This window comes from Micromonospora sp. NBRC 101691, from assembly GCF_030269285.1.
GTDB lineage: Bacteria > Actinomycetota > Actinomycetes > Mycobacteriales > Micromonosporaceae > Micromonospora > Micromonospora echinospora.
In genome coordinates this window covers 279,894-334,469 of the sequence record NZ_BSTB01000005.1, presented here as the reverse complement: position 1 = coordinate 334,469, position 54,576 = coordinate 279,894, and the positions used below count along the sequence as shown (strand labels likewise).

Below are 54,576 nucleotides of genomic sequence, written 5' to 3'. Positions count from 1 at the left end.
CGGCGGGCGGCGGGCGGCGGGCGGCGGGCGGCGGGCGGCGACGAAATATAGAACGACCGCGAGCCGGGTCGGGTTCCGGGTCGCGGTCGTTTCCTGTCGCGGAGGCGGCAGATCCTCCGGTCCTGGGTGGTGGGCTCAGGCCTCCGGTTCCTCCTCCTGCCCGACGCCGATGAGCCCCACGATCCGTTCGAGGTCGTCCACCGTGGCGAACTCGATCGTGATCTTGCCCTTGTTCCGACCGATGTCCACCTTGACGCGGGTGTCGAACCGGTCGGAGAGACGGTCGGCGAGATCGGTCAGGGCGGGCGCGTGCGGCTTGGGCCGACGCCGGGCGGCCGGCGTCTTCGTGCCCTCGTCGCTGAGGGCCAGCGAGACGATCTCCTCGGTCGCCCGCACCGAGAGGCCCTCGGCCACGATGCGCAGTGCGAGCTGTTCCTGGGCCTCGGACTCGTCGAGACTCAGCAGGGCACGGGCATGCCCGGCCGAGAGCACCCCGGCCGCCACCCGCCGTTGCACCTGGGGCGGCAGGTTGAGCAGTCGGATGGTGTTGGAGATCTGCGGACGGCTCCGCCCGATGCGTCGGGCCAGTTCCTCGTGGGTGGCCCCGAACTCCTCCAGCAGTTGCTGGTACGCGGCCGCCTCTTCGAGCGGGTTGAGGTTGGCGCGGTGGATGTTCTCCAGCAGCGCGTCTCGGAGCATCGCGTCGTCCCGGGTGTCCCGGACGATCGCGGGGATGCTCTCCCGGCCGACTGCCTGGGCAGCCCGCCAACGGCGCTCGCCCATGACCAGTTCGTACTTCTCGCCGTCGAGCTGGCGGACCACGATGGGCTGGAGGAAGCCGACCTGCTCGATCGAGGTCTTCAGCTCCTCCAGGGCCTCCTCGTCAAAGACCTGCCGGGGCTGCTTCGGGTTGGGGACGATCGAGTCGACCAGGATCTCGGCGAACCGGGCTCCCGGCACCGGAGAAAGTTGAATCGCGGCCGGGGCCGCCTCCGGTGCCGGGGCGGACGGCGTCGGCGTACCGGGGGACGGGGACGTGCCCACGACTGCGTCGGCCGACGCAGTCGACCCCACAGCCGGGGCGGCCTCCGAAGCGGGTGTCGGGGTCGGGGTCGGGGTTTCCGGCGTCTCCACGGGACCGGTGGGGATCAGCGCCCCCAGCCCCCGACCCAGTCCGCCACGCGGACGGTTCTTCATGCGACGCCTCCCAGCGACTTACCCGCACTACCCATTCCGGCTCACCGGCTCCTTGACGCCACGCTCGGCGATTTCCTGCGCGGCTGCGAAGTAACTGGTGGCACCTCGTGAACCGGGATCGTAGGTCATCACCGACTGGCCGTAACTGGGGGCCTCCGAGACCCGTACGTTACGGGGGATGACCGCCTGGAGCACCTTGTCGCCGAAGTGGTTCCGGACGTCCTGCTCCACCGCGTCCGCCAACCGGGTACGACGGTCGTACATGGTGAGCAGGATCGTGGACACCTCAAGCATCGGGTTCAGGTGCTTACGAACCAGGTTGATGTTGTTGATGAGCTGGTTCAGCCCCTCCAGCGCGTAGTACTCGCACTGAATCGGGATGAGCACCTCCTGCGCGGCCACCAACGCGTTCACGGTGAGCAGGCCGAGTGACGGCGGGCAGTCGATGAAGACGTAGTCGAAGTGCCCCGGGTAGGCGGCGATGGCGCGGGCGAGCCTCGACTCCCGGGCCACCACCGAGACCAACTCGATCTCGGCGCCCGCGAGGTCGATGGTGGCCGGTACGCACCAGAGGTTCGGGATGCCCTCCACCCCCTGGGCCACCTCCTCCAGGGGCACACTGTCGATCAGGCAGTCGTACACGTCCGGCACGCCGGTGTGGTGCGGGACGTTGAGCCCGGTCGAGGCGTTGCCCTGCGGGTCCAGGTCGACCACGAGGACCCGGTTCCCGTGCAGGGCGAGCGCCACCGCCAGGTTCACCGTGGTCGTGGTCTTCCCCACGCCACCCTTCTGGTTCGCGACGCACATCACCCGGGTCCGCTCGGGGCGCGGCATGGTGACCTCGCCACTGGGATTCAGGATCTGCACGGCGCGCATAGCCTCCATAGCCAACGGTGGGTCATCCTCTTCGCGCGTCGGAGTTTCACGTGAAACGTACGCGTCGCCGACCGATTCCCCGTACGGAGAGCCGACCGACGACGTGGGCGTGTCGATGGTGCTGAGCGGCGGCCCGGAGATCGCCGCCGGACCGGGCTGGTGCGGTACCGCAGCTGCCGGGGCAGGTACCGGAGAAGTGAGCGCGTCGACGGCTCTGCGGACCGGCTCCGGGCTCACCGCAGGATCGCGTCCGCCCTCCGGCTCCTGCGGCACCACCGGACCGGCGTCGGCTGTGGACCGCGCCCCGCCACGGGTGGACTCGGCTCGCCCGCCGTAGACCGACCCGTCCCGGGGAGAGGCCGTGGCCCGGCCCACCGACCCGACGTTCTCGTGCCGAGCGGAGACCGGCCAGCTCACCGGCTCGGTTTCACGTGAAACGGGGGTGGCCGTGGCGCGTTCTGCCCGTCGTCCGGTCACCCCGGATTCGTCGTACCTGCCGTCGTCATGCACCTGTCATCCCTGCCCGCTTCGGATGGTCGGTCCGCATACCGTCGCTGCCGCACGTGCTCCACGAAGCGTACGGCCCGGCGGGGGCGACCGGGACCCGGTACACCGGCCGTCGTTCGCCCCACACTATCGACGCGCGGCCCAGCCTACGGCGGACGGGCGGAGAAGGTCCATGCCGTGGATCTCAGCCGTCGATGCTCTCGCACAGGTTTCAACGACCCAACGGAGGACCAGGACTTCGGTCGAGCCGCAGCTTCCCGCCGTTCCCGGGTGCGGGAAACCCGACCGGGACAGCGGAAACCGGAATCAGCGACTCCGCGACCGGCCGCCTCGACGCTTCGCCCGGCGTGCTTTGCTCGCCGGGCCGACCACACGTTCCCGCACGATCTCCACGACGGTCGTCGGCGGGTCGATGACGTCCACGCCGCACCGGTGCACGGTCGGTTCGCCACCGCCGAGTCGCTCCACCGTGGCCGCATGCTCGGCGATCTCTTCGGCGGCGGAGGAGCCCTTCAACGCGACGAGCCGTCCACCCCGGACGGTCAGCGGTAGACACCAGGATGCCAACCGGTCGAGCGGGGCCACCGCCCGTGCGGTGACCACGTCGGCGCTGAACGGGTCGCCGCCACCGGGGCTGGCGGCGGCTTCCTCGGCCCGCCCCCGGAACACCCGGACCATCCGGGTCAACCCGAGCCCCTCGACCGCCTCGATCAGGAAGGCGGTGCGGCGGGCGAGCGGTTCGACAAGCGTCACGCGCAGATCCGGGCGGGCGATGGCAAGCACCATGCCGGGCAGCCCTGCGCCGGATCCGACGTCGATGACCGTCGCGCCCTCGGGAATCCGTTCCGCCACCGCCGCGCAGTTGAGCAGGTGCCGGTCCCAGATCCGGGGGGCCTCCCGGGGACCGATCAGGCCACGCACCACGCCGTCGGTGACAAGCAGTTCGGCGTACGCGGCGGCCAGATCGAGCCGGTCGCCGAAGAGCGACCGCGCCGCCTCCGCCAGTTCCGGCGGCAGCACCGCGTCCCGGGCGGAGGGGACGGTGGAGGAGGTTTCAGGGTCGACAGGCGACGGCCCGGGTGGCGTACCACCCGGGCCGGAAACGCCAGCCGTGGCGTCGGAGGTCACCAGGTCAGTCCGCCGGCCGGACGATGATCCGACGGCTGGGCTCGACGCCCTCGGACTCGCTCTCCACGCCGGCCATCGCGTTCACCACGTCGTGCACGCACTTGCGCTCGAACGCGGACATCGGCTCCAGCCGGACCGGCTCGCCGTACTCCTTGACCTTCTCCACCGCGTTCTTGGCGACGGCGGCCAACTCCTTGCGGCGGTTGGCCCGGTAGCCGCCGACGTCCAGCAGCAGTCGGCTCGGCGTGCCGGTCTGCCGGAACACCGCCAGCCGGGTCAGCTCCTGGAGCGCCTCCAGGGTGGCGCCACGCTGCCCGACCAGGTTCTGCAGGCGGGTGCCGACCACCTCGACCACCGGCCGGCCACCCGACACCAGCTCGTCGATGTCCCCGTCGTAGTCGAGGATGTCGAGCAGACCTTCGACGTAGTCCGCCGCGATCTCGCTCTGCCGGAACAGGTCGCTGTCCGCCGGGGCCTTCTTCCCGCGCGCCTCGGCCTCGGTCTCCTCGGTTTCGCTCTCCGCGATCGGAGCAGCGTCCTTGTCCGGGGACTGGTCGGCGCGGGGGATGCTGGTGTCGGTCACGGTTCATCTCCGTACTTCGTTCGGCCGGACCGTCGGGTCCGTTGGTTTCCCGGTGCCGGCGGAAGGTCCCACCGGTGCCACCGGGCACGTCTGTACGGGCAGTGTCGCCCGTGACCGCGCGGTCGCGCGGTGGATCCGCCGACGTCGGCCGTGGGCCGGTGGTACGGATCCGGCCGCCACCGGGCGGGCCCGGTGGCGGCGCGTGGATCGGTCAGCCCTGTCGCTTGGCGGGCCGGTTCTTCTTCGGGTTGACCGGCTTGGCGCCCGGCTTCGGGCCGGCGACCTTGGGGGTGGTGGGCTTCACCGGGGCCGGCGCGGGCTTGGTCCGACCAAGGAGGGTCTTGGTCGGCTGCGCCGTGGTACGGCCGCCGGTGCCCGTCTTACCGGTCACGGTGGGCGGCGGCGGGTACTTGCGAAGCACCCACTGCTGCTGGCCGAGGGTGAAGAGGTTGTTGGTGACCCAGTAGATGATCACACCGATCGGGAAGATCGCGCCGGAGATCAACAGCGACAGCGGGATGCCGTAGAGCATCAGTCGCTGGATCATCCGCTGCTGCGGATCCTCCGCCCAACCGGTCTTGAGAATCATCTGGCGGCTGGTCAGGTAGGTGGTGCCCATCATGACCAGGACCAGGATGCCGGCGATGACCTTGACGGTGGTGCCGTTCGCGCCGAGTCGGGACAGCTCCTCGGCGGTGGAGCCGAACTTGCCCGCGATCGGGGCGGTGAAGAGCGAGGCCGCGGAGGCGCTCTCGAACTGCTCGACCGTCCAGCCGTACAGGGTCTTGCCCTGGTTGGCCGGGTCGAGGCGGCGGAGCACGTGGAAGAGGCCGAGGAAGACGGGGATCTGGAGGAACATCGGAAGGCAGCCCATGAGCGGGTTGGCCTTTTCCTTCCGATAGAGCTCCATCATCTCTTTCTGGAGCGTCTCCCGGTCACCCTTGTGCTTCTCCTGAAGCGCCTTGACCTGCGGCTGCAACGCCTGCATGGCCCGCTGCGACTTGATCTGCTTGACGAAGACCGGGAAGAGGATCACCCGTACGGTGACCACCAGAAAGACGATGGCCAGGATCCAGGCCCAGTTCGTGCCCGCCACCGCGCCGTCCGGCACCCCGATGGCGTCCCAGGCCGAATGCCAGGCCAGCAGGATCCACGAGATCGCGTAGTAGATCCAGTCGAGACTCAATTCTCAGGCTCCAGTCTCATCGGCGCGGCGGCGGCCGCCCGGCTCCGGCACCGGGTCATATCCACCGGGGTGGAAGGGGTGGCAGCGCAACAGCCGCCGGATCGTCAGGACGGTCCCCCGGAACGCGCCGTGCCGGGTGACGGCCTCCAGACCGTAGGCGCTGCACGACGGGTAGAACCGACAGCGGGCCGGCAGTGCCGGGCTTATCCAACGACGGTACGCGATGATGGGTCCGACCAGCATCCGGGCACCGAGTGTCGGTGGCCGGGGTGCGGCGGAACCGCTGCTCACCGGGACCGCCGGCTCCGGGGCGCCCGCGCCGAGGCGACGGCCGCGTCCAGGTCGGTACCGAGCCGGGCGTAGCTCGCCCCGGCCGCTGCGGGAAGTGCGCGTACCACGAGGGTGCTGCCGGCCGGCAGCGTGGCGAGCCGTTCCCGGACGAGGTGCCGCAGTCGGCGGCGGACCCGGTTGCGGACCACCGCAGGCCCGACCGCCTTGGACACGACGAAGCCGGCGCGGGTCGGTGCGGAGGATTCCTCCGCACCCGCTGCCCGCGCCGGCTCCGGCGAAGACGGTGCCTCGAACCCGACTGTCGGTGGCAGAGCCAGGTGGACGACGACCGCGCCGCGGCCGGCGCGACGCCCACCACGGATCGCTGCGGCGAAGTCGGTGCTGCGCCGCAGTCGCTGCGCGGCGGCCAGCACGACTGCCCACGTCCTCCGAACGGGCCCTGACCGACGTCAGGCCGACAGGCGGGCGCGGCCCTTGGAACGACGGGTCGAGATGATGGCGCGGCCGGCGCGGGTACGCATGCGCAGCCGGAAGCCGTGGGTCTTCGCGCGCCGGCGGTTGTTCGGCTGGAAGGTGCGCTTGCTCACGTCAGGCTCTCCGTTTTCCGTACGCCCCGCGCGGGGACCGCTCGGGGTGTGTGGTGGTCCAGGCCGGTTGGTGGCCTACGATCGGCGCTGCCCGACGCTGCGGGACCTCGACGATGCGGGCACCACGACCGCGGACAGCAGGCACCCATCACCCTAGCAGAGGGCGACAGAGCAGCCGTTCCACCCTACGCAGGGCGGCAATGACCGTCAAACAACCCCGTCCGGTCGCGCGGTGGCGTCCCGGCGGGCGCGACGCGCCCGAGGGGAAGCGGTGGTTTTCGCTGATGCCGACAAGGGGCACGCCGCCGGGCCGGTTGAAGCCGTACGGACAACGCTGTTAGCGTGCGCGCTTGCGGTCCGGGTCGTGATCGGGGTCGGAATCCGGCGTCGCTGACAGGCAAGACCGGACCGGGCAATGGATCGTTCGGCACGGTGAACCCGCTTCAGCACCCGTTCAGGCAGGGGGCAGGTCCCACCCGCATTCGGCGGGCGGCCACAATCGGTCGGTACACAGGCTGTGGATAACTTGTGGATGGCGACCGGTCAGTCGTCCGGGCGGATGAAGTTTCAGCTGCTCAGACGTGGTGGCGGGCCCGGGACGGCCGACTGGGGACCAGCGGCGGCCGGGAGCAGAGGCGAGGAGGTGGCACGACGGTGGCCGGAACGACCGACCTTGCCGCGGTGTGGACCGCGACGACGGACGAGCTCGCCGACGAGATCATCTCGGCTCAGCAACGTGCCTACCTGCGGCTGACACGGCTGCGTGCGATCGTCGAGGACACTGCGCTGCTCTCCGTCCCCGACGCCTTCACCCGGGACGTGATCGAGTCCCGCCTCCGCCCGGCGATCACCGAGGCCCTGAGCCGCCGGCTGGGCCGGCCGATCCAGGTGGCGGTCACCGTCCGGGTCGCCGAGGACGGCGCGCGTCCGGCGGGCACCGTGTACCGCAGCGTGCCCGAGGCCACCGCACCCGAACTTCCCTTCCCCGGATACGACGGTGGTCCCGCCCACCCCGAGGCACCGGCCCCGTTCCGGGACGCTCCGCCGCCCGCGTTCCACCCCGACGACGAGAACGGCCCCGACCCGCAGGACCCGACCCGGGGCGGACCGGCCGGTGACGACGCCCGACGGCTGATCCCCACCAGTCGGGGCAGTCAGGAACCGCTCTTCACCGCGAGCTTCGCCGAGCCGCTGCGGGGCGGGCCGCCCGGGGTGGACCGACGGGGCTACGACGACCGCGGCGACGGTGGCCCGGCCCCGGGCCGCCCGTACGACCAGCGCTACCGCGACGACGCCGGGCCGGTACGGGACCGACTGCCCCGCGACGGCGGCACGGACAGCGGGCCGGGGCGTGGTGGCGTGGACCACCGGCCGGGTGGCCGGGACGACCGGCGGCTCCCCGGTGCGACGGAGACCGGTGGGAACCGGCTGAACCCGAAGTACATGTTCGAGACGTTCGTCATCGGTTCGTCCAACCGGTTCGCGCACGCGGCGAGCGTGGCGGTGGCCGAGTCGCCGGCCAAGGCGTACAACCCCCTGTTCATCTACGGCAGCTCGGGACTGGGCAAGACCCACCTGCTGCACGCGATCGGGCACTACGCCACGACGCTGGGCAACGCCCGCTCGGTCCGGTACGTCTCGACCGAGGAGTTCACCAACGACTTCATCAACTCGTTGCGGGACGACAAGACCAGCGCGTTCCAGCGCCGTTACCGGGACGTCGACATCCTCCTGATCGACGACATCCAGTTCCTGGAGAACCGGGAGCGGACCCAGGAAGAGTTCTTCCACACCTTCAACACCCTGCACAACGCCAACAAGCAGATCGTGATCACCTCGGACCGGTCGCCGAAGCAGCTCGCCACGCTGGAGGACCGGCTGCGGACCCGGTTCGAGTGGGGCCTGCTGGCCGACATCCAGCCGCCGGACCTGGAGACCCGGATCGCGATCCTCCAGAAGAAGGCCGCCCAGGAGCGCCTGTACGCGCCACCGGACGTGCTGGAGTTCATCGCCTCGCGGGTGTCGAACTCGATCCGGGAACTGGAGGGCGCGCTGATCCGGGTGACCGCGTTCGCCAGCCTCACCCGGTCCACGGTCGAACTCTCGCTCGCCGAGGAGGTGCTGCGGGACTTCATCCCGGACGGCGCCGGCCCGGAGATCACCGCCGACCAGATCATGGTCTCCACCGCCGACTACTTCGGCGTCAGCCTGGAGGACCTGCGCGGACACTCGCGGTCCCGGGTGCTGGTCAATGCCCGGCAGGTCGCCATGTACCTCTGTCGCGAGCTGACGGACCTCTCGCTGCCCCGGATCGGCCAGGCGTTCGGTGGGCGGGACCACACCACCGTCATGCACGCGGACCGCAAGATCCGTCAGCAGATGGCCGAACGCCGCTCGCTCTACAACCAGATCGCCGAGCTGACCAACCGGATCAAGCAGACTTCCTGAGCCCGCCCGGCCCATCCGGCCGCCTCGTTCGTCAGCCGTCCGACGGTTGACGAACGGTCCCGTCACCAACGCCCGGCCAACTGGCCGGGCGTTTCCGTTCGTCCGGCGGCGACCCATGCCGTTCCCCGCCCCTGTCCGGAGCTGTGGACCACGCACCGGTGCGGTCCGGTGTACCCACAGCCCCTCCCCGCCTGTCCACAGCGAGACCGACTTGTCCACAGCAAGTTATCCACAGGCAGTGGATAACTACGGTACGCCTCGACCCGGTTACCCACAGGTTGTGGAAAAACCCTGGGGACGGCACTGTGGATGGTTGTGGACAGTCCTTCGGTTGTCCACCGGTCGGAGGCCGCCTGTGGACGGCCTGTTGAAGGTTCTGGGGACAACGGATGCCGGCGTCGGTCCGCTCGTCCACAGGCCTGGGGAGAAAGTCCGTGGATAACCGGTGGATAACCGGTGGACAACGGTGGACAACGACGCCCGGGACGGCGCCTGTGGACAAGTACGCGAGTTGTACCCATGGTTCTCCACAGGTAAACCACCGGTGGATAACGCCTCTGACCTGCGAAAACGCGACTTACCCACAGTTTGCACAGGTGCGATGAAGACGATGGGTTATCTCTTTGAAGAGAACAAAAACCAATCATCACCGTTGGACTTCCTGTGGACAGGGTCGTAGGCCTCCGGCCGGAGCAGGCTCACGACCCGATCCACGGGGTCGGGCGCACAGCCGATGCCCACGCGCCCTAAGGTGCGATGGGTACCCGCACGGTCGGGCGGGACGGTGGGCAGCGGTCGGCATGAGAGAGTTGTCGCTGACGTCGACGCGGAGGCATTGATGAAGTTCCGAGTGGAGCGCGACGCGCTCGCCGAGGCTGTGGCGTGGACCGCGAAGAGCCTCCCCAACCGGCCGTCCGTACCGGTGCTCGCCGGAGTGATGCTCCGGGTCACCGACGGGAACCTGCAGGTCTCCGGCTTCGACTACGAGGTCTCCAGCCAGGTCACCGTCGAGGTGCAGGGTGACGCCGACGGTGCCGCGCTGGTCTCCGGTCGCCTGCTGGCCGAGATCACCAAGGCCCTGCCCGGCAAGCCGGTGGACATCGCCGCCGTCGGCGCACACCTCGAACTGGTCTGCGGGAGCGCCCGGTTCACGCTGCCCACCATGCCGGTGGAGGACTACCCCTCCCTGCCGGAGATGCCGGAGAGCGCCGGCACCGTGGACGCCGCCGCCTTCGCCGCAGCGGTCGCCCAGGTCGCGGTGGCCGCCGGCCGGGACGAGACGCTGCCGATGATGACCGGCGTCCGGCTGGAGTTGAACGGCGACACCCTCGCCATGCTCGCCACCGACCGCTACCGTCTCGCCCTGCGCGAGATGCAGTGGCGGCCGGACGACGCCGGAGTCAGCATCAACGCCCTGGTCCCGGCCCGGACGCTGCACGACACCGCCAAGGCGCTCGGCCCGCTCGGCGGCGAGGTGACCCTGGCCCTGTCGCAGGGCGCGGCAGGTGAGGGCATGATCGGCTTCTCCGGCGGCACCCGGCGGACCACCAGCCGACTGCTCGACGGCGCGAACTACCCGCCGGTCCGGTCGCTCTTTCCGCCGAGCCACAACGCCGAGGCCCGGGTGTCGGTGAGCACCCTGATCGAGGTGGTCAAGCGGGTCGCCCTGGTCGCCGAGCGGACCACCCCGGTGCTGCTCAGCTTCAGCTCGGACGGGCTGGTCGTCGAGGCCGGCGGCACCGAGGAGGCGCGGGCCAGCGAGGCCATGGACGCGACCTTCACCGGCGACGCGCTGACCGTCGGCTTCAACCCGCAGTACCTGATCGACGGCCTGGCGAACCTGGGTGCCCAGACCGCCATTTTTGCCTTCGTCGACGCGCTGAAGCCCGCCGTGATTTCTCCGGCCGGTGAGGATGGCGAGGTCATTCCGGGGTACCGGTACCTGATCATGCCGATCCGGGTCTCCCGCTGATCGCGCACACACCCCGAACCAGAACCACCGGAGGTAGGTACAGATGCAGCTCGGCCTGGTAGGACTCGGCCGCATGGGCGGCAACATGCGCGAGCGGCTGCGTGCCGCCGGGCACGAGGTGGTCGGCTTCGACCACAACGCGGAGCTGAGCGACGTCGCCTCCCTGACGGAGCTGGTCGAGAAGCTGGCGGCACCGCGTGCCGTCTGGGTGATGGTGCCGGCCGGGGTTACCGACGCCACCATCGACGAGCTGGCCGCCCTGCTCGACTCCGGCGACATCGTCATCGACGGCGGCAACTCCCGCTTCAGCGACGACGCCCCGCGCGCCGAGCGGCTGAACGAGCAGGGCATCGGCTACCTCGACGTCGGCGTCTCCGGCGGGGTGTGGGGCCGGCAGAACGGCTACGCGCTGATGGTCGGCGGCTCGGAGGAGCACGTCGGGCGGCTGATGCCGATCTTCGAGGCGCTCAAGCCGGAGGGCGAGTTCGGCTTCGTGCACGCCGGGCCGGTCGGTGCCGGACACTACGCCAAGATGGTGCACAACGGCATCGAGTACGGCCTGATGCACGCCTACGCCGAGGGCTACGAGCTGCTGGCCGCCTCCGAACTGGTGACCAACGTGCCCGGGGTGTTCAAGTCCTGGCGCGAGGGCACCGTGGTCCGCTCCTGGCTGCTGGACCTGCTCGACCGGGCCCTCGACGAGGACCCGGAGCTGGCCGAGCTGAGCGGCTACACCGAGGACACCGGCGAGGGCCGCTGGACGGTCGACGAGGCGGTCCGGCTCGCCGTGCCGCTGAACGTCATCACCGCCTCGCTCTTCGCCCGGTTCGCCTCCCGTCAGGACGACTCGCCCGCGATGAAGGCCGTCGCCGCGCTGCGCCAGCAGTTCGGCGGGCACGCCGTCCGCAAGCGCTGACCGGCATCCGCTCCGCCGTGTACGTCCGCCGGCTCGAACTCGTCGACTTCCGCTCGTACGAGCGGGTCGGCGTCGACCTCGAACCGGGGGCGAACGTCCTGGTCGGGGCGAACGGGGTCGGCAAGACCAACCTCGTCGAGGCGCTCGGCTACGTGGCGACCCTGGACAGCCACCGGGTCGCCACGGACGCCCCGCTGGTACGGCTCGGCGCCGAGTCGGCGGTGATCCGCTGCGCCGTGGTGCACGAGGGCCGGGAACTCCTGGTCGAGCTGGAGATCGTCCCGGGGAAGGCCAACCGGGCCCGGCTCGGGCGGTCCCCGGCCCGGCGGGCGCGGGACGTGCTCGGCGCGTTGCGGCTGGTGCTGTTCGCCCCGGAGGATCTCGAACTCGTCCGGGGCGACCCGGCCGAACGCCGCCGCTACCTCGACGACCTGCTGGTGCTCCGCCAGCCCCGGTACGCCGGGGTCCGGGCCGACTACGAGCGGGTGGTCAAGCAGCGCAACGCCCTGCTCCGTACCGCCTACCTGGCGCGCAAGACCGGCGGTACCCGGGGCGGGGACCTCTCCACCCTGGCGGTCTGGGACACGCACCTGGCTCGGCACGGCGCGGAGCTGCTCGCCGGGCGGCTGGAACTGGTCGCCGCGCTCACGCCACACGTCACCAAGGCCTACGACGCGGTCGCCGCCGGGCGGGCGGAGGCCGGCATCGCGTACCGGCCGTCGGTGGAGCTGACCGAGCCGGTGCCGGACCGGGCCGCCCTCACCGAGGCGCTGACCGCCGCGCTGGCCGGGGCCCGGACCTCCGAGGTGGAGCGGGGGACCACGCTGGTCGGTCCGCACCGCGACGATCTCGTGCTCACCCTGGGCCCGCTGCCCGCCAAGGGGTACGCCAGCCACGGCGAGTCCTGGTCGTTCGCGCTCGCCCTGCGGCTCGCCGCGTACGACCTGCTCCGCTCGGACGGGATCGAGCCGGTGCTGGTGCTCGACGACGTCTTCGCCGAGTTGGACGCCGGCCGCCGGGACCGGCTGGCCGGCCTGGTCGGCGGGGCCGCACAGCTCCTGGTGACCTGTGCCGTCGACGACGACGTTCCGGTGGCCCTGCGGGGTGCCCGCTACCAGGTCGGCGAGGGGACGGTACGCCGTGTCGGATGACCCGCTCCGGCCCCGCCCCGCCGCCGGCACGGCCCGGGACGCCACCGGACGCACCCGCGCGACCGGGAACGCAGGCCGCCGGGCGGCCGACCCCGGGGAGGGGGCCGGGCCCCGTCCGACCGGCTCAGCGTCCGACCAGCCCGCCGGAGGCACGGGCGACACCACGGCCGGCGGACGGCCGGCGGAAACCGGTGGGAGCACCGGCACCGACCTGCCGGCCGGTGCCTCCGGCCCGCAGCTGGCCCGGGCGGTGCTGGACGCGGCGAAGGCCCGACGCGAGGCGACCGCCCCCAGGCGGCGCAGCGCGGTCGGCGGGGGTGGCGACGGCCAGCGGCGTCTGCGTGGCTACTCCGGTCCGGGACCGGACCCCCGGGACCCGCAGTTGCTCGGCGCGGTGCTCAGCCGGTTGGTGAAGGCACGGGGCTGGGAGCAGCCGGCGGCGGAGGCCACCGTCTTCGGTGCGTGGGAACGGGTGGTGGGATCGGAGATCGCCCAGCACAGCCGCCCGGTGAAGCTGGAGGACGGCGAACTCACCGTCGAGGCCAGGTCGACCGCGTGGGCCACCCAGCTCCGCCTGCTGGCCGGTTCACTGCTCAAGCAGATCGCCCGTGAGGTCGGCCACAACGTGGTCCGCAAGCTGCACATCCACGGCCCGGCCGCGCCGTCCTGGTCCCGGGGACCTCGGCGTGTGCGTGGTCGCGGCCCTCGCGACACCTACGGCTGATCCGCCCGGCCGCCGCCCCGAGCGGGACGGCGGCCGGCGAACCGGTCAGGTGGCGGCGTAGACGGCGAAGCCGCGCTCGGCGCACCGGCGGTAGAAGGCGGCGAGCACGGCCAGCTCGGCGCAGGTGAAGTTCCACTGCGGCGGGTCGCCGGCCTCGTCGCGGAGGCCGTCGAGCCGGCTGTCGAGCCAGCGGAGCTGCTGCTCGGCGAGACGGTTGTCGGCCAGCAGCGCCCGCAGCACGGCGCTGACCGAGTCGAAGGTGACCGGTTCACCGTGCTCGCGGTGCCGGGCCACGAAACGCTCCAGCCCGTCCGCGATCCAGGCGCAGCCGTCCGGGTCGATCACCGGGTCCTCGTCCTCGGCGGCGTTCTCCGTGGCGTAGAGCACATTTTCCAGGCCGAGCAGGAGGTCCACGAGTTCGGTGTACGCGGTTGCCCGCACCGTGCCGGTCTTGGCGATCAGCTCGGCGAGGGCCGCGGTCGGTGCGGAGATCTGGGGCATCTCCACGATCTCGCCGAAGTCCACGAACTCGGCCGGTGCCACCGGGTCGTAGAACCGGCCGGTCCGCGGCCAGACCACCGCGACGTTGTCCAGCCCCATCGGGCGTCACCTCTTAAGTGCACGTGTCGAGCCAGTTGGTCCGATCGTCCGATTCTGCCCTCTAAAGATCAAGAGCGGCACCCCGGGCGGCGCCGCCAACGTACGGCACCGTGTGTACTCCGCGCGACCCCGGGGCGTACCCGTCGCGGGTGGTGTCGGTGGCCCGACCGTCGGCAACCGCGCCCACGATCAGGGCCGCTCGTGTAGGGGGAGTTACGGGAGGCGCGATTCGGGCCGCAGCGGAGGTCTGAGCCGCCTTCAAGGGGTGCCGAGTGGTGGTTCTGTCGGCTGCGCACAGTAGGATTGGAGACGAGACGACGATTCTGGCGCGGAGCGACGCCACGGACCCGGCCGGGCCCCGACGTACCTGCGTCGTGTCGAGTTGATCGCGATCCGCGGGCAACCGCGGCGACCGGCGTGTTCGGCCGTACCCCGGAGGTTACCTGGTGCCGGTCCCCGCGCCCGACGTCGCGTCCTGTCCGCCGAACCCGCGTCCGACGCGCCCTCCCGGCGCGGACGGCGCGAGAAAGTGGCCGAGGGTGGCAGACCAGGACAAGCAGGAGTACGGCGCCAATTCGATCACCGTCCTCGAGGGTCTGGAGGCGGTCCGGAAGCGGCCCGGCATGTACATCGGGTCGACCGGCGAACGTGGTCTGCACCACCTCGTCTGGGAGGTCGTCGACAACGCGGTCGACGAGGCGTTGGCGGGCTACTGCGACACCATCGACGTGGTGCTGCTGGCCGACGGCGGCGTCCGGGTCACCGACAACGGCCGTGGCTTCCCGGTCGACCTGCACCCCAAGCTGAAGAAGCCCGGCGTCGAGGTCGCGCTGACCGTGCTGCACGCCGGTGGCAAGTTCGACGGCAAGGCGTACGCGGTCTCCGGCGGTCTGCACGGCGTCGGCGTCTCCGTCGTGAACGCGCTCTCCACGAGGATGGCCGTCGAGATCCACAAGGACGGCTTCGTCTGGCGGCAGCAGTACGCCGCCTCCAAGCCGAACCCGCTGGACAAGGGCGAGGCCACCGACCGCACCGGTTCGGCGGTCTCGTTCTGGCCGGACCCGGACGTCTTCGAGACGGTGGACTTCGACTTCCAGACCATCTACCGGCGGCTCCAGGAGATGGCCTTCCTGAACCGGGGCCTGACCATCCACCTCCTCGACGAGCGCTCCACCGACGAGGAGGGCAAGCCGCGCGAGGTCACCTTCTGCTACAAGGGCGGCATCGCCGACTTCGTCCGGCACCTCAACGCCTCGAAGAACCCGATCCACAAGACGGTGGTCGAGTTCGCCGGCGAGGAGGAGGGCATGTCCGTCGAGATCGCCATGCAGTGGAACGAGTCCTACGGCGAGTCGGTCTACACCTTCGCGAACACCATCAACACCCATGAGGGCGGCACCCACGAGGAGGGCTTCCGCGCCGCACTGACCAGCCTCGTCAACAAGTACGGCACCGAGAAGAAGCTGCTGAAGTCGGACGAGAAGCTCTCCGGCGAGGACATCCGCGAGGGGCTCGCCGCGATCATCTCGGTCAAGCTGGCCAACCCGCAGTTCGAGGGGCAGACCAAGACCAAGCTCGGCAACACCCCGGTGAAGAGCTTCGTCCAGCGGGTCTGCAACGAGTGGCTGGTCGACTGGTTCGACCGGAACCCGGCCGAGGCGAAGATCATCATCACCAAGGCGTCCCAGGCCGCCCGGGCCCGGATCGCCGCCCAGCAGGCCCGCAAGCTGGCCCGCCGCAAGTCGCTGCTGGAGTCCGGCTCGATGCCGGGCAAGCTGGCCGACTGCCAGTCCACCGACCCGCGCGAGTCCGAGGTCTTCATCGTCGAGGGCGACTCGGCCGGCGGCTCGGCCAAGCAGGGACGCGACCCGCGCACCCAGGCGATCCTGCCGATCCGCGGCAAGATCCTGAACGTGGAGAAGGCCCGGATCGACCGGGTGCTGAAGAACAACGAGGTCCAGGCGCTGATCACCGCGCTGGGCACCGGCATCCACGACGACTTCGACATGGAGAAGCTGCGGTACCACAAGGTCGTGCTGATGGCCGACGCGGACGTCGACGGCCAGCACATCCAGACCCTGCTGCTCACCCTCCTGTTCCGGTTCATGCGTCCGCTGGTGGAGTTGGGGCACGTCTACCTGGCCGCCCCGCCGCTCTACAAGATCAAGTGGAACAAGAAGGGCGACGACGCCCAGTACGCCTACTCCGACCGGGAGCGGGACGGGCTGATCGCGCTGCGCCAGCAGAAGAAGGCGAACGCCAAGCCGGACGACATCCAGCGGTTCAAGGGCCTCGGCGAGATGAACTATCCCGAGCTGTGGGAAACCACCATGAACCCGGCGACCCGGACCCTGCGCCAGGTCACGCTCGACGACGCGGCGGTCGCCGACGAGTTGTTCAGTGTCCTGATGGGCGAGGACGTCGAGGCACGCCGCTCGTTCATCCAACGGAACGCCAAGGACGTGCGCTTCCTGGACATCTGACGGTCGCCGGTGGGCCGCCGGGAAGCTTCCGGCCGTTCACCCGTCCACAGAGTTATCCACAGCTTCGCCGGTATCCACAGCCGTTATCCACAGCACGAAAACGACTCTGAGTCTGATAAGGGTTAACAGTGACCGATACTCCCGAGTCCACCCCTAACGAGCCGGAGACCCCGGACGCGACCGCCGCGGTAGTGGCGCACGACCGGATCGAGCCGGTCGGCCTCGAGGTGGAGATGCAGCGCTCCTACCTCGACTACGCGATGAGCGTCATCGTCGGTCGGGCGCTGCCGGACGTGCGGGACGGGCTCAAGCCGGTCCACCGCAAGATCCTCTACGCCATGTTCGACTCCGGCTACCGGCCGGACCGCGGCTACGTGAAGTGCTCCCGCGTCGTCGGCGACGTGATGGGCCAGTTCCACCCGCACGGCGACTCGGCGATCTACGACGCGCTGGTCCGGATGGCGCAGTCCTGGGCGCTGCGGTACCCGCTGGTCGACGGCAACGGCAACTTCGGCTCCCCGGGCAACGATCCGGCTGCCGCCATGAGGTATTGCCTGACCGGGGACGCCCGTATCCGCACCCTTGACGGGTCGGTCCGGATCGACCAGGTCGTGCCGGGAGCCGCGCCGAGCAGCGAGACCGACATCGAGCTCAAGGTCCGCGACCGCAACGGCGACCTGGTTCGGGCCTCGAAGTTCTTCCACTCCGGCGAGCACCCCACGCTGCGGCTGCGCACCCGTGAGGGGTACGAGCTGACCGGCACCCACAACCACCCGGTGCTCTGCCTGGTGGAGGTGGCCGGCGTGCCCACCCTGCTTTGGAAGCTGCTCGCCGAGATCTCCTCCGGCGACCGGGTGGTGCTCCAGCGGACGGTGCCGGACGAGATCGGCTACCCGATGATGGAGCACGTCGAGGCCGCCTTCCTCGCCGGTGCCTTCGTCAGCGAGGGCTGGGTGTCCGAGGGTCGGGCCGGCTTCAACAACACCGACCGGGAGTTCTTCGTCCGGGTGCTCGCCGCATACGACCTCGCCGTCGGTGGCCCGCGGTACGTCAGCCAGCGCACCATCGCCTCCGGGAGCGTCCTGCACGAACTCGACGTGCAGGACCTGACCGCCCTGCGGTCGAGCATCCTCGGCGAGATGGTCGGGGCGCGCAGCGCGGCGAAGTCCGTACCGGAATTCGTCTGGCAGGGGCCTGCGGCGATCAAGCGGACGTTCCTCCAGGCCCTCTTCGAGGGGGACGGCTCCTCCTCGCTGCTGCCGCGTAACAGCATCCAGATCTCGTACTCGACCCGCAGTGACCGCCTGGCCCGCGAGGTCCAGCAGTTGCTGCTGGAGTTCGGCGTGGTCAGCAAGCAGTGCCGGTACGACAACGGCGAGATCAAGGTTGTGGTTACCAACCGGCGCGACGCCCGGATCTTCGCCGCGCACGTCGGCTTTCTCGGTCGCAAGCAGGCCAAGCTGGAGTCCGAGCTGGCCTCGGTGCCGGCCACCAGTACCGCTCTCTCCGCCGACCACGTCCCCTTCGTGGCGGACTTCGTCCGGGCGCACGGCGCCACCCGGTGGACCGAGCGGGACTGGCTGCGCCGGCACAACGTGGACCGCGTCGAGCGTTGGGAGCGGGACCGCGCGGAGATCGCTGCCCGGATCACCGAGGCCGACGTGCTCGACGTGGTCGAGCCGCTGGTGGACGGGCGCTTCTACTACGCCGAGGTGGCCACGGTCGAGGACGCGGGCGTCCAGCCGGTCTACAGCATCCGGGTCGACACCGACGACCACTCGTTCGTCTCCGACGGTTTCGTCAGCCACAACACGGAGTGCAAGCTCGACCCGCTGGCGATGGAGATGCTGCGGGACATCGACGAGGACACCGTCGACCTCCAGGACAACTACGACGGGCGGGCCAAGGAGCCCACCATCCTGCCGTCGCGGATCCCGAACCTGCTGATCAACGGCTCCGAGGGCATCGCGGTCGGCATGGCTACCAAGATCCCGCCGCACAACCTGCGGGAGATCGGCGCGGCCGTCCAGTGGTGCCTGGAGCACCCGGAGGAGGACGAGGCCACCACCCTCGACGCGCTGCTGGAGATCGTGAAGGGCCCGGACTTCCCGACCCACGGCCTGATCGTGGGTACGACCGCCATCCAGGACGCGTACCGCACGGGTCGTGGCTCGATCCGGATGCGTGCCGTGGTGGAGGTCGAGGAGGACAAGCGGGGGCGCCCCTGCCTGGTCGTCAGCGAGCTGCCCTACCAGGTCAACCCGGACAACCTGGCCGAGCGTATCGCCGAGCTGATCAAGGAGGGGAAGCTCGGCGGCATCGCCGACATCCGGGACGAGTCCTCCGGGCGTACCGGCATGCGGATCGTGCTGGTGCTCAAGCGCGACGCGGTCGCCAAGGTGGTGCTGAACAACCTCTACAAGCACACCCAGCTCCAGGAGACCTTCGGCGCCAACATGCTGGCGCTGGTCGACGGGGTGCCGCGCACGCTCAACCTCGCGCAGTTCATCCGGTACTACGTCGAGCACCAGATCGAGGTGATCCGGCGGCGGACGGCGTTCCGGCTGCGCAAGGCCGAGGAGCGGGCGCACATCCTGCGCGGTCTGTCCAAGGCGCTCGACGCACTGGACGAGGTGATCGCCCTGATCCGGCGTTCGCCCACGGTCGAGGACGCCCGGCAGGGCCTGATCCGGCTGCTGACGATCGACGAGATCCAGGCGACCGCGATCCTCGACATGCAGCTGCGTCGCCTCGCCGCGCTGGAGCGGCAGCGGATCCTGGACGACCTGGCGAAGCTCGAGATCGAGATCGCCGACCTGAAGGACATCCTGGCGAAGCCGGAACGGCAGCGGCGGATCGTCTCCGAGGAGCTGGGCGAGATCGTCGCCAAGTGGGGCGACGAGCGCCGTACGAAGATCGTGCCGTTCGACGGCGAGGTCTCGATGGAGGACCTGATCGCCCGTGAGGACGTCGTGGTCACCATCACCCGTACCGGGTACGCCAAGCGGACCAAGGTCGACCTCTACCGTTCCCAGCGGCGGGGCGGCAAGGGGGTCAGCGGCGCCACGCTGCGACAGGACGACATCGTCAGCCACTTCTTCGTCTGCTCGACCCACGACTGGATCCTGTTCTTCACCAACAAGGGGCGGGTATACCGGGCCAAGGCATACGAGCTTCCGGAGGCCAGTAGGGTGGCCAAGGGCCAGCACGTGGCCAATCTGCTCGCCTTCCAACCGGAGGAGCAGATCGCACAGATCATTGAGATTCCGAACTACCAGGTAGCCCCCTATCTGGTACTGGCCACGAAGAACGGCCTGGTGAAGAAGACGAAGCTCGAGGAGTTCGATTCCAACCGCTCGGGCGGCATCATCGCGATCAACCTGCGCGACGAGGACGAGCTGGTCGGTGCTGCCCTGTGCGCTCCGCACGACGACCTGCTGCTGGTCTCCAAGAACGCACAGGCCATCCGGTTCAACGCCAGCGACGAGGCGCTGCGACCGATGGGGCGGGCCACCACGGGCGTGATCGGCATGCGCTTCAGTGACGAGGACGAACTTCTGGCCATGGAGGTCGTCCGGGAGGGTATGGACGTCCTGGTGGCCACGAACGGGGGATACGCGAAGCGGACCCCCATCGAGGAATACCCGGTGCAGGGCCGGGGAGGTAAGGGCGTGTTGACCGCGAAGATCACAGAACGCCGTGGGGGCCTCGTCGGCGCCGTCGTGATCAGCCCGGACGACGAGCTCTTCGCGATCACCAGCAACGGTGGCGTCATCCGAACTCCGGTGAAGCCTGTACGCCGTACGCGGGATCGGAACACAATGGGGGTCAAGCTGATGGACCTCCCGGACGGCGTAACTATCGTGGCGATTGCTCGCAATGCCGACGAGCCTGACGAACAGGACTAGTTGATGACGGAGACACAGGCGAAGTCGGGGAACAAGGGGACCTCGGCCAAACCGGTCGACGAGGATGCCGCGAAGGGCGGTGCACCCGCGTCCGGACGCGCTGCGGTGGGCCGGGCCACGGTTCCCGCTGACGCGCCTGCCCCGAAGTTCACCCGGGCTCCGGGGATGGCACCGCCGCCGGACAAGCCCACCGCCGACGAGGCGGAGAAGGGCGACCGGACCGAGGCGATCAACGTCGACGCGCCGACATCGGCCGGGGCGACACCGGTCCCCGGTGCGGCCCGTCCGGCCACGACGACACAGCCGATCCCCACGAAGGCCGCCCAGACGGCCACGACGGGTACCCAGCCGCGGGTCGGTGCCGGCACCCCGCCGGACACCGCGCGACCGGGCGTCGCCCGACCCAACGGTGGCGGGCTGCCGCCGGGGGTCGGCGGTGCCGCGGCGGTCGGGGCGGCCCGGGTCAACGAGGCGGTACGCGCCGCGCGTAGCTCGGTCAGCTCCGCCGCCTCGCGAGGCCCCCGTCGGGCCCGGCTGAACCTCAAGCGGATCGACCCGTGGTCCGTGATGAAGTTCGCCTTCGCGGTCTCCGTGGTGCTCTTCATCGTCGTGGTGGTCGCCACGTCGGTGCTCTACCTGGCGCTCGACGCGATGGGCGTGTTCCAGAGCGTCAACGAGAGCCTGACCGACCTGGTCAGCGCCGGTGGTGGACAGAGCGCGGACGGCTTCCAGATCACCGCCAAGGGCGTGATCCTCAGCTCGGCGCTGCTCGGGCTGGTCAACGTCGTCCTGTTCACGGCGCTCGCCACGCTCGGGGCGTTCGTCTACAACGTCTGCGCCGACCTGGTCGGCGGGGTCGAACTGACTCTCGCCGAGCGGGACTGAGCCGACCCGGGGAACACGTGACGCCGGGGCACCGCGAAAGCGGTCGCCCCGGCGTCGGTCGTCGGGGTAGGTTCGTCAACGACGGTGCGCGACGCCCGACCCCGATTTTGGGCGGGACGCACGGATGGGTTAATGTTGCTCGTCGCACACGGGGCTATAGCTCAGTCGGTTAGAGCGCAGAGCTGATAACTCTGAGGTCGCTGGTTCGATTCCAGCTAGCCCCACCGCACACCGTCGGACGGCAGTCGAGCGAGGGGACGCCCCATGGTGAAGAAGCTTCTGTTGCTGGTCGGCGTGGTTGGTGTGGCGGTTGTCGTTGCCCAGCGGATCAAGGCGTCGAACGACGAGCGCGCTCTGTGGCACGAGGCGACCACCGCTCCCGACCTTCGATAAGGCCGAACCCGGGCGGGTTCCTCCCGCCCCTGAGGGGCCCTAGCTCAACTGGCAGAGCACTGCCTTTGCAAGGCAGGGGTTAGGGGTTCGAGTCCCCTGGGCTCCACCAGCACGCGATCGATGGCCCCGAGCGGTCTCTGCGGTCAACGCATCCGGCCCCGCCTGGACCACGTTCTGCTCCACGTGGATGTGCGGATCGGTCCGGCTCATCCGGTTCCCACCTCGTCCGGGTCCGTCCGGTCAGGGTAACGCCCGGTCAGGGTAACGCCCGGTGGGGGAACTGGGCCGGCCTGACGGGCGAAAGGGCATCGCTGGGTCGGACGCTTTGGAGCTGCCCCGTTTGTGCTACCGGAGCTGGTGTGCCTGATGCGAGGGTGTGGCCGGGTAAATGCGAGGGTGCGGCCGTGTGGTTTGCCGTCCCGGTGTCGTCGGTGCCAGCGATGACGGTTGCCCCGTTCGTGCGGGCAGCTCTACAGCGTGTTCGGGGCGGCTCGACTGCTCGGTGACCGGTGGAGCCGGACCGGACGGGGCACTACGCTCGCGCGATGCCCGTACGCCCGCATCCAGGAAACCGAGCCGACACGTTGCTCGTCGCCGACGACGGCACGGCGTTGGCCCGGATGCGCATTCGTGACGAGGCAGGGATGCGCGTGGCGGCTGAGGTCAGGCCACTGCCCGGTGCGGCGCGGACTCAACTTGCCGAGCAGGTGCGCCGTGATCTCGCTGGTTGCCGGCTGGAAACGTCCGATGACGCTCTGCTGGCGGTGTTGGAGGCCGGCGGTGCCGAGGTGCACCGGGCCGCGACCGACATGCGACACGCTCTGGACCGGGTGCCCGCGCCGGTGATGTTGCCTGCCGGGTGGTTCCTGGGCAGTCCGGGCTGGGACGACGACCTGGCCGAAGGACTGGCAGCGGCGTACGGCCCCGGCCATCCGGACGGGCGGTGGCAGGACCGTCACACCGAACAGGTCCGGGCGATGCTCGACAGTGGTCAGCCGGTGCCGCCGCTGTCGGCGGCCTCGGCACGCCTGGTGGATCCCGACGGACGCAGCGCCGGCCATGTCCTGTGCGCCGGACCGGTGCCGTGGACCGACGACGTCTGCGCACGGTGCTCCTGCCCGCGCCCGCAGGTCCGCTCACCGACCGCCGGTGAACCGGGCCGCGGGCACGAAGACCCGATGACCGGACGGATAGGAGAGCCACACGCCGTCGGAGGTCCACTCGACGGTCAGGTCGGCCGGGTCCATGCCCGTCGCGTCGAGGCGGACCCGGTGCCCGTAGCTGCCGCCCGGGTCGCGACCCAGGACGACCGCGTAGTGGTCGACGGCGGAGGAGGACTCCCCCGACAGCCGGATCGCCGCGATCGGCGCGCGGACGTGCGTCAGCACGGCGAAGTGCCTCGAACCGTCGGCGTACACGATCTCCGGCGGTTGGTCGACGACCCGGACGACGGTCGTCCGGGGCCACCACAGGACGACGGCGGCGACCACGATGCCGCAGACGAGAGCCAGCACGACCGCCGCCTGCACCAGGTGGCGATGCCGTCCTCGGGCGACCGGAGCCGGTGTCGCGCTCGGATGCAGGTCGTTCATTCCGCCGAGTATCGCCGTGTGCGTCAACCGGCCGAACTCAGCAGGTCGCGGACCACGGAGGCGAGGAAGATCAGGATGACCGCCTCGCTGACCACCCACGCGTGGGTCTCGGCCCAGTCCCGGACTCTCGGCAGCACGGTCACGGCGCGCCGACCCAGCAGGGACAACGCCAGCAGCGGCAGCGAGAGCAGCAGCAGCGTCAAGCCGGCGAACGGCAGCAGGTGCCACCACGGCCGGTGGTGCCCGGCCAGGCTCGCCGCCACGGTCAGCATGGTGGCCTCGTCGGTGGGCATGGCGGCGAGGAGCAGGAACCCCAGCCCGAACGCGAGCCGGGGACCGGCCTCCGTCAGCCGACCCATCCACCTCGGTCGGTGGCTGCGGCGGGCGTAGACGGTCGGGACCAGCCCCACCAGCACGACCAGGACCACCCAGTCGAGGAGGCGGCGGGCGCCGTCGTCCCCGCCCGGCACGGCGACGGCGTGTCGTACGGCGTGGAAGACGACGTACCAGAACCCGAGCCCGACGAGCAGGGCGATCCCCGCGCCCAGGACGAAGGCCAGCGAGGCGCGTCGGGCGTTCCGACCGGAGGCGAGGAAGACCGCGCTGATGATCTGCGGGCCGGCGACCATCACCAGGGCGAGCGGCAGGACGCTCAGCAGGTTCACGGCTCGCCCCCTTCGGCACCATTGTGTCCGTGACGGACCGCCCTGGTCGCCGATTCGCGTCAGCGGTGGCTGCCGGGCGTCGGCGACCGGCAGTCCCGGGACTGCCGGGCCGCACCTGGCGGGGCCGGACCGGAGCCGGCCTCAGGACGCCCGGGCCCCGTCGCTGGCGGCCAGGTGCCGGATCAGCCCTCGCAGGATGTCCCAGGACGCCTCGTCGTCGGCACTGCCGGTGTGGGGCCGGCGGAACCGGTCGACGTCCACGGCGAGGTCCTTGAGGTCCCACTGGAGCCGGTACAGCTCCAACAGCGTCGGATCCGGGCGTACGCCGGTCGCGTCGGCGTACGCGGTGAGGACGGAACCGTCGCCGGGGTCGAGGTTCCACAGGTCCCGTTCCGGTGGCGCGACCAGGGCGGTCTCCCAGTCGATCAACAGCCAGCCGGCCGGATCGCGCATGGTGTTGCCGGGGTGCGGTTCACCGTGGGTGAGCACCACCCGGTCGTCGCACGCGCGCGCCCGGGTGGCCAGGGCGTCGTACCGGTCGAGGAGCCGCCGGATCGGCGCGGCGTGCGCGGCGAGCAGCCCGCCGACCGGTCGGGAGTACGGGCCGCAGTCGGGAATACCGTCCCGCAGCGCGTCGTCCAGCGCGTCCCGGTGCGGAACGGCGAGGTCGTCGACGGCGGCGTGCCGGCGTACGTCGGCCGGGGCGGTGTGCACCGCGACCAGCATGTCCAGGACAGCCCAGCGGTGCTCGGCGGTGGGATGGTCGCCCCAGGCGAAACTCTCCCCGGCGACGTGCGGGTAGAGCGCCAGCCCGAACCGGTCGGCGACCCGGCACAGTGGTTCACCGTCGACGGTGGGCACCGGTGCCACGACGAAGCTCCGCCGTCGGCCCCGGCCGGCGGGCGTGCTCCGGGCGGCACCGCCGTCGAGGGCGGCGTGCAGCGCGACCGTCGCCGCAAAGGCGGCCCGGAGCCGGTCGTACGCCCGGTCCAGCGGCTCGTCCCGCCGGTGCCGTCGGAGCTCCAACTCGTCGACGGTGGCGAACCACCGGTCGCCTTGGACGGTGCGGACCTCCCAGTGGTGGCTGCCGAAACCGACCGGCCGGTACGTCACCGCGTCGACGTCGAGCCGCCAGGCGCGTCCGAGCGCGGCGGCAAGGGTCTCGTCGGTGAGGCCGGCGGGCGCGCTGAGCATCCCGTCACGGTACGAGCGGCGGCCGGTCGGGCCAACCGGTTTGCTTCCGAGCAGCTCCGGTCCGTCAGGACGGTGGTCGGGGCAGGCGGTCCACCAGCCTGCTGAGGGTGCCGTTGCCGAGGGTGGCACCGAGCGCGGAGCCGGCGGCGATGGTCCAGCCGACCGGTCCGAGCGGTGTGCAGCCGAAGAACTGGCTGACCCCGGGGGTCTGCACCACGGCGACCAGCGCGCCGACCGAGGCTGCGGTGGAGGCGAGCACCGTCGGACTGGTGCCTCCGGCGAGGACGGTCTGCCCGAGCTGGGTGCCGACCAGGGAGGCGAGGGCCACCGTGCCGGCCCGCCGGTGACTGCCCGTCCAGCGGGCGAGTGTCCAGCCGGCGGTCGCGCCGAGGGTGGTGGCGGCGGCCCGTAGCCCGATCTCCCGGTTCAGGGTCTCCCCGAGGGAGGTGTCCGGTCCCTCGCGCAGCAGGTGGTCGCCGTGGTGGTCACCGGGTGGTCGGACCGCGATGGCCATCGCCGGCACCAGGTCGGTGAGGAGGTTCACCAGAAGCAGTTGCCGGCCGGTGAGCGCGGAACGGCCGGTCGCGGCGGCGGTGAGCACGCTGAACGCGATCTCGCCCAGGTTGCCGCCGACCAGGATGCTCAGCGCGTGGCGGACCGAGGACCACATGGCCCGCCCCTCGACCAGGGTGGCGATGATGGTCTCCAGCCGGTCGTCGGTGACCACCAGGTCGGCGGCGGCCTTCGCCGCCGGGGTGCCCCGCTGGCCGAGGGCGATGCCGACGTCGGCGAGGCGGATCGCGGGGGCGTCGTTCGCGCCGTCCCCGGTCATCGCGACGACCCGGCCGCACTTCTGGAGCGCCTGGATGATCCGTACCTTGTGGGTCGGGGTGCAGCGGGCGACCACGTCGGTGCGGGCGAGGCGGTCGGCGAGGGCCTCGTCGTCGAGCTGGTCCAGCTCGGCGGCGGTGACCACCCGTTGGTCGCTGTCGGTGCTGATGATCGAGGCGATCGCCTCGGCGGTCGCCGGATGGTCGCCGGTGATCATGATGGTGTGCACGCCGGCCTGCCGGATCCGGTGCACGGCTGGCGCGGCGCTCTCCCGCACCCCGTCGGCGAGGGTCAGGTAGCCCACGAAGACCAGGTCACACACCTCGTCGTCGGTGACCTCCCGGTCGGTCATCCGCCGTTCGGCGACCGCGAGCACCCGGTGTCCGGCACCGGCCCGCTCGGCCAGGGCATCCTCCAGGCGGGTCCGGTCGGCGTCGTCCAGGGGCCGCTCGGTGCCGTCGGCGGCCCGGCGGGTGGCACAGCGGGGCAGCACCCGCTCCGGCGCGCCCTTCACGCTCAGCAGCAGGCCGTCGTCGGTCTCGCCCAGGGTGGCGTGGTAGCCCCGGGACGGCTCGAACGGCAGCCCGCCGACGGACCGCCAGCCGCCGGCACCGATCTGCTCGGCCACCCCGTCGACGGTCCGGGAGCCGGTGCGGATCGCCCGGTCGGTCTGCTCCGGCAGCTCCGCCGGATCGGCCGAGTCCGGGGTGGCCCGCAGCGCCGCCGCGAGCGTGGCCCGCAGGGGGCGTGTCCCGTCGAGCTGGTCCACCTGGGTGTAGCGGTCGCCGTCGCCGACCCCGGCGAGGCGGAGGTGTCCCTCGGTGAGCGTGCCGGTCTTGTCGAAGCAGAGCACGTCCACCCGGCCCAGCGCCTCGATGGTGCGCGGGTTGCGGACCAGCGCGCCGTGCTCGGCGAGCCGCCGGGCCGCGGCGAGCTGCGCGGCGCTGACCAGGAACGGCAGCCCCTCCGGCACCGACGCGACGGCCAGGTTCGCGGCGGTCGCCGCCGTCTCCGCCAGCGGTACGCCCCGCAGCAGCCCCGCCCCGGCCACCGCGACCGCCGAAGTGGCGGCGAGGGGGAGCGCCGCCCGGGTCAGGCGACCGAGCCGGGCCTCCACCCCGCCCGCCGGTGCCCCCTGCCGGGCCAGCGCGAGGCTTCGTCCCGCCTCGGTGTCGGCTCCGGTGGCGACCACCACGGCGGTGCCGTGCCCGGCGGCGACGGTGCTGCCCTCGTAGAGCATCGAGCGCCGGTCGGCCACCGCGGCGGCCACCACCGGACGGTCGGTCTTGGCCACCGGCAGCGACTCGCCGGTCAGCGACGACTCGTCGGCCTCCAACCCGACCGATTCCAGGATCCGGCAGTCGGCGGGTACCGCGTCCCCGGATTCGAGCAGGATCACGTCGCCGACGACCAGGTCGTCGGCGGACACCACCTGCTCGACGCCGGCACGCCGGACCCGGGCGGTCACCGCCGTCCGGGCGAGCAGTTCGGCCAGGGACCGTTCGGTGTTGCGCTGGTGCACCGCGCCGATCAGGGCGGACCCGCCGACGACCCCACCGACCAGGGCGGCGTCGACGATCGAACCGAACGCCGCGGAGAGAGCCGCCCCGGCGGCGAGGACCGGGGTGAGCGGGTTGGCGAGTTCGTCGACCAGCGCCCGGAACAGGCTGCCGTCGTCGGTGCCCTTACCGGTGCCCCGGCCCTGCCGGCTGGCCGCCTCGGTCGCGTCGAGTCCGTCCGGAGTGGTGCCGAGACTGTCGAGGACCACGTCGACCGGCATCAGGTGCCAGGCGGTGACCGCCGGGGCCGGCGTGTCCGTCCGGTCCGGCAACCGCCGGGCCCGCCAGACCCCGTGCGCGAAGGCCAGCGCGGCGGCGCCGTTCACGGCGGCGAGGGCCCGGCCGGGCAGGAGCTCCCGGTCGGCGGTGAACGCCCCGAGTGCGCCGAGCCCGGAACCCGCCTCGGCGAGGCGGATGTTCTGCCGGCTCATCCGGCGGGCCACCCCGGTCGCCTCCACGACCAGCGCACAGGTCCGTAGGTCGGTGCCGACGAGCAGATGCGCGCCCCACGGCGGCGGGTCGTCGGGACCACCGGTGCCGAGGCCGCAGTCGGAGGCACCGAGCGCCGCCCGGTCGGCGGATACCAGCATCACCACCGCGCCGTCGAACTGGAGGGCCCGTACCGTCTCGGCGAGACGCGATCCACCGGGCAGGGCGGCGTCGGCGAAGGCGTACCGCTCGGCGGCGTCGCCGCTCACCACCACCCGCAGGCCGGCCTGCCGGGCGGCGACCGACAACGCGTCGACGCCCGGTGCCGGCTCGGGTTCGACCCGCAGCACCGCCGCCAGGGACTCCCCCTCGACCAGCCCGAGCAGCAGACCACCGCCGTCGCGGAGCCGCCGGCTGGCGTCGGTGTCCCCCGGATCGCGTATGTCGAGCCGGTCCAGTGGTGCGAGTCGCCAGCCGTCGCTCTCCTGGCACCGTCGTGGTGCCTCCGGGTCGAACAGGGCGAAGGCGCGGGCGGCGACCTTTTCCTCGTCCATAGTGGCGAGCGGGGCCAGGTCGACCAGCGCTCCCCGGTCGGAGCCGAGCACCGCCGTGTCCAGGACAAGGGTGTCGACGCGGTCGAGTTCCCGCAGCACGCCACGGTCCATCGCGATGACGCCCCGGCGGGCCAGGATCCGGCCCAGCTGCGCGGCGTACCCCTCGCGGCCGGAGCCGGGGGCCTTCGGCAGGGAGGAGAGCGCCAGCGCGGCGGCCCGCTTCGCGCCCACCGCGGGCAGCGCCGCCAGCCCGGCGGCCGCCCCGGCGAGGAGCATCCGGTTGACGTACCGCTCGACGGGCCCGTCCGGTTTGGCGCGCGGCCGGTCGTGGGTGGGCGCGCGGGCGACGGCCCGGTCCGGGTCGCCGGTGAGCTGTGGCTCGGCGCGTTTCCACGCGTTCTGCTGGGCGCGGGCCTCGCCCCACTGGACGACCCGCTGCGCGCCGTCGAGCACCAGGCTGGTCCACCCGCCGGAGAGCCCCTGCACCACCGCCTCGGCGAGCGGGAATACCAGATCGGCCCGGGGGTCCGCGCGCAGGCCCCGGTCGGCCAGGGCGTGCAGCTTCGGGTGCAGGTCGACCGCCGCGAGGAAACCGGCGGCCTCACCGGGCAGCGGGGTGAACGGCAGGATCCGGGTGGCGGCGGAGAGGGTCAGGCCGAGGACGTCGGAGGCGAGCGCGCCGAGCGTGCGGGGGGTCTGCGGGCCCTCCTCGGGCGGGTGTGGCGGCGGGATGTCCGGGTCGGGTTCGTGGTCGCTGCGACGCTCCACCCGATCGATCGTCCGGACCAGGTCACGGAGCCGGGGCTCCGGCTCCTCGACGGCCACCACCACCCGGCCGGACGGCGCGTTGACCCGGGCCCAACTCACCCCGGGGAGCTTCTCCAGCGCCTTCTCGACCTGACGGGCCAGCCGGTCGCCGCCGTCCTGACAGACCCCGTGCACCTCGATGTGGTGTCGTCCGGGTCGGGACCAGACCCGGCGGGAGGTGAGGCCGGCGGTCCGGGCCAGGCGGGCGGCCGCCGTACCCGCGCTCTTGGAGGCGTCGCCGACCAGTCGGGGCACGACAGGGGGAAGGACCCGGCCGGCGATCCGGCCCAGCGGGGTCATCCGGCGGTACGACCGGCCGGGAACCGGTCCGGTCCCCCGTCGCCGTCGTGCAGGTCGTACGCCATCTCGCCTCCCACGCCTCGCTCCGCGTGGCCTGGCTTCCCGCGCTTCGGGCCGTCATGCCCCGCGCCGAGAGGTTTTTCCGGCCGGATCGGGATTGCGGGCGGAGCGCGTCCGGGGACCTGGACGCGGGGGACACGACATGCGCGGCGGCCGGTGCCGTCCGCTGCCGGTGCGGCGGCATGAACCGGGGCGGGGGTGGAATGCCCTGTCCGACAGCAGAGCCGACGCGGGGAGGCGGAGATGAGAGCACCAGCCCGGCACGAGGCGCGTGAGCGGGTCCGCTCGTACGAGCGGCGGGTGGACGTCCCGCTGCTCGGTGAGGTGACGCTGCCGCCGGACAAGGTCGCCTACTACGCGGGGGTGGGCGTGCTGGCCGCGCTCCAGGTGATCGAGTGGCCGCTGGCCCTGGTCATCACCGCCGGCCACCTCCTGGCCGACCAGCACCTGTCCGGGCTGGCCCGGGGCGTGGGGGAGGCGATGGAGACGGCCTGACGGGAACGCCCCGGCTGCGGCGTGGGCGGCGACGGCCGGGAGTGACCGGTTACGGGACGCGAGATCCGGGTTGCGGTGGGTTGACCTGAAGTCGGGTTGAGGACGCAGGATGGGTGCTGCCGCTCGCGAATATTCGCTGTGTTCGCCGCCGCCGGGGTCGTACCGTCGCTGGTCGGACCAGCCCTGGCCGGACTGGTCGTGCGTACCGGCTGGGCCTGCGGGGCCGCGGCGAGCGCCGCACTGCCGCACCAACGGGGGGCAGCAGCGCGGTCCGCTCGCCGTGGTTCTCGTGGGCGGCCCGCTGATCACCGGCCGGCCACCGCCTGGCACCCGTCCGAGGGACGCTGGCCGGATGAACCCGTTCCCGGCTCACGTTCGCCCTACCGTGGCCGCATGCTCACCATGGCCCTAGTCACGATTCTGTACGTCGCCGGATTCGTCTTCCTCTACGGCGTGATCCGGATTGCCGTCCGGCACGCGCTGGAGGATCTGGACACCCGTCGCCCGGACACGCTGCGACCCGGCCCGCCACCGGAGCGCCCCTTCGCGCCGGAGAGGTTCCTCGCGGGCAACTGACCGCGCTCGGGTGGCCCACCGCCCCGCCGCGCCGGCCCCGGCGGGTGTTTCCGCTGGCCGGGTGCGAGGATCGCCGGCGTGATGGGAACGCTGAAGACCGAGCCTGCCCGCACCCGGCCGGATCTGCTCGCGCCACCGGTCGCCGCCGCGATCGGACGGTGGCCCGCCGACGGTCCGGTCGACCCGGCGGACGTGTCGGTCGCGCCGATCGACGCGACGCTCGCCGACACCGCCGCCTTCTGCGCCGCGTACGAGGTGGGGCTGGACGAGTCCGCCAACTGCGTGGTGGTGGCCGGCAAACGGGAGGGCAGCGTCCGCTACGCGGCGTGTGTCGTCCTCGCCACCACCCGGGTCGACGTCAACGGAGTGGCCCGGCGGGCGTTGGACGTGCGGAAGGCGAGCTTCGCCCCGATGGCCGACGCGGTCGAGTTGACCGGCATGGAGTACGGCGGCATCACCCCGATCGGGCTGCCCGACGGGTGGCCGGTGCTGGTGGACAGCCGGGTGGTCGCCGTGCCGTACGTGATCGTCGGGTCGGGCGTACGGCACAGCAAGATCGCGTTGCCGGGGGCGGCACTCGGTACCCTGCCCCACGCGCAGGTGATCGAGGGGCTGGCCAAGCCCGTCGAGTGATCAGCATTGCTCGATGTTGTTGCACGTGAAACATCCGGCCCGGCCCGAGTGCGGGTGCGGCTCCGGTCAGTCGGCTGACGACTCCCGGCGTGCGACTTCGGTCAGGGCGGCGAGGAGGGTCTCCGGCTCCTGGGCGCCGCTGACCGCGTACTTCCCGGCGAGGACGAAGGTCGGCACGCTGCTCACCCCGATGCTCCGGGCCTCCGCCAGCTCCGCGCGGAGTTCGGCGACCCCGGTGTCCGAGTCGAGGAGGTCACGGACCTCGGTGGCGTCCAGGCCGACGGTCGCGGCGAGCGAGGCGAGGGCGGGGCGCGAGCCGATGTCGACGCCGTCGGTGAAGTGGGCCCGGAAGAGAGCCTCGATCATGTCCGCCGCCCGGCCCTGGCCGTCGGCGAACCGGATCAGCCGGTGCGCGTCGAAGGTGTTCGCGGTGACCGCCCGGTCGAAGTCCAGCTTCAGTCCGACCCCGGCGGCCACCCCGGCGACATGGTCGGCCATCTGCCGGGCCCGTTCCACCCCGCCGAACTTCGCACCCAACCCCTCGATCAGCGGCCGGGGCTCGGACACCGGACTCGGGTCGAGCTGGAACGGCCGGTAGCGGAGGGTCACCGCACCCTCGTACGCCGCCAGTGCCTGCTCCAACCGGCGCTTCCCGACGTAGCACCAGGGGCAGACCACGTCGGCGTAGACCTCGATCTCCATGCCCCGGGTCAACCCGCCGTCCGGCGGATCTGTTCCCGGAACCGGGACCGGTGGTCAGCTCCCGCCGTGCCATCGCTCCGGGGAACCGCCTCAGCCGACCTGTCCGCGTACCTGCCGCTTGAGCCGGGCCAGGACCGCCGTGCCGCCGCGTACCCGCAGCGGGCTGATCGCCTGGGCGAGCCCCATCCGCTGGTACAGGTCGTCCGGGACGGCGAGCACCTCGTCCGCGCTGGCCCCGGTCAGCCCCTCGGCCAGGATGCCGGCGAAGGCCCGGGTGGTGGGAGCCTCCGGCGGACAGTCGAAGAGAGTGGTCACCGTCCGGTCCGGGGCGACCCGGGCGCGGAGGAAGAACGGCGTCTGGCACTCCGGCACCTGCTCCATGCCCTCGTGGCCCACCTGGTCGGGTGGAAGCGGAGGGACGACGTCGGCGAACTCCAACAGCATTTCGAGCACCACCTCGCGTGGAGCGGCGGCGAACTCGTCGACGATCTCGGCCAGCCTGGCCGGCATCTCGGGCATCCCGCCAGGCTACCGGCGTCGCGGAGCTTCCGGCGTGGTCGCGCAACCCCGCCGGGGTGGTTGCAGGGGACCCTTCCTCGGCAAAAAACGGTAGGAGGGGTCCCCTGCAACCACCTCAGACCACCACCACCTCACACCACCGGCGCCTTCTCGCTGATCTCACTGAGGGCCGAGTTCGGATCCAACTGCATCGCCAGGTCGCCGAGGGAGACGATGCCGACCAGCTTGCGGTCGGTGTCGCAGACCAGGATCCGCCGGACGCCCCGGTCGCGCATCAGGGCCGCCGCCTCGGCCGCCGAACAGTGCTGTTCGATCATCACCACCTCACGGGTGATGATCGAACCGATCGTGGTCGTCGCCGGATCGCTGCGTTCGGCCACCGCCCGGACCACGATGTCCCGGTCGGTGAGCATGCCGGCGAGGGTGGCGCCCTCGGTGACCACCACGTCGCCGATGTCCGCCTCCTTCATCACCCTGGCCGCCTCGTCCAGGGGCGTCTCCGTCGACAGGTAGACCACCTGTCGGGTCATCACGTCACTGACCCGGTAACCGGACATCGAGAGCCTCCGAGGATTGACCCAGCAGATGTCACAGCGGTACCCAGTCGCGGCGTTGCTACACCAGGTCGGGCGGTATCGCGGCGAGTCCGGTGAGCGCGGTGGTCAACTCGACCACCGGCAGCTCCGTGCGGTCGCCACGGGCGCGGTCGCGCAGCTCCACGTACCCGTCGGCGATACGGCGGCCGACCACCACGGTGCGCGGGATGCCGATCAGCTCGGCGTCGGTGAACTTCACCCCGGCCGAGACGTGGGTACGGTCGTCGACCAGCACCCGCAGTCCGGCGGCGGCGAGGCGTCCGCCCAGGTCGAGCGCCGCGTCGAGCTGCGGCCCCTTTCCGGCCGCCACCAGGTGTACGTCGCACGGCGCAACCGCCGCAGGCCAGCACAGCCCCCGCTCGTCGTGGTGCTGTTCGGCGATGGTCGCGACCAGCCGGGAGATCCCGATGCCGTAGCAGCCCATCAGCGGCCGGACCGGTTTGCCGGCCGGACCGAGCACGTCCACCGCGAACGCGTCGGTGAACCGGCGACCGAGCTGGAAGACGTGTCCGATCTCGATGCCCCGGCGCATGCTCAGCTGCCCGTCCGGACAGGCCGGGCAGGGATCGCCGGGGCGTACGTCCGCCGCCTCGACCGTGCCGTCGGGGAGGAAGTCGCGGCCACAGACGACGTCGACCGCGTGCCGGCCCGGCTCGTTGGCCCCGGTCAGCCAGGCGGTGCCGGGCACCACCCGGGGGTCGACCAGGTAGCGGAGCCCGAGCTTCGCCATGACCTGCGGACCGATGTAGCCCCGGACCAGCTCCGGCCGGTCGGCGAAACCGTCGAAGACGGTGACCGTCGCCGGGTGCAGTGCCGCACCGACCCGCTTGAGGTCCACCTCGCGGTCCCCGGGCACCCCCACCACCAGCAGTTCCGCCTCGTCCGCGCCGGGTCGACGGACCGAGAGCACGACGTTCTTCAGCGTGTCGGCGGCGGTCCAGTCGTCCCGGCCACCGAGGCGGCGGGTGTTGGCCAGGTCGACCAGGGCGGCGATGGTCGGGGTGTCCGGAGTGTCGTGGACGGTGGCGGGCGGGTGCGCGTCCGGGTCGCCGGCCGGCGGGGCGGGCGTGGTCACCGCCTCGGTGTTGGCCGCATAGTCGCAGGCGGTGCAGGCGACGTAGCTGTCCTCGCCGACCGGCGTGGCGGCGAGGAACTCCTCCGAGGCGGAACCGCCCATCGCCCCGGACATCGCGGTGACCGCGGTGTACTCCAGCCCCAACCGGTCGAAGACCCGCTGGTACGCCGCCCGGTGCCGGGCGTACGCCTCGCGCAGGCCCGACTCGTCCAGGTCGAACGAGTAGGCGTCCTTCATCAGGAACTCGCGTCCGCGCAGCAGTCCGGCCCGGGGCCGGGCCTCGTCGCGGAACTTGGTCTGGATCTGGAAGAGCGTCACCGGAAAGTTCCGGTACGAGGTGAACAGGTCCTTGACCAGCAGCGCGGCCAGTTCCTCGTGGGTCGGGCCGAGCAGGTGCGGCGCACCCCGCCGGTCGGCCAGGGTGAAGATGTCGTCGCCGTACTCGGTCCACCGCCCGCTGGCCTGGTACGGCTCGGCCGGCAGCAGCGCCGGGAAGTGCACCTCCTGGCCACCGATCGCGGTCATCTCCGACCGGACGATCTCGGTGACCCGGTCCAGGACGAGCTTGCCGAGGGGCAGCCAGGTGTAGCCGCCCGGCGCGGCCCGGCGGACGTACCCGGCGCGCAGCAGGAGCCGGTGACTCGGCACCTCCGCGTCGGCCGGGTCCTCCCGCAGGGTCCGCAGCAGCAGGGTCGACATCCGCAACATCATGGGCGCAGCGTACGACGGAGGGTCGGCTCGGCCATCCGAATTGTCGGGTGTGGTGGCCCACGTTCGGGCCTACGTCGATGCCCTGCCCCGCGCGGACGGTGCGAGACTGGTTGCCGCTGTGACACCGGGATTCGACGACACCGGGACGACGGGGAGGGACGACGTGCGCTGGCGCAGCTACGTGGCGGTGGGGGACAGCTTCACCGAGGGCATGGACGACGCGTACCCGGACGGCACCTACCGGGGCTGGGCGGACCTGGTGGCCACCCGGCTCGCCGTCGGGGCCGGTCCCGACTTCCGCTACGCCAACCTCGCCGTCCGGGGCAAGCTCTTCCCGCAGGTGGTGGCCGACCAGGTGCCCGCCGCGCTGGCGATGCGCCCGGACCTGGTCAGTTTCGCGGCCGGCGGCAACGACGTGCTGCGTCGTGGCTTCGACCCGGAGGCGCTGGTCAGCCGCTTCGACGACACGGTCCGGCAGTTGCGGGCCGACGGCGCGGACGTACTGCTGTTCCGGTTCGCCGACGTGATGGCCCGGCTGCCCGGCCAGCGCATGGTCGCGCCCCGGGTGCAGTTGCTGAACCGGGCGGTCGGCGAGACCGCCGAGCGGCACGGCGCGATCCTGGTCGACCTGTACGCCGACGACACCTACCTCAATCCGCTGCTCTGGAGCACCGACCGGCTGCACCTGTCGGCGGCCGGGCACCGGCGGGTGGCCGGGCAGGTGCTGACCGCGCTCGGGGTCGGCTGCGACGAGGAGTGGCTGCTGGTTCCCCCGCATCCGGAGCCGACGCCGTGGCTGGCCGCCCGCGCGGCCGACCTGCGCTGGGCCGGCCGGCACCTGGCCCCGTGGATCAGGCGGCGGTTGACCGGCCGGTCCTCGGGTGACCTCGTGACGGCGAAGCGGCCGCAGCTCGGCCCGGTCGCGGACTGACGTCGTGGCGACCACCATCCACGCGGCCACCCTGCTGCGACCCGGCCCCGACAACGGACCGGTGGCCGGGTGGGCCGTCGTGGTGAGCGGGGACCGGATCGCCGCCGTCGGGCCGGTCGACGACCTGCTCGCGGCGCACCCGGGGGCCCGGGTACGGCGGTGGACCGGCACGCTCGGACCGGGCCGCGTGCACCCCGGCCCGCTCCCGTCGGCGGCGACCCCCCGGGAACGGGTGCACGCGCTGTTCCGGCTCGGGGCGACCGCCGTGCTGGCGGCCCAGATCGACGAGCCCGGCCTGCGGGCCGTCATCGAGCGGAGTGACGTGGCCGTGCTGGCCGGCACCCGGCCGGTGACGCTGGCCCCGGGTGGGCGGGCCGACCTGGCCGTCCTGACCGACGACGGTCGGTGCGTCGCCACCGTGGTCGCCGGTCGGTTGGTGCACCGACGGGCCTGAACACGGCGCACCACGGGCGGAGACGTTTCCGCGCCGTTCGTCCGGATCGGGCGTACCTTGGGGCTCATGGCTGTGCCGAGCGACCCGAACCCCCGTCTCCAGTCGTACGCCGACCCGCAGCGTCTCGTCACCACCGAGTGGCTCGCCGAACACCTCGGCACCGAGGGCCTGGTCGTGGTGGAGTCCGACGAGGACGTGCTCCTCTACGACACCGGCCACATCCCCGGGGCAGTCAAAATCGACTGGCACCTGGAGTTGAACGACCAGGTCACCCGGGACTACCTCGACGCCAAGAGCTTCGCCGAGATGTGCGCCGCCAAGGGCATCGGCCGGGACGACACCGTGGTCTTCTACGGGGACAACTTCAACTGGTGGGCGGCGTACGCCCTCTGGGTCTTCTCCCTCTTCGGACACCGGGACGTCCGCCTGCTCGACGGGGGTCGGCAGAAGTGGATCGCCGAGGGACGCGGGACGACCCGGGACAAGGTGACCCGGCCGCGCGCCGACTACCCGGTGCCCACCCGGGACGACGCGCCGCTCCGGGCGTTCCGCGAGCAGGTGATGGCGCACGTGGCGGCCGGCCGACCGCTGGTCGACGTCCGGTCCCCCGGCGAGTACACCGGCGAGATGCTGCACATGCCGGACTATCCGCAGGAGGGCGCGCTGCGCGGCGGACACATCCCCGGTGCGGTGAACAAGCCGTGGAAGTCGGCGGCGAACGAGGACGGGACCTTCCGGTCCCCCGAGGAGCTGCGTGCGATCTACGCCGACCAGTTGGGGCTGAGCCCGGACGACGACGTCATCGCGTACTGCCGGATCGGTGAGCGGTCCAGCCACACCTGGTTCGTGCTGCGGCACCTGCTCGGCTATCCGCAGGTGCGCAACTACGACGGGTCGTGGACCGAGTGGGGGAACCTGGTCCGGGCACCCGTCGTCCGGGGCGACCAGCCCGGCGGCCTCAACCCGTGAGGGTCCCCGGCCGACGGCGCCCCGGCCGGACGACGGTCACGGCGACGGGACCGGGTCGGGGCCAGCCATGCCGCCGGCCCGGGCGAACCGGCGGACCCGCCGGCGGTTGACATCGGACTACGCTTGCCGGGTGACGGTGGAGCAACAGGCGGCGCGCGGCGGGACGAACGGCACGACGGGCACGGGCCGGCGGCGGTCCCGCCGGGACGAGATCCTGGACATCGCGGTCGGCCTCTTCGCCGCCCGGGGGTACCACGGCGTCTCGATGGACGACATCGGCGCGGCGGCCGGGGTGACCGGGCCGGCCCTCTACCACCACTTCGCCGGCAAGGAGGCGATGCTGGCCGCCGCCCTCATCCCGGTCAGCGAGGGGCTGCTCGCCGGCGGTCGGGACCGGGCCGGCGGTCATCCCGACGACCCGCGTGCCGTGCTGGAGTCGCTGATCGACTTCCACGTGGACTTCGCGCTGGCCCATCCGGCGGTGATCGCGCTGCACCTGAACGAGCTGGACCGCCTTCCCGACGAGCCCCGGCGGACGATCCGCCGGTTGCAGCGTCTCTACGTGGAGGAGTGGGTGAACGTGCTGACCACGCTCCACCCCGGCCTGCCGGACGGGGAGGCCCGGGTGCTCGCCCACGCCGCGTTCGGCCTGATGAACTCGACCCCCTTCCTCGGCGGCGAGGTGGACCGGCACCGCCGGGCCGAACTGCTGCGCGGCGCGACGCTCGGCGCGCTGCTCGCGCGCACCGACTCGTAGGAGACGGCCGGCACGTGGTTTCCTGACAACGTCCACCACCCCAGGACGTTGGAGGAAACATGATCGAGTCGCTGCTGGTCGCCAACCGCGGCGAGATCGCCCGCCGGATCATCCGTACCGCGAAGCGGCTCGGGATCCGGACGGTGGCGGTCCACTCGGAGGCGGACGCGGGACTCCCGTTCGTCACCGAGGCCGACGAGGCGGTGTGCGTGGGACCGGCCAACCCGGCCCAGAGCTACCGTAACGTCGAGGCGATCCTCGCCGCCGCCAAGTCCACCGGCGTGCAGGCGATCCACCCCGGCTACGGCTTCCTGTCGGAGAACGCCGACTTCGCCCGTACGGTCGAGGAGCACGGGCTGATCTGGGTCGGACCCGGCGCGGACGCGATCACCGCGATGGGTGACAAGATCAACGCCCGGAACCTGATGGCGGCGGCCGGCGTTCCGGTCGCGCCCGGCACCACCGACCCGGCGGCCGACCTCGACGCGGCGGTGGTCGCGGCGGCGGAGATCGGCTACCCGGTCATGGTCAAGGCCGCAGCCGGTGGCGGCGGCATGGGCATGGGCGTGGCGACCGACGAAACCGCGCTGCGCACCGAGTTCGACAAGGTGCGGAGCTTCGCCGAGCGGATGTTCGGCGACGGCTCGGTGCTCATCGAGCGGTACTTCCCCCGGGTCCGCCACGTCGAGGTGCAGATCCTCGGCCTGGCCGACGGCCGGGTGGTGGCTCTCGGCGAGCGGGAGTGCTCGGTGCAGCGGCGCAACCAGAAGCTGGTCGAGGAGTCCCCCTCCCCGGCGGTCTCCCCGGAGCTGCGGGAACGGTTCCTCGCCGCGGCGGTCCGCGCCGGCGAGGCGGTCGGCTACCGCAACGCGGGCACGGTCGAGTGCCTCCTGGTCCCGCGTCAGCGGGACGTCGAGGGGTCCGGTCCCGCGTCCGAAGAGTTTTTCTTCCTGGAGATGAACACCCGGCTCCAGGTCGAGCACCCGGTGACCGAACTGGTCTACGGCATCGACCTGGTCGAGGAGCAGCTCCGGGTCGCCGCCGGCCTCGCGCCGACCTTCGACCCGGACGCGCTCAACCCGGGCGGGCACGCCATCGAGTTGCGCGTCAACGCCGAGGACCCGAAGCGCTTCCTGCCCGGCCCGGGGGTGGTCAGCACCTGGACCGAGCCGACCGGTGCGGGTGTCCGCGTCGACTCCGGCTACGTCGCCGGTAACACGGTGACCCCGTTCTACGACTCCCTGATGGCGAAGCTGATCGTCTTCGGCGCGGACCGGGCCGAGGCGATCGAGCGGGCCCGTACGGCGGTCGCCGGTTTCGAGGTCGTCGGTCCGAAGTGCAACCTGCCCTTCTTCGCCGAACTGCTGGAGAACGCCGAGTTCGTCTCCGGCGACTACGACACCGGCATCGTCGGCCGCATGCGCTGACCGCACCGGTCGTGCTGACCGGTCACCGGTCCCCCGGTCGGGTCGCCCGCCCGCCGGGGACCGGTGGGCGCCCTCAAGCCGGTGGTCGCCCTCAAGCCGGTGGTCGCCGCCAGGCGGTGTTCGGCGCGGGGGGCCGCCCGGTTCCCGGCTGCGGGAACCGGGCGGTCGGGCGTGGCGACGGGGTGTGGCGGTCGACCGGGCCAGCGGTCTTCCGGGCCCCGTCGTGCCCGAAACCCTCCAACCAGAAGGTCACCCCGGCGGTGCCGGACGACCGGGGAGCCACCAGGTCGGCCCGGCTCGGTTTCCGGCGTACCGGAGCGTCCTCGTCCAGCCCGGTCAGGTGGCCGAAGTGCCCCTCGTTCCGGCTGGTACGCGACGGTGGCGAGCTGCGGCCCACCTCGTCCGACGGCGGCTCGACCTGCCACAGGCGGTCGGTCAGCTGCGCGAGATCGGCCCGGAGCCGCAGGTTCTCCGCCTGACTGGCGTCCAACCGATCCCTGAGTTCGGCCTTCTGCCGTTCGAGCAGTTCGACCAGGACGGCCCCGCCGGATTCTGCGGTGGACGCCTCGACCGGTCCGAGGACGTCCGGGCGGAAACCCTTCGGGTGACGGCCCCGGGCCGCCCGGTGCAGGTCGGCCAGCCGGATCCGGGTCGCCCGCTGCTCCTCGGCCGGAACCAGGTGCCGGACCAGCAGTTCCACCAGGGGCCAGCGCGGACCCCGGCTGCGTACGCCGAAGTTCCACGACAGCTTCTTGCGTAGCCTCCTCAGGTTTCCCTCGTCCTTGCCGGCCCGGTGGACCGCCTGCTCGCCCTCCGGCCGGGCCTGGGCGCAGGCGAGTTCGACGGCGGCCCGCCGCCAGGTGTCGACCGGCCCGATCCGGACGTGCTGTTCCACCAGGTCCCGTACCGCCAGCGCGTAGGTCGCCACCGCGCTGTCGCCCCAGTGCCGGGTGAGCTGCTCGGCGAGCCGGTCACGGTCGGTCAGCCGGTGCCGGGTCCGCCGCCGGCGCCCGGACGGCACGCCGTTGTCGTTCGTCATGTCGGTCCTTCCAAGAGCACATGACTCGGACCGTATTTGTACCTCTTCGCAGCAATGACTGCGGCCGATGGTCCCCGTCGTCGGGGACCGGCCGCCGAGCAGTCGTCCGGATAGGACACGTGGCGTTCCCTCGGCCGGCCGATCAGCTTTGCCGGCAACGGATCCGGCCAGAAAAGCCGGCCAGAAAAGTCCTCGTCATCCGGCCAACCGAGGGGTGCCGGCCGGCCCGTTGATCGTTGGAGAAGCGGGCAGCGAACGGCGCGGGCGAGTGGTTCTCCGGTCCGCCGGAAGTGCGCCCGCGTCCCGGCCCGGCAACGAAGGATCAACGAAAGGACGGTGGATGGACGACGACGCGGGACGTCGCCCGACGACCCGGGACCGGACGGTCCGGGGGCTGCGGGTGGCCTCCCTGGGGGCGGACGCCGCAGTGGTGGTCGCCACGGTGTCGGGCCGAGAGGACATCAGCGCCTGCGCCGGTGCCCTCTCGACCACGTTCCGGTGCGCTGCTGAGCTCTTGGAAGGACCGTCGCAGCGCTGATTCCGGACGGCGTAGGGATGGTCGGTGCCGGACTCCGGCACCGACCGTCACGCCGTGACCCAACCTATCGACCATCACCGAGACGATCCATCACGCCTACCGGGCTTGGCCGTTGCGGTGGGCCGATCCGACGCAGCGGCGGACAGGACGCAACGGACGGGCTAACCCGATCGGGTGAGCGACGCACCGGCGGTGCGACCCGGTCCCGGTGGCCTCGGCTAGACGCGGAACCGGACCGGGCGGTGGAGTGGGAGGGGCTGCGGCGCGCTTCCGGCGGCCCGGTGACTGGCACCGGCCACCCCGCCTCTGCTTCCCTGGGAGGGACGTCGTCCCGGTGCCCGGCGGCGCTTCGTCCCGCGAGGGACGGTGACCGGCACCCGGCGGTGTCGCCACCCGGTCGGTGCGGGCACCGGGCGGACCACAGACCCACGTCACAGTGAGGTGACCGATGAGCCAACTGCCAGACTCCGTGTCGATCCGCGAGGTCGGGCCGCGCGACGGGCTCCAGAACGAGGAGCCGATCCCGACCGACGCCAAGGTGCGGCTGCTCGACGCCCTGTCCGGCACCGGCGTAGGGCGGATCGAGGCGGTGTCCTTCGTGCATCCGAAGGCGATCCCGCAGATGGCCGACGCCGACGAGGTGTGGCAGCGGGCGGCGCGGGCACCGGGAGTGCGCTACTCCGCGCTGGTGCCGAACAGTCGGGGAGCACAGCGTGCCCTCGCCGCCGGTTTCGACGAGATCGAGGTGGTGGTCTCGGCGAGCGACACGCACAACCGGCGCAACGTCAACCGCTCCACGGACGAGTCGCTGGACGACATCGCCGAGCTGATCGACCTGCTGCACGGCGCGGGCGCGCAGGTCGAGGTGATCGTGGCGACGAGCTTCGGCTGTCCGTACGAGGGGGACACCGACCCCCGCCGGGTCGCCGGCATCGTCGACCGCGTGGTCCGCGACGGCGCGGACCGGGTGGCGTTCGGTGACACCACCGGCATGGCGACCCCGCGTCGGGTCCGTGAGCTGCTGACCGAGGTACGCGACCGCAACGCGCACGTCCCGGTCCTGCTGCACTTCCACAACACCCGGGGCACCGCGTTGGCGAACATGCTGACCGCGCTGGAACTCGGGGTGACCGAGTTCGACGCCAGCGTCGGCGGTCTCGGTGGCTGTCCGTACGCGCCGGGGGCGAGCGGCAACCTGGCCACCGAGGAGGCCGTGCACATGCTGCACGACATGGGTGTCGACACCGGCATCGACCTGGACGCCCTGATCGAGGTGGCGGAATTGGCCGAGCGGCTCGTCGGACGGCAACTCCCCTCCGGCGTTCTCCGGGCCGGCCCCCGTTCCCGCCTGACCCCGCTCTGAACGACCGCCCCGCTCCGTTCCGCCGATGCCGCGCCATCCGCATTGCCGGACGCCACCGGTTCGGCGGAACGGAGTGGACCGTGGCGACCGGACGCGCCGGCGTCCGGATTCGCCGGAAGGGGCGCGGATCAGATAGCCTAACGATCGTTCAGGTCGGTGGGGCCAGGGGCCCGCAACGCGGCGAGGGAGTCGGCGTGACGCTCGACGGTGAGGCACTGGAGCAGCTCCGCAAGCGGGCCCGGGCCGGCGGTGCGGACAAGTACCACGCGGCCAACGCGGCCAAGGGCAAGCTCTTCGCCCGGGAGCGGGTCGCGCTCCTGGTCGACGAGGGGTCCTTCGTCGAGGACGGCCTCTACGCCAACGCGATGGCCGAGGGCCTGCCGGCGGACGGTGTGGTCACCGGCACCGCCACCATCGGTGGACGGCAGGTCTGCCTGATGGCGAACGACTCCACGGTCAAGGCGGGGAGCTGGGGCGCGCGGACCGTCGAGAAGATCATCCGGATCATCGAGCGGGCGTACGACACCGGTGTGCCAATGGTCTACCTGGTCGACTCGGCCGGCGCGCGGATCACCGACCAGGTCGAGCTCTTCCCGGGTCGGCGGGGCGCCGGCAAGATCTTCTGGAACCAGGTCCGGGCGTCCGGCTCGATCCCGCAGGTCTGCGCGCTGTTCGGGCCGAGCGCCGCCGGTGGCGCGTACATCCCGGCGTTCTGCGACGTGGTCGCGATGGTCGAGGGCAACGCCAGCATGTACCTCGGCTCCGACCGGATGGTCGAGATGGTCACCGGCGAGAAGACCACACTGGAGGCGATGGGCGGGGCCAAGGTGCACTGCGCCGAGTCCGGCGTCGGCCACTTCCTCTGCAAGACCGAGGCCGAGGCGCTCGACGTGGTCAAGCGTTACCTGTCGTACCTGCCGGCGAACTGGACGCAGACGCCGCCGGCCGCACCCGCCGTCGAGGCACCGGCCAAGGCCGATCTGGCCGCGCTGGTGCCGGCGAGCGAGCGGCAGGCGTTCGACATGCGCCGGTACGTCAAGGGCCTGCTCGACGACGGCTCGTTCTTCGAGATCCAGGCGCTCTGGGCTAAGGAACTGACCATCGGCTTCGGCCGGTTGAACGGTGAGGTCGTCGGCGTCGTCGGCAACAACTCGATGTTCAAGGGCGGGGTGCTCTTCGTCGACTCGGCCGACAAGGCGACCCGGTTCGTGCAGCTCTGCGACGCGTTCAACGTGCCGCTGCTCTTCCTCTCCGACGTGCCGGGGTTCATGGTCGGCAGCGCGGTGGAGAAGCAGGGCATCATCCGGCACGGGGCCAAGATGATCACGGCGATCTCCGAGGCGACCGTACCGAAGATCTGCGTGGTGGTGCGCAAGGCGTACGGCGCGGGTCTGTACGCGATGGCCGGCCCCGGCTTCGAGCCGGACGCGACGATCGCCCTGCCCACCGCGAAGATCGCGGTGATGGGCGCGGAGGCGGCGGTCAACGCGGTCTACGCCAACAAGATCGCCGCCATCGAGGACGAGGCCGAGCGGGCCGCCTTCGTCGCCGCGAAGCGCGAGGAGTACGAGCGGGACATCGACGTCGTCCGGCTCGCCAGTGAACTCGTGGTCGACACGATCGTCGAGCCGCACGAACTGCGGGCCGAACTGGTCCGCCGGTTCACCGCCGCGCGGAGCAAGGAGCGGCACTTCTCCCGGCGCCGGCACGGCGTCACCCCGGTCTGAGCCACGACGTCGGCACGACCCCGCTGCACCCGGCGTCACGAGCGCCCGGCAGCCCGTCCACTCAGGAGGAACCCATGGACTTCCGGCTCACCGAGGAGCAAGAGGCGCTGCGGGAGAGCGTCCGGGACTTCGCCCGGGACGTGGTCGCGCCGGTCATCGCCGAACACTACGAGCGGCACACCTTCCCGTACGAGGTGATCCGCCAGATGGGCAAGATGGGGCTGTTCGGGCTCCCCTTCCCGGAGGAGCACGGCGGCATGGGCGGCGACTACTTCGCGCTCTGCCTCGCCCTGGAGGAACTGGCCCGGGTCGACTCCAGCGTGGCGATCACCCTGGAGGCGGCGGTCTCGCTCGGCGCCATGCCGATCTTCCGGTTCGGCACCGACGAGCAGAAGCGCAGGTGGCTGCCGAAGCTGCTCAGCGGCGAGGCGCTGGCCGGCTTCGGGCTGACCGAACCGGGCTTCGGCTCGGACGCCGGTGGCACCCAGACCCGGGCGGTGCTGGACGAGTCGACCAACGAGTGGGTGATCAACGGTTCGAAGGCGTTCATCACCAACTCGGGCACCGACATCACTGCCCTGGTCACCGTCACCGCGGTCACCGGCACCCGGCCGGACGGTGCGAAGGAGCTGTCCACGATCATCGTTCCCTCCGGCACGCCCGGGTTCACCGTCGCACCTGGTTACTCCAAGGTCGGTTGGAACGCCTCGGACACCCACGAGCTGACCTTCGACGACTGCCGGGTGCCGGCGGAGAACCTGCTCGGCGAGCGGGGCCGGGGCTTCGCCCAGTTCCTGCGGATCCTCGACGAGGGACGGATCGCCATCGCCGCGCTCGCCGTCGGCCTCGCCCAGGGCTGCGTCGACGAGTCGGTCAGGTACGCCAAGGAGCGCCACGCGTTCGGCCAGCCGATCGGCAACTACCAGGCGATCCAGTTCAAGATCGCCGACATGGAGATGAAGGCGCACACCGCCCGCCTGGCGTACTACGACGCGGCGGCGCGGATGCTCGCCGGTGAGCCGTTCAAGCGCCATGCGGCCATCGCCAAGCTGCACGCCAGCACCGTCGCGGTGGACAACGCCCGGGAAGCGACCCAGATCCACGGCGGATACGGCTTCATGAACGAGTACCCGGTCGCCCGGTTCTGGCGGGACAGCAAGATCCTGGAGATCGGCGAGGGCACCAGCGAGGTCCAGCGCATGATCATCGCCCGCGATCTGGGCATGTGAGCGAACGGCCCGCTACCGGCCGCCGCTGTCGGATGCGTACCAGCGCCGCAGGGCGGCCGGGTCCCGGCGCGTCGCCGCGAGCACGTCCCACGCGGAGACCCGTTCCCCCGTCGGGCCGCGCAGCACCCCGCGCACGGCCGGGTGCTCCAGTCGCCAGCCGCGCCGCAGCAGGTTCTCCTCGACCAGCCACACCAGGGCTTCGGGTGGATCGTCGACACCGGTAGGGTCTGCCGGCTCCTCCGACAGATCCGTGACGGGAACGTCCAGCGCCGCGGCCAGCACCTCCCGGGGCCGGCTCCAGACCACCTCGGTGACCTCGACGTCGTCGACCGGTTCCCGACCGAGCACGGCGGCGACGGCCGCCCGTACGCCCTGGGCGTCCTGTCGTGCCCGCCGTCGCCACCAGGACGTCGGCGCCTCCTCGAAGGTCGTCCAGCGGATGTACTGCGGGTACGGGATGCCGCGCAGTCGGCGTACCGTACGACGCTGTTCGCGTCGCGTCAGCGGAGCCACCGGCACGGCGTCGGGAGCGGGCCGGACCGACGGCGGTGAGATGCCGAGGGCGGTCAGCGGGCTCCCGAGCCGGGGATGCAGCCGGGCCAGGAGCGCCGCGTCGTCCCCGTCCCAGTCGGCCCGGTCCGGCCCCTCGGAGAGCATCCGTCGCCAACCGTCCGCGACGTCGCTGACGGACACCTCGTACAGCCGCCACCAGCGGCGCTCCGGCACCCCCGAGTCGGTGAGGAAGTCGTCGTACTCGTCGGCGACCATGTCGGCCAGCGTGAAGGCCCCGGCCGCGAGGTCGGCGTCACCGGCGGCGGCCACGGCCGCCTCGTCGGCGGTGCGCTGGACCTCGGCGGCGAAGGCGTCCAACCGTGTCCGCAGCGCGGCGGCCCGGCTCTGCCGCCGTCCCTGTGCGCCGGCCTCCTCCCGCACGCTGTCGGACCAGACGGCCAGCAGGTCGATCACGAGTCCGGGATGCCGGTGGCGCAGAAGCGCGAGCTGGTACCCGACCAGCGCCCGCAGCCGCGCCGGCGTGAGGCAGTCGAGCAGGGGCAGTCCGATCGACAGGTGCGAGCGACCGGCGACGACCTCGGCGGCGACCACCGGCTCGGCGGTCAGCCACACCCGGTCCGGTGGGCGGGTGCCGAGTCCGGCGGCGACCTGCTCGACCAGCGCGTACAACTCGGGCCGGTCCGGCCGGCCGACGGCCGCGCCGCGCGGGGCGACGCGTGCGGCGACCCACGAGAGGAGGCCGACGCCGACGACGACCGGCGCGGTGACGGGGACGACCGCCAGCAGCGCGACCAGCCAGGCGGCGAACCAGACCGTGCCGGAGCGACGGACCGTCAGCCACCGGCCCCACCACGTGCTCAACCCACCCGGCAACCGGTGCCGGCCACCGCGGCTCTCGATCACCATGAGCAGTATCCTGGGTACGCCGGGAGCGATGATCAACAGGTGGTCGGTCCGAGACCTCCGCTGATCAGATCAGTTCCACTGTCGGATATCCGGTGACCCTCGGTCGGCAGCACGACGGTCGGCTGTCGAACGTCGCACCCTGTCCGTACTCTTCCTGCCCATGACTCCCGATCATGGTCGTTCGCGGAGTTCGGCCGGGGACGCCGTCCTGCCGGCACTGCTGCGCGGGCACCGGCTCGCCGCCGGCCTCACCCAGGCCGAGCTGGCGACCCGGGCCGGAATCGGCGTACGCACCGTTCGTGACCTGGAGCGGGGCCGGTCGTCACGACCCCAGCGGACCACCGTCGACCTGCTCGCCGAGGCCCTGGCGCTGAGCGGTCCGGATCGGGCCGCCTTCCGCGCCGCCGCCCGTGGCCGCGTGCCGGCCGAACCGTCGGAACAGGCCGCCCCGTCGGCCACCGTGCTCCCGCCGGCCGGGACCGCTCCGGCCGCGGTCGCCCCGACGCCCTCCGTGCCGGTGGCCCGCTCCGGGGCCGAGGAGACCGACCCGCTCTGCGGACTGTCCGTGGACCTGCCGCCCCCGGTCGACCTGATCGGTCGGGCCCACGACCTCACCGAGCTGACCCGGCTGCTGTGCCGTGACCGGACCTCGTTGGTGAGTCTGGTGGGACTGGCCGGGGTCGGGAAGTCCGCACTCGCCCTGGCGGTCACCCGGCAGGTGGCCGACCGGTACCCCGGCGGAATCGCCGGCGTACTGGTCGGTGAGGGTTCCGACGCCGGTTGCGTGCTCTCCGCGGCGGCGGCGGTCTTCGGCGTCACCGGCCCGGCCGACCTCGTCGCCCGGCTCACCGGCGTTCCGGCTCTCCTGCTGGTGGATGCGGTGGAACGGGCGCCGGAGGCGGTGGCCGAGGCCCTGGACCAGCTGACCCGGGCCCTGCCCGAGCTGCGGGTGCTCGCCACCGGCCGGCACCCGGTCGGCCTGCCCGGTGAGCGGGTCTGGCCGGTGCCCCCGCTCGACGTGCCCCCGGACGACAAGACCGGCTCGGAACCAGAGGTCCTGGCCGGCTATCCGGCGGTACGGCTCTTCACCACCCGCCTGGCGCAGGTGCGCCGGGAGCCACCCGCCCCGGAGGAGTTGCCCGCCCTCGCCGCCCTGGTCCGTCGACTGGGCGGCCTGCCGCTGGCCATCGAGCTGATGGCGGCCCGGGGCCGGATCCTCGACCTGAACGAACTGCTCGACCGGTACGGCGACCGGGTCCTCGACCTGGCGCCCCCACCGCACCCCGGAGCGGCGGTCGCGGTGACCCTGCGGGAGGCGGTCGCCACCAGCTACCGCCTGCTGGCGCCGGACGAGCGGGCGGCACTGCGCCGCCTCGCCGCGTTCCGCAACCGGTGGTCCGTCGGGCTGGCCGAGGAGATGCTCGCCGGGGACGGCACGGAGCCGGCCGCCGACCCGGTCCCGTTGCTCGACCGTCTCCTCGAACTCGGCCTGCTGAGCGTCCGGGGCACCGGGTCGCTCCGGTTCCGGCTGCTCGACGCGGTGCGGGACTTCGCCAGCGAGCAGCTGGTGGCCGCCGGCGAGGAGACCGACGTGCGCCGCCGGCACGCGCAGATCGTCCTGCGGCTGGTGGCCCGTGCCGAACCGGAGCTGACCGGCCCCACGATGATCGGTGCGTTGCACCGGCTCGACGAGCTGACCAGTGACATCGTGGCCGCCCTCACCCACGCCTCCGGCGACGACCCGCACACCGCCCTTCGTCTGGCCGCGGGTCTGTCCCGCTGGCTGCGACTGCGCGGGCGGGACGGGGCGGGGCGGCAGTGGCTGCGCCGGCTGCTGGCCGATCCGCGCACCGCCGACGCGGAACCGGCGGTACGGGCGTCGGCGGCGCTCGCGCTGGCCCGGCTCACCGCCGTGCACGGTGTCGACCCGGTGGACGTCCCGGCGGCCCGGGACGCGCTCGCGGTCTTCCGAAGCCTCGGCGACGTGGCCGGGGAGCTGGACGCGCGGGGCGTCCTCTGCACGCTCCTGATCAGCGTCGGTGCGCACGACGAGGCCCGCGAAGAGGCGGAGGCCACGCTGGCGATGGCCCGGCGACACGACCGGCCACGTGACATGGCCGTCGCCCAGCGCAGCCTGGCCTGGCACGACGTCCGGTTCGGTGACCTGGCCGGGGCACGGCGACGGCTGGCTGCCGTGGACCGGTTGGCGGGTCAGTGCGGAGAGCAGCGGATCCGGGTGCTGGCCCGGACGGACCTGGCCGAGGTGGCCCGACTGGAGGGCCGGTACGCCGACGCGGTCGAGCACGGGCGGCGGGCTCTCGCGGCGCTCGTGGAACTCGGCGAGCCGGGGCACCGCCGCCGCGCGCTGGGCACGGTGGGGCTCGCGCTCGCGCAGGACGGGCGGTTCGCCGAGGCGGGCGAGGTGCTGGCGGAACTCCGGGCGACCGTCCCGGCGCAGTGGGGTCCCGACCGCGTCGAGGACGGCTTCTCCGCGCTCCTGGAGGCGACCATCGCGCTGCACCGGGGCGACCGGGACGTGGCGGCGGAGTGGTTCGCGGCGGCGGCGGAGGCGGTCGGCCGGGGCCGGCGCGGTGCCGTGGAGGCGCTGGTCGGGCTGGCGGCGAGCACCGCCGACGGCGCACTGCTCGACCGGCTCGACGCGGTCTGTCAGGAGGGCGGGATCCGGCTGCTGCCGCAGGAGGAGGCTCTGCTCTACGCCCTGACGGTGGCCCGTTACTGAACCTGGGCCCGCTGCCGGCCCGTCCGGTGTCCGGTCGTCGGGTGGTGTCGGGTGGTGTCGGGTGGTGTCCGTGGTCGGTGGTCGTCCGGGAAGGCGCGAGCGAAGAAGCCCCCTTTGTGGTGCTACCCCTCGCTCATCGCTCGCGCCGTCACCCCCCGGTATCCCCGCTGAGGGAAGGTTAGCGGGCACCCTTCGACGCGGTTGTCCATTTCCTCCGGGAACATGGTGGGCGTCGGTCAATTCTGCCGGTCGTTCTGCCGGTGCGCGCCCCCGCTGCCACCGACCGTGCGACCGCCGCAGTTCCGCTAGCGCCGCCGCCCGGAACGGACGACGGAATGCTCCGAATCCGCCGTTTCCTCGTTGCCGGTATCGGCGGCCTGGCTGCCTGCGATGGCACCCGGGTGCACCGCGTCGCGGACCTTGCGGAGGGCGTGCAGCAGCGCCTCCAGTTCCTGCGGTTCGAGCTGACCGGTGAACCACTGCTCGATGATCTTCAAATGGCCGGGCAGGGTCTCGTTGAGCCGGTCCAGGCCCGACCGGGTCACCACCGCGTACGAGCTGCGACGATCGGAGGGGCAGGCCCGGCGGCAGAGCAGACCGTCCCGTTCCATGCGGTCCACCACCCGGGTCACACCGCTGGTCGACAGCGAGGTCTGTGCGGCCAGATCGGTCATCCTCAGCTGGTTTCCCGGGGACCGGGCGAGTCGGGTGAGCACTTCGAATTCGACAGCGGAAAGGCCGTTTTCCTCGTATTGCGTGGCGAATCGGGTCGACAGGCCGGCATGTGCCTCGACGAGAAGGCCGACGGCGGTGATCCGGGGGTCGTCGAAGACGTTCTTGGTCACTCGGGCATCCTATCAGTCATTGACTAGGAGAATTTTGTGTAGCGGATAGCTGTTAATGCAATTAACTGGCCGGGCGGTCGGGCTGGCGATCCGAGCGTCGGCACCCCGCTGGACGCCCGGGGGCGGCCATTTCGTCGCGCGACACCACCATGCTGGACCAAGGTCACAAGTGGATCGTGTTTCGCTGGTCGGGTGCGACCGGGCGGAACCTCTCGGGCGACTCCAAGGCATCAATGTCCGTGAATAGGCGGTAGGGTGACCGTACCGGAGGGCCGGGTAAGGTGCGGCGGGGCGGGTGCGATTTGTCACGGGTTGTTCGTTGATCGTCCTGTGCCGTACCGACCGGAACCGGGTAGGGATACGGCGGACGCCTTCCCGCCGGGCCAGGGCGGCGACCCGTGCCGATCACGGGTCGCAACCGCTGGTGCCGGTGTGGGCAGCGCTCCTAACGTGGAACTTCACAACGCGCCGTCGCCGGCCGTCCCTCGGACCGGGTCGACTGCGCCTCGCGCCGGGAGGACAGATGGGCAGAGACGTCGCGCAGGGCGCCTTCTCCCGAGAGGACCGGGTCCGCTACCGGCAGAAGGTCCGACGATGTCTGGACGTGTTCGCGCTGATGCTCGACGACTTCGGCTTCGACGCGGACCGTCCGATGACCGGACTGGAGATCGAACTCAACCTGGTCGACTCGGCGGCGGAGCCGGCGATGCGGAACGACCAGATCCTCGCCGACATCGCCGACCCGCTGTTCCAGACCGAGCTGGGCCGCTTCAACCTGGAACTCAACGCCAACCCCCGGCTGATCGGCGGGCAGGGCTTCACCGAGTACGAGAAGGACCTGCGGGGCAGCCTGGACCGGGCCGGTGAACGGGCGGCGGCATCCGACGCCACCATCGTCATGGTCGGGATCCTGCCGACCCTGACCGAGCGGCACCTGGTGGCCGACAATCTCTCCACCGACGAGCGCTACCGGGTGCTCAACGCCCAGATCGTGGGGGCCCGGGGCGAGGACATCGAACTCGACATCCGGGGTGTGGAGCGGTTGCAGACCCACACCGACTCGATCGCCCCGGAGGCGGCCTGCACCAGCCTCCAGTTCCACCTCCAGGTCGCCCCGGACAGCTTCGCCGACTACTGGAACGCCTCCCAGGCCATCGCCGGGGTCCAGGTCGCGGTCGGGGCGAACTCGCCCTACCTGTACGGCCGCCAACTGTGGGCGGAGACCAGGATCGCCCTCTTCGAGCAGGCCACCGACACCCGGCCGGACGAACTGAAGGCCCAGGGGGTACGCCCCCGGGTGTGGTTCGGTGAACGGTGGGTGACCTCGATCTTCGACCTGTTCGAGGAGAACGTCCGGTACTTTCCGCCGCTGCTGCCGATCTGCGACGACGAGGACCCGGTCGACGTGCTGCACACCGGTGGGGTCCCCGAGCTGAGCGAGCTGCGGCTGCACAACGGCACCGTCTACCGCTGGAACCGCCCGGTGTACGACATCATGGACGGCCGGCCACACCTACGGGTCGAGAACCGGGTGCTGCCCGCCGGTCCCACGGTGGTGGACATGCTGGCCAACGCCGCCTTCTACTTCGGGCTCGCCCGCGGCCTCGCCGAGTCCGACCGTCCCATCTGGAGCCAGCTCACGTTCAGCTCGGCCGAGGAGAACTTCCACGCCGCCGCGCGGCGCGGCATGGGCGCGGTGCTGCACTGGCCACGCCTGGGCGAGGTGCCGGTGAGCCAGCTGGTGCTCGACGTGCTGCTGCCGAAGGCGGCAACCGGCCTGGACCGGTTCGGTGTCGAGCCGGCGGAGCGCGACCGGCTGCTCGGCATCATCGAGCAGCGCTGCCGGACCGGCCGTAACGGTGCGGTCTGGCAGACCGAGACGGTCTGGGCGGCGGAGCGGCACCGGGGCATGGACCGCGACGCGGCCCTGCACCACATGGTCCGGCGCTACGCCGAACTGCAACGCACCAACGAGCCGGTGCACACCTGGCCGGTCGACTGAGGCCGCCGGTCAGTCGCGGGGCCGCCGGGCCGCGGCCCGGCGGCCCCGCGCCCGGGGCTCCGTAGCCGCTCCGGCGGCGGGTGAGGTTCGGGAGTCGTCGTCCGGTCCGGCCGGACCGGGTTCGACGACGGACCCGTCGGGGGCGTCGGTCGGCCCGGTCGTCCCGGTGCCGGACTCCGCGTCCGTGGTCGGCTCCTCCCGGCGCTGCCGGGGCACTCTCGACGTCGACCGGTTGGCACGACGGCGCGGCGGGCCGGCGTCGGCAGCCGGGTCGGCGGGGGCGCCCGCTCCGGCCCCGGTGGCACTGGCGTCGACCTCGGCGGCATCCGGAGCAGAGCTGCCCGGAGTTGCGCCGTCGGCGGGAAGCGCGGTGCCGGCGACCGGAGACGTCTCGACACCCTCTGCCGACGTGGTGCCCACCTCGACAGCGGTCGCGTCGATGGTGGCCACGGCATCGGTCGTTGCGACGTCGGCAGCCGTGGCACCGGTCGCGTCGGCGCTCGCGGGGCTGGTTGCCGCGTCCCGTCGCTGGGCCAGGGCGGCGACCAGGACCGAGCCGGCGATGCCGGTGACCACCGCGTACGCGGCGACGAACTGCGCGGTGAGTTGCTCGGCGCGCAGTTCGGGCAGTCGGGGGACGGTCAGCAGGTAGGCGACGGCGACCAGGAGCGGCCCCGCCGCCCCGGAGGCCGCCGCCCCGACGCGTCGGTACGTCGACCGGGCGGCCCGCCGCGCCGCCAGCGCGCCGACGACCAGGGCCGAGCCGAGCGACAGCACCACCGCCAGCCAGGAGAGGTGGTCACCGGCGAGGATGCCCGGCCGGTCGGTGGCGGGCTGCCAGAACCCGAGTTGGGCGCTGGCCATCCCGCGACCCGCGAGCACCCCGTCGACGACCGCGACCACCGCGAGCGTCCAGAGCCAGCCGATGCTGGCGAAGATGTTGGCCGCCGCCGGGGGCGAGCGTTGGGCCCAGATCGCGACGAGGAACCCGACCAGCAGACCCGCCCCGGTGTACGCGGCGGCCATGGTCTGCGGCGTGGTCGTGTCGGTCAGGACGGCGGCGCGGGCCGGTACCGCCACGAGCAGCACGGTGACCAGCGCGCCGAGAGCGGCGGCCAGGGCGGACAGGACCCCGCCCGGACGACGGCGGTTCCGGGCATGGGCACCGGCGGTGGGCCGTCGGGCCAGGCGGCCCGCCCCGACCGCTCCGGCGATGGTCGAGGTGGCCGCGATCCAGGTGGCCCAGCCCAGGCTCGCCGCCCAGAGCGTCGCGGGCGCTCCGCCGGCTCCCGGGTCCGGGGGCGTCCAGCTGATGATGCCCAGCCCGTACCCGAAGCCGAGTTGGGCGGCACCCGTACCGGCGGCGATACCGAACGCGGTCGCCGGCGTTCCTCCCCAGCCCCGTACGGCCATGCCGGGCAGCGTAACGTCCCGCGGCCCGTCCGGCGACCTGTCGTACCCCCACCTTTCGCGACTTGTCGGCGTTAAGCAGTTAGTTCGAGGTGTTGCGGGCCGGATGTCCCGCCCCGCCGGGAAGGACGTGCCATGGGCGACGACCGTCAGGAGCCGTGGACCGGGAAGGTCCCCGAGAATGGTTCACGACCGTCGGACGGCCCCCCGGGGCGTCGTCGCAACGGCACGGAGGGGGCACCGGCGGGGCACCGGGAGTCGATGGCGGGACCGTCGACGTTCGCCGGGGGACCGGTCCGGGCGCGACCGCCGACCGCCGCCTGGTCCGGTCGGGCCGAGGTTCCGCCGCCGAGGTCGGCCCGGCACCCGGAGGCCCCGGGCGAGTGGTACGTCGAGGAGCCGGGCGACCGACGATGGTGGATGCCGATCCTGGTCGCCTCGGTGGCGCTGGCCGTCCTCGCCATGCTGGGTGTCGGCCTGTGGCTGATCGTCCGGAGCGGAACGGCCCCGCCGGCGCCGTTACCCTCACCCAGCGCGGTGCCGACGACGGCCGGACCGACGACGCCGTCGGGCACCCGGGCGGCGACCAGTCC

45 protein-coding genes and 2 tRNA genes (1 of these 47 cut by a window edge) are annotated in these 54,576 nt (G+C 72.1%); 26 read left to right on the top strand and 21 right to left on the bottom strand.

The features are described from left to right. Positions 1 to 135: 135 nt before the first annotated feature. The 8 genes from QSK20_RS12140 to rpmH form a co-directional block, all read right to left on the bottom strand. Positions 136 to 1,197 (bottom strand): ParB/RepB/Spo0J family partition protein, encoded by a 1,062-nt coding sequence (locus QSK20_RS12140; protein ID WP_285788675.1) that lies wholly within the window; start codon positions 1,195 to 1,197, stop codon positions 136 to 138. Between the two features lie 27 nt (positions 1,198 to 1,224). Next, positions 1,225 to 2,583 carry a ParA family protein gene (locus QSK20_RS12135; RefSeq protein ID WP_502888884.1) on the bottom strand — a complete coding sequence of 453 codons (1,359 nt, stop codon included), beginning with the start codon at positions 2,581 to 2,583 and terminating at the stop codon, positions 1,225 to 1,227. A gap of 303 nt (positions 2,584 to 2,886) precedes the next feature. After that, entirely contained in the window at positions 2,887 to 3,585 is a 699-nt protein-coding gene (rsmG, locus tag QSK20_RS12130) for a 16S rRNA (guanine(527)-N(7))-methyltransferase RsmG (protein WP_502888888.1), read from the bottom strand. A 127-nt stretch (positions 3,586 to 3,712) separates the two neighbouring features. After that, entirely contained in the window at positions 3,713 to 4,291 is a 579-nt protein-coding gene (locus QSK20_RS12125) for a Jag family protein (RefSeq protein WP_285788674.1), read from the bottom strand. 211 nt (positions 4,292 to 4,502) lie between these two features. Next, positions 4,503 to 5,477, bottom strand: coding sequence for a membrane protein insertase YidC (gene yidC / locus QSK20_RS12120; RefSeq protein WP_285788673.1), 975 nt, complete (start codon positions 5,475 to 5,477; stop codon positions 4,503 to 4,505). 3 nt (positions 5,478 to 5,480) lie between these two features. Continuing rightward, positions 5,481 to 5,720 carry a membrane protein insertion efficiency factor YidD gene (gene yidD / locus QSK20_RS12115; protein WP_285788672.1) on the bottom strand — a complete coding sequence of 80 codons (240 nt, stop codon included), beginning with the start codon at positions 5,718 to 5,720 and terminating at the stop codon, positions 5,481 to 5,483. 44 nt (positions 5,721 to 5,764) lie between these two features. Further along, a complete protein-coding gene (gene rnpA, locus QSK20_RS12110) occupies positions 5,765 to 6,181 on the bottom strand; it encodes a ribonuclease P protein component (protein WP_285788671.1) in 417 nt (138 codons plus the stop codon). A 36-nt stretch (positions 6,182 to 6,217) separates the two neighbouring features. Further along, positions 6,218 to 6,355 (bottom strand): 50S ribosomal protein L34, encoded by a 138-nt coding sequence (rpmH, locus tag QSK20_RS12105; protein WP_088981365.1) that lies wholly within the window; start codon positions 6,353 to 6,355, stop codon positions 6,218 to 6,220. Between the two features lie 654 nt (positions 6,356 to 7,009). On the opposite strand from rpmH, the gene dnaA reads away from it, so the two are divergent. The 5 genes from dnaA to QSK20_RS12080 all read left to right on the top strand — a co-directional run bounded on the left by dnaA (position 7,010) and on the right by QSK20_RS12080 (position 13,566). Then, positions 7,010 to 8,803 carry a chromosomal replication initiator protein DnaA gene (dnaA, locus tag QSK20_RS12100; protein WP_285788670.1) on the top strand — a complete coding sequence of 598 codons (1,794 nt, stop codon included), beginning with the start codon at positions 7,010 to 7,012 and terminating at the stop codon, positions 8,801 to 8,803. 838 nt (positions 8,804 to 9,641) lie between these two features. Then, entirely contained in the window at positions 9,642 to 10,775 is a 1,134-nt protein-coding gene (gene dnaN / locus QSK20_RS12095) for a DNA polymerase III subunit beta (RefSeq protein WP_285788669.1), read from the top strand. Between the two features lie 43 nt (positions 10,776 to 10,818). Then, the gene (gnd, locus tag QSK20_RS12090; RefSeq protein WP_088981362.1) at positions 10,819 to 11,691 is read left to right on the top strand and encodes a phosphogluconate dehydrogenase (NAD(+)-dependent, decarboxylating); all 873 of its coding nucleotides are present in this window, start codon (positions 10,819 to 10,821) and stop codon (positions 11,689 to 11,691) included. Positions 11,692 to 11,708: 17 nt separating this feature from the next. Next, positions 11,709 to 12,842, top strand: coding sequence for a DNA replication/repair protein RecF (recF, locus tag QSK20_RS12085; RefSeq protein WP_285788668.1), 1,134 nt, complete (start codon positions 11,709 to 11,711; stop codon positions 12,840 to 12,842). Positions 12,843 to 13,053: 211 nt separating this feature from the next. Continuing rightward, positions 13,054 to 13,566 (top strand): DciA family protein, encoded by a 513-nt coding sequence (locus QSK20_RS12080; protein WP_285788700.1) that lies wholly within the window; start codon positions 13,054 to 13,056, stop codon positions 13,564 to 13,566. Between the two features lie 45 nt (positions 13,567 to 13,611). On the opposite strand, the gene QSK20_RS12075 is transcribed toward QSK20_RS12080, so the two are convergent. Further along, the gene (locus tag QSK20_RS12075; RefSeq protein ID WP_145834737.1) at positions 13,612 to 14,166 is read right to left on the bottom strand and encodes a hypothetical protein; all 555 of its coding nucleotides are present in this window, start codon (positions 14,164 to 14,166) and stop codon (positions 13,612 to 13,614) included. 539 nt (positions 14,167 to 14,705) lie between these two features. Here QSK20_RS12075 and gyrB point away from each other — a divergent pair. The 6 genes from gyrB to QSK20_RS12045 all read left to right on the top strand — a co-directional run bounded on the left by gyrB (position 14,706) and on the right by QSK20_RS12045 (position 21,944). After that, positions 14,706 to 16,649: a DNA topoisomerase (ATP-hydrolyzing) subunit B gene (gyrB, locus tag QSK20_RS12070; RefSeq protein WP_285788667.1), complete on the top strand. Its 1,944-nt coding sequence runs from the start codon at positions 14,706 to 14,708 to the stop codon at positions 16,647 to 16,649. 128 nt (positions 16,650 to 16,777) lie between these two features. Continuing rightward, positions 16,778 to 20,557, top strand: a complete 3,780-nt coding sequence (gyrA, locus tag QSK20_RS12065; RefSeq protein WP_285788666.1) for an intein-containing DNA gyrase subunit A — start codon at positions 16,778 to 16,780, stop codon at positions 20,555 to 20,557. A gap of 3 nt (positions 20,558 to 20,560) precedes the next feature. After that, on the top strand, positions 20,561 to 21,442 hold the full coding sequence (locus tag QSK20_RS12060; RefSeq protein ID WP_285788665.1) for a DUF3566 domain-containing protein: 882 nt from the start codon (positions 20,561 to 20,563) through the stop codon (positions 21,440 to 21,442). Positions 21,443 to 21,592: 150 nt separating this feature from the next. Continuing rightward, positions 21,593 to 21,666 (top strand) — tRNA-Ile (locus QSK20_RS12055). Positions 21,667 to 21,706: 40 nt separating this feature from the next. Next, a complete protein-coding gene (locus tag QSK20_RS12050) occupies positions 21,707 to 21,835 on the top strand; it encodes a DLW-39 family protein (RefSeq protein ID WP_211296303.1) in 129 nt (42 codons plus the stop codon). A 33-nt stretch (positions 21,836 to 21,868) separates the two neighbouring features. Continuing rightward, positions 21,869 to 21,944 (top strand) — tRNA-Ala (locus QSK20_RS12045). A 1,027-nt stretch (positions 21,945 to 22,971) separates the two neighbouring features. Here QSK20_RS12045 and QSK20_RS12040 read toward each other — a convergent pair. From QSK20_RS12040 to QSK20_RS12025, 4 genes are all read right to left on the bottom strand, one after another. Beyond that, the gene (locus tag QSK20_RS12040; protein ID WP_285788664.1) at positions 22,972 to 23,427 is read right to left on the bottom strand and encodes a hypothetical protein; all 456 of its coding nucleotides are present in this window, start codon (positions 23,425 to 23,427) and stop codon (positions 22,972 to 22,974) included. A gap of 23 nt (positions 23,428 to 23,450) precedes the next feature. Further along, positions 23,451 to 24,092, bottom strand: coding sequence for a GAP family protein (locus tag QSK20_RS12035; RefSeq protein ID WP_285788663.1), 642 nt, complete (start codon positions 24,090 to 24,092; stop codon positions 23,451 to 23,453). A gap of 141 nt (positions 24,093 to 24,233) precedes the next feature. After that, positions 24,234 to 25,286 (bottom strand): phosphotransferase, encoded by a 1,053-nt coding sequence (locus QSK20_RS12030; RefSeq protein WP_285788662.1) that lies wholly within the window; start codon positions 25,284 to 25,286, stop codon positions 24,234 to 24,236. 64 nt (positions 25,287 to 25,350) lie between these two features. Further along, positions 25,351 to 29,766 carry a cation-translocating P-type ATPase gene (locus QSK20_RS12025; RefSeq protein WP_285788661.1) on the bottom strand — a complete coding sequence of 1,472 codons (4,416 nt, stop codon included), beginning with the start codon at positions 29,764 to 29,766 and terminating at the stop codon, positions 25,351 to 25,353. Positions 29,767 to 30,069: 303 nt separating this feature from the next. Between QSK20_RS12025 and QSK20_RS12020 the strand changes: the two genes are divergently transcribed. From QSK20_RS12020 to QSK20_RS12010, 3 genes are all read left to right on the top strand, one after another. Next, positions 30,070 to 30,321: a hypothetical protein gene (locus tag QSK20_RS12020; RefSeq protein ID WP_088981351.1), complete on the top strand. Its 252-nt coding sequence runs from the start codon at positions 30,070 to 30,072 to the stop codon at positions 30,319 to 30,321. 393 nt (positions 30,322 to 30,714) lie between these two features. Next, on the top strand, positions 30,715 to 30,897 hold the full coding sequence (locus QSK20_RS12015) for a hypothetical protein (protein WP_285788660.1): 183 nt from the start codon (positions 30,715 to 30,717) through the stop codon (positions 30,895 to 30,897). An 81-nt stretch (positions 30,898 to 30,978) separates the two neighbouring features. Beyond that, positions 30,979 to 31,530, top strand: coding sequence for a YbaK/EbsC family protein (locus QSK20_RS12010; protein WP_285788699.1), 552 nt, complete (start codon positions 30,979 to 30,981; stop codon positions 31,528 to 31,530). Positions 31,531 to 31,596: 66 nt separating this feature from the next. On the opposite strand, the gene QSK20_RS12005 is transcribed toward QSK20_RS12010, so the two are convergent. The 4 genes from QSK20_RS12005 to QSK20_RS11990 form a co-directional block, all read right to left on the bottom strand. Then, on the bottom strand, positions 31,597 to 32,232 hold the full coding sequence (locus QSK20_RS12005) for a DsbA family oxidoreductase (RefSeq protein ID WP_285788659.1): 636 nt from the start codon (positions 32,230 to 32,232) through the stop codon (positions 31,597 to 31,599). 90 nt (positions 32,233 to 32,322) lie between these two features. After that, a complete protein-coding gene (locus QSK20_RS12000; RefSeq protein WP_285788658.1) occupies positions 32,323 to 32,751 on the bottom strand; it encodes a SufE family protein in 429 nt (142 codons plus the stop codon). Between the two features lie 131 nt (positions 32,752 to 32,882). Then, on the bottom strand, positions 32,883 to 33,308 hold the full coding sequence (locus tag QSK20_RS11995; RefSeq protein ID WP_285788657.1) for a CBS domain-containing protein: 426 nt from the start codon (positions 33,306 to 33,308) through the stop codon (positions 32,883 to 32,885). 58 nt (positions 33,309 to 33,366) lie between these two features. Beyond that, positions 33,367 to 35,133 (bottom strand): proline--tRNA ligase, encoded by a 1,767-nt coding sequence (locus QSK20_RS11990; protein WP_285788656.1) that lies wholly within the window; start codon positions 35,131 to 35,133, stop codon positions 33,367 to 33,369. Between the two features lie 163 nt (positions 35,134 to 35,296). Here QSK20_RS11990 and QSK20_RS11985 point away from each other — a divergent pair, with 163 nt between their 5' ends. From QSK20_RS11985 to QSK20_RS11965, 5 genes are all read left to right on the top strand, one after another. After that, positions 35,297 to 36,064, top strand: coding sequence for an SGNH/GDSL hydrolase family protein (locus QSK20_RS11985; RefSeq protein ID WP_285788655.1), 768 nt, complete (start codon positions 35,297 to 35,299; stop codon positions 36,062 to 36,064). Between the two features lie 4 nt (positions 36,065 to 36,068). Beyond that, a complete protein-coding gene (locus QSK20_RS11980; protein WP_285788654.1) occupies positions 36,069 to 36,518 on the top strand; it encodes an imidazolonepropionase-like domain-containing protein in 450 nt (149 codons plus the stop codon). A gap of 66 nt (positions 36,519 to 36,584) precedes the next feature. Beyond that, complete coding sequence (locus QSK20_RS11975) at positions 36,585 to 37,487, top strand: sulfurtransferase (RefSeq protein ID WP_285788653.1); 903 nt, start codon at positions 36,585 to 36,587, stop codon at positions 37,485 to 37,487. Positions 37,488 to 37,617: 130 nt separating this feature from the next. After that, a complete protein-coding gene (locus QSK20_RS11970) occupies positions 37,618 to 38,244 on the top strand; it encodes a TetR/AcrR family transcriptional regulator (RefSeq protein WP_285788652.1) in 627 nt (208 codons plus the stop codon). Between the two features lie 59 nt (positions 38,245 to 38,303). Further along, positions 38,304 to 39,671: an acetyl-CoA carboxylase biotin carboxylase subunit gene (locus QSK20_RS11965; RefSeq protein ID WP_285788651.1), complete on the top strand. Its 1,368-nt coding sequence runs from the start codon at positions 38,304 to 38,306 to the stop codon at positions 39,669 to 39,671. 91 nt (positions 39,672 to 39,762) lie between these two features. Here QSK20_RS11965 and QSK20_RS11960 read toward each other — a convergent pair whose 3' ends face one another. After that, positions 39,763 to 40,710: a hypothetical protein gene (locus tag QSK20_RS11960; RefSeq protein ID WP_285788650.1), complete on the bottom strand. Its 948-nt coding sequence runs from the start codon at positions 40,708 to 40,710 to the stop codon at positions 39,763 to 39,765. A 340-nt stretch (positions 40,711 to 41,050) separates the two neighbouring features. Here QSK20_RS11960 and QSK20_RS11955 point away from each other — a divergent pair, with 340 nt between their 5' ends. From QSK20_RS11955 to QSK20_RS11940, 4 genes are all read left to right on the top strand, one after another. Continuing rightward, the gene (locus tag QSK20_RS11955; protein WP_285788649.1) at positions 41,051 to 41,248 is read left to right on the top strand and encodes a hypothetical protein; all 198 of its coding nucleotides are present in this window, start codon (positions 41,051 to 41,053) and stop codon (positions 41,246 to 41,248) included. 448 nt (positions 41,249 to 41,696) lie between these two features. Then, entirely contained in the window at positions 41,697 to 42,611 is a 915-nt protein-coding gene (locus tag QSK20_RS11950; RefSeq protein WP_285788648.1) for a hydroxymethylglutaryl-CoA lyase, read from the top strand. Positions 42,612 to 42,805: 194 nt separating this feature from the next. Then, a complete protein-coding gene (locus QSK20_RS11945) occupies positions 42,806 to 44,338 on the top strand; it encodes an acyl-CoA carboxylase subunit beta (RefSeq protein ID WP_285788647.1) in 1,533 nt (510 codons plus the stop codon). A gap of 74 nt (positions 44,339 to 44,412) precedes the next feature. Then, positions 44,413 to 45,567 (top strand): acyl-CoA dehydrogenase family protein, encoded by a 1,155-nt coding sequence (locus QSK20_RS11940; protein WP_285788646.1) that lies wholly within the window; start codon positions 44,413 to 44,415, stop codon positions 45,565 to 45,567. Between the two features lie 12 nt (positions 45,568 to 45,579). Here the strand turns inward: QSK20_RS11940 and QSK20_RS11935 are convergent, their stop codons facing one another. After that, positions 45,580 to 46,986: a M48 family metallopeptidase gene (locus QSK20_RS11935; protein WP_285788645.1), complete on the bottom strand. Its 1,407-nt coding sequence runs from the start codon at positions 46,984 to 46,986 to the stop codon at positions 45,580 to 45,582. A gap of 160 nt (positions 46,987 to 47,146) precedes the next feature. Between QSK20_RS11935 and QSK20_RS11930 the strand changes: the two genes are divergently transcribed. Next, complete coding sequence (locus QSK20_RS11930; protein ID WP_285788644.1) at positions 47,147 to 49,726, top strand: ATP-binding protein; 2,580 nt, start codon at positions 47,147 to 47,149, stop codon at positions 49,724 to 49,726. Between the two features lie 305 nt (positions 49,727 to 50,031). Here the strand turns inward: QSK20_RS11930 and QSK20_RS11925 are convergent, their stop codons facing one another. Next, complete coding sequence (locus QSK20_RS11925) at positions 50,032 to 50,571, bottom strand: MarR family winged helix-turn-helix transcriptional regulator (protein ID WP_285788643.1); 540 nt, start codon at positions 50,569 to 50,571, stop codon at positions 50,032 to 50,034. Between the two features lie 523 nt (positions 50,572 to 51,094). Between QSK20_RS11925 and QSK20_RS11920 the strand changes: the two genes are divergently transcribed. Next, complete coding sequence (locus tag QSK20_RS11920; protein WP_285788642.1) at positions 51,095 to 52,573, top strand: glutamate-cysteine ligase family protein; 1,479 nt, start codon at positions 51,095 to 51,097, stop codon at positions 52,571 to 52,573. 9 nt (positions 52,574 to 52,582) lie between these two features. On the opposite strand, the gene QSK20_RS11915 is transcribed toward QSK20_RS11920, so the two are convergent. After that, positions 52,583 to 53,986 carry a hypothetical protein gene (locus tag QSK20_RS11915; protein ID WP_285788641.1) on the bottom strand — a complete coding sequence of 468 codons (1,404 nt, stop codon included), beginning with the start codon at positions 53,984 to 53,986 and terminating at the stop codon, positions 52,583 to 52,585. Between the two features lie 132 nt (positions 53,987 to 54,118). Between QSK20_RS11915 and QSK20_RS11910 the strand changes: the two genes are divergently transcribed. Continuing rightward, positions 54,119 to 54,576 carry the 5' portion of a PASTA domain-containing protein gene (locus QSK20_RS11910; protein WP_285788640.1) on the top strand. It continues 334 nt past the right edge of the window, so 458 of the gene's 792 nt are visible here — the first part of the coding sequence; the start codon lies at positions 54,119 to 54,121; the stop codon falls past the right edge of the window.

Bases quoted from the DNA above. Each gene is read 5' to 3' on its own strand.
- QSK20_RS12140 (WP_285788675.1), bottom strand. From the start codon at position 1,197: ATGAAGAACCGTCCGCGTGGCGGACTGGGTCGGGGGCTGGGGGCGCTG.
- yidD (WP_285788672.1), bottom strand. From the start codon at position 5,720: ATGCTGGTCGGACCCATCATCGCGTACCGTCGTTGGATAAGCCCGGCA.
- dnaN (WP_285788669.1), top strand. From the start codon at position 9,642: ATGAAGTTCCGAGTGGAGCGCGACGCGCTCGCCGAGGCTGTGGCGTGG.
- gnd (WP_088981362.1), top strand. From the start codon at position 10,819: ATGCAGCTCGGCCTGGTAGGACTCGGCCGCATGGGCGGCAACATGCGC.
- QSK20_RS12075 (WP_145834737.1), bottom strand. From the start codon at position 14,166: ATGGGGCTGGACAACGTCGCGGTGGTCTGGCCGCGGACCGGCCGGTTC.
- QSK20_RS12060 (WP_285788665.1), top strand. From the start codon at position 20,561: ATGACGGAGACACAGGCGAAGTCGGGGAACAAGGGGACCTCGGCCAAA.
- QSK20_RS12050 (WP_211296303.1), top strand. From the start codon at position 21,707: ATGGTGAAGAAGCTTCTGTTGCTGGTCGGCGTGGTTGGTGTGGCGGTT.
- QSK20_RS12040 (WP_285788664.1), bottom strand. From the start codon at position 23,427: ATGAACGACCTGCATCCGAGCGCGACACCGGCTCCGGTCGCCCGAGGA.
- QSK20_RS12030 (WP_285788662.1), bottom strand. From the start codon at position 25,286: ATGCTCAGCGCGCCCGCCGGCCTCACCGACGAGACCCTTGCCGCCGCG.
- QSK20_RS12025 (WP_285788661.1), bottom strand. From the start codon at position 29,766: ATGACCCCGCTGGGCCGGATCGCCGGCCGGGTCCTTCCCCCTGTCGTG.
- QSK20_RS12020 (WP_088981351.1), top strand. From the start codon at position 30,070: ATGAGAGCACCAGCCCGGCACGAGGCGCGTGAGCGGGTCCGCTCGTAC.
- QSK20_RS12015 (WP_285788660.1), top strand. From the start codon at position 30,715: ATGCTCACCATGGCCCTAGTCACGATTCTGTACGTCGCCGGATTCGTC.
- QSK20_RS12010 (WP_285788699.1), top strand. From the start codon at position 30,979: ATGGGAACGCTGAAGACCGAGCCTGCCCGCACCCGGCCGGATCTGCTC.
- QSK20_RS12005 (WP_285788659.1), bottom strand. From the start codon at position 32,232: ATGGAGATCGAGGTCTACGCCGACGTGGTCTGCCCCTGGTGCTACGTC.
- QSK20_RS12000 (WP_285788658.1), bottom strand. From the start codon at position 32,751: ATGCCCGAGATGCCGGCCAGGCTGGCCGAGATCGTCGACGAGTTCGCC.
- QSK20_RS11995 (WP_285788657.1), bottom strand. From the start codon at position 33,308: ATGTCCGGTTACCGGGTCAGTGACGTGATGACCCGACAGGTGGTCTAC.
- QSK20_RS11990 (WP_285788656.1), bottom strand. From the start codon at position 35,133: ATGATGTTGCGGATGTCGACCCTGCTGCTGCGGACCCTGCGGGAGGAC.
- QSK20_RS11975 (WP_285788653.1), top strand. From the start codon at position 36,585: ATGGCTGTGCCGAGCGACCCGAACCCCCGTCTCCAGTCGTACGCCGAC.
- QSK20_RS11965 (WP_285788651.1), top strand. From the start codon at position 38,304: ATGATCGAGTCGCTGCTGGTCGCCAACCGCGGCGAGATCGCCCGCCGG.
- QSK20_RS11960 (WP_285788650.1), bottom strand. From the start codon at position 40,710: ATGACGAACGACAACGGCGTGCCGTCCGGGCGCCGGCGGCGGACCCGG.
- QSK20_RS11955 (WP_285788649.1), top strand. From the start codon at position 41,051: ATGGACGACGACGCGGGACGTCGCCCGACGACCCGGGACCGGACGGTC.
- QSK20_RS11950 (WP_285788648.1), top strand. From the start codon at position 41,697: ATGAGCCAACTGCCAGACTCCGTGTCGATCCGCGAGGTCGGGCCGCGC.
- QSK20_RS11940 (WP_285788646.1), top strand. From the start codon at position 44,413: ATGGACTTCCGGCTCACCGAGGAGCAAGAGGCGCTGCGGGAGAGCGTC.
- QSK20_RS11935 (WP_285788645.1), bottom strand. From the start codon at position 46,986: ATGGTGATCGAGAGCCGCGGTGGCCGGCACCGGTTGCCGGGTGGGTTG.
- QSK20_RS11930 (WP_285788644.1), top strand. From the start codon at position 47,147: ATGACTCCCGATCATGGTCGTTCGCGGAGTTCGGCCGGGGACGCCGTC.
- QSK20_RS11920 (WP_285788642.1), top strand. From the start codon at position 51,095: ATGGGCAGAGACGTCGCGCAGGGCGCCTTCTCCCGAGAGGACCGGGTC.
- QSK20_RS11915 (WP_285788641.1), bottom strand. From the start codon at position 53,986: ATGGCCGTACGGGGCTGGGGAGGAACGCCGGCGACCGCGTTCGGTATC.